This is a genomic window from Qipengyuania sp. (genome assembly GCF_042095715.1).
Taxonomy (GTDB): domain Bacteria; phylum Pseudomonadota; class Alphaproteobacteria; order Sphingomonadales; family Sphingomonadaceae; genus Qipengyuania.
On the sequence record NZ_JBELMO010000015.1, the window covers coordinates 1 to 53,167 of the forward strand.

Annotated in this window: 53 protein-coding genes and 2 pseudogenes; 27 read left to right on the forward strand and 28 right to left on the reverse strand. The window is 64.7% G+C overall.

Features of this window, described 5'->3' with window-relative positions:
• From ACFDTG_RS05695 to lptB, 3 genes are all read right to left on the reverse strand, one after another.
• A partial coding sequence (locus tag ACFDTG_RS05695; RefSeq protein ID WP_375290050.1) for a response regulator occupies positions 1–197 on the reverse strand: 197 nt, incomplete at its 3' end.
• 155 nt (positions 198–352) lie between these two features.
• Complete coding sequence (gene rpoN / locus ACFDTG_RS05700) at positions 353–1,849, reverse strand: RNA polymerase factor sigma-54 (protein ID WP_375290051.1); 1,497 nt, start codon at positions 1,847–1,849, stop codon at positions 353–355.
• A 26-nt stretch (positions 1,850–1,875) separates the two neighbouring features.
• Positions 1,876–2,667: an LPS export ABC transporter ATP-binding protein gene (lptB, locus tag ACFDTG_RS05705; protein WP_375290099.1), complete on the reverse strand. Its 792-nt coding sequence runs from the start codon at positions 2,665–2,667 to the stop codon at positions 1,876–1,878.
• A gap of 183 nt (positions 2,668–2,850) precedes the next feature.
• On the opposite strand from lptB, the gene ACFDTG_RS05710 reads away from it, so the two are divergent.
• Genes ACFDTG_RS05710 through ACFDTG_RS05720 form a run of 3 tightly spaced genes read left to right on the forward strand, consistent with a single transcriptional unit; the run spans position 2,851 to position 5,993 of the window.
• Positions 2,851–3,213, forward strand: a complete 363-nt coding sequence (locus tag ACFDTG_RS05710; protein WP_375290052.1) for a hypothetical protein — start codon at positions 2,851–2,853, stop codon at positions 3,211–3,213.
• 42 nt (positions 3,214–3,255) lie between these two features.
• Complete coding sequence (locus ACFDTG_RS05715; protein ID WP_375290053.1) at positions 3,256–4,599, forward strand: TldD/PmbA family protein; 1,344 nt, start codon at positions 3,256–3,258, stop codon at positions 4,597–4,599.
• The gene (locus ACFDTG_RS05720) at positions 4,596–5,993 is read left to right on the forward strand and encodes a mechanosensitive ion channel family protein (protein WP_375290054.1); all 1,398 of its coding nucleotides are present in this window, start codon (positions 4,596–4,598) and stop codon (positions 5,991–5,993) included. The genes ACFDTG_RS05715 and ACFDTG_RS05720 overlap by 4 nt, the downstream gene beginning before the upstream one ends.
• Before the next feature lie 54 nt (positions 5,994–6,047).
• Here the strand turns inward: ACFDTG_RS05720 and ACFDTG_RS05725 are convergent, their stop codons facing one another.
• The 4 genes from ACFDTG_RS05725 to ACFDTG_RS05740 all read right to left on the reverse strand — a co-directional run bounded on the left by ACFDTG_RS05725 (position 6,048) and on the right by ACFDTG_RS05740 (position 10,502).
• Positions 6,048–6,425 carry a hypothetical protein gene (locus tag ACFDTG_RS05725; protein ID WP_375290055.1) on the reverse strand — a complete coding sequence of 126 codons (378 nt, stop codon included), beginning with the start codon at positions 6,423–6,425 and terminating at the stop codon, positions 6,048–6,050.
• 861 nt (positions 6,426–7,286) lie between these two features.
• On the reverse strand, positions 7,287–7,820 hold the full coding sequence (ppa, locus tag ACFDTG_RS05730; RefSeq protein ID WP_375290056.1) for an inorganic diphosphatase: 534 nt from the start codon (positions 7,818–7,820) through the stop codon (positions 7,287–7,289).
• A gap of 77 nt (positions 7,821–7,897) precedes the next feature.
• Positions 7,898–8,560 carry a DUF1345 domain-containing protein gene (locus ACFDTG_RS05735; RefSeq protein WP_375290057.1) on the reverse strand — a complete coding sequence of 221 codons (663 nt, stop codon included), beginning with the start codon at positions 8,558–8,560 and terminating at the stop codon, positions 7,898–7,900.
• Between the two features lies 1 nt (position 8,561).
• Positions 8,562–10,502, reverse strand: coding sequence for a M61 family metallopeptidase (locus ACFDTG_RS05740; RefSeq protein WP_375290058.1), 1,941 nt, complete (start codon positions 10,500–10,502; stop codon positions 8,562–8,564).
• Between the two features lie 83 nt (positions 10,503–10,585).
• On the opposite strand from ACFDTG_RS05740, the gene hisS reads away from it, so the two are divergent.
• From hisS to ACFDTG_RS05780, 8 genes and pseudogenes are all read left to right on the forward strand, one after another.
• The gene (hisS, locus tag ACFDTG_RS05745) at positions 10,586–11,977 is read left to right on the forward strand and encodes a histidine--tRNA ligase (RefSeq protein ID WP_375290059.1); all 1,392 of its coding nucleotides are present in this window, start codon (positions 10,586–10,588) and stop codon (positions 11,975–11,977) included.
• Positions 11,974–13,041 carry a peptide chain release factor 1 gene (gene prfA, locus ACFDTG_RS05750; protein ID WP_375290060.1) on the forward strand — a complete coding sequence of 356 codons (1,068 nt, stop codon included), beginning with the start codon at positions 11,974–11,976 and terminating at the stop codon, positions 13,039–13,041. The genes hisS and prfA overlap by 4 nt, the downstream gene beginning before the upstream one ends.
• Positions 13,034–13,396: pseudogene (locus ACFDTG_RS05755) on the forward strand (endonuclease domain-containing protein); the annotation flags it as partial. The gene prfA and the pseudogene ACFDTG_RS05755, both read left to right, overlap by 8 nt.
• A 147-nt stretch (positions 13,397–13,543) precedes the next feature.
• On the forward strand, positions 13,544–14,359 hold the full coding sequence (prmC, locus tag ACFDTG_RS05760) for a peptide chain release factor N(5)-glutamine methyltransferase (protein WP_375290100.1): 816 nt from the start codon (positions 13,544–13,546) through the stop codon (positions 14,357–14,359).
• 217 nt (positions 14,360–14,576) lie between these two features.
• Positions 14,577–15,485, forward strand: a complete 909-nt coding sequence (locus ACFDTG_RS05765) for a DUF4167 domain-containing protein (RefSeq protein ID WP_375290061.1) — start codon at positions 14,577–14,579, stop codon at positions 15,483–15,485.
• Between the two features lie 132 nt (positions 15,486–15,617).
• Entirely contained in the window at positions 15,618–17,222 is a 1,605-nt protein-coding gene (gene lnt, locus ACFDTG_RS05770) for an apolipoprotein N-acyltransferase (protein WP_375290101.1), read from the forward strand.
• A 40-nt stretch (positions 17,223–17,262) separates the two neighbouring features.
• On the forward strand, positions 17,263–18,480 hold the full coding sequence (gene metK / locus ACFDTG_RS05775; protein WP_375290062.1) for a methionine adenosyltransferase: 1,218 nt from the start codon (positions 17,263–17,265) through the stop codon (positions 18,478–18,480).
• Positions 18,481–18,522: 42 nt separating this feature from the next.
• On the forward strand, positions 18,523–19,785 hold the full coding sequence (locus ACFDTG_RS05780; protein ID WP_375290063.1) for a DUF418 domain-containing protein: 1,263 nt from the start codon (positions 18,523–18,525) through the stop codon (positions 19,783–19,785).
• Here ACFDTG_RS05780 and ACFDTG_RS05785 read toward each other — a convergent pair.
• The 6 genes from ACFDTG_RS05785 to ACFDTG_RS05810 all read right to left on the reverse strand — a co-directional run bounded on the left by ACFDTG_RS05785 (position 19,770) and on the right by ACFDTG_RS05810 (position 24,985).
• Entirely contained in the window at positions 19,770–20,903 is a 1,134-nt protein-coding gene (locus ACFDTG_RS05785; protein ID WP_375290064.1) for a CaiB/BaiF CoA transferase family protein, read from the reverse strand. The two genes, ACFDTG_RS05780 and ACFDTG_RS05785, sit on opposite strands and share 16 nt — an antisense overlap.
• A gap of 100 nt (positions 20,904–21,003) precedes the next feature.
• Entirely contained in the window at positions 21,004–21,909 is a 906-nt protein-coding gene (locus tag ACFDTG_RS05790; protein WP_375290065.1) for an alpha/beta hydrolase, read from the reverse strand.
• A complete protein-coding gene (locus ACFDTG_RS05795; RefSeq protein WP_375290066.1) occupies positions 21,909–22,577 on the reverse strand; it encodes a CoA transferase subunit B in 669 nt (222 codons plus the stop codon). Before ACFDTG_RS05795 ends, ACFDTG_RS05790 begins: the two co-directional genes overlap by 1 nt.
• 1 nt (position 22,578) lies before the next feature.
• Positions 22,579–23,490: a 5'-nucleotidase, lipoprotein e(P4) family gene (locus ACFDTG_RS05800; RefSeq protein WP_375290067.1), complete on the reverse strand. Its 912-nt coding sequence runs from the start codon at positions 23,488–23,490 to the stop codon at positions 22,579–22,581.
• Positions 23,487–24,278 carry a hypothetical protein gene (locus ACFDTG_RS05805; protein WP_375290068.1) on the reverse strand — a complete coding sequence of 264 codons (792 nt, stop codon included), beginning with the start codon at positions 24,276–24,278 and terminating at the stop codon, positions 23,487–23,489. The genes ACFDTG_RS05800 and ACFDTG_RS05805 overlap by 4 nt, the downstream gene beginning before the upstream one ends.
• Entirely contained in the window at positions 24,278–24,985 is a 708-nt protein-coding gene (locus tag ACFDTG_RS05810) for a CoA transferase subunit A (protein WP_375290069.1), read from the reverse strand. Before ACFDTG_RS05810 ends, ACFDTG_RS05805 begins: the two co-directional genes overlap by 1 nt.
• A gap of 447 nt (positions 24,986–25,432) precedes the next feature.
• Here ACFDTG_RS05810 and ACFDTG_RS05815 point away from each other — a divergent pair, with 447 nt between their 5' ends.
• Positions 25,433–27,742 (forward strand): CDC48 family AAA ATPase, encoded by a 2,310-nt coding sequence (locus tag ACFDTG_RS05815; RefSeq protein WP_375290070.1) that lies wholly within the window; start codon positions 25,433–25,435, stop codon positions 27,740–27,742.
• Between the two features lie 62 nt (positions 27,743–27,804).
• Here the strand turns inward: ACFDTG_RS05815 and ssb are convergent, their stop codons facing one another.
• From ssb to ACFDTG_RS05840, 5 genes are all read right to left on the reverse strand, one after another.
• Entirely contained in the window at positions 27,805–28,329 is a 525-nt protein-coding gene (gene ssb / locus ACFDTG_RS05820; RefSeq protein ID WP_375290071.1) for a single-stranded DNA-binding protein, read from the reverse strand.
• A gap of 125 nt (positions 28,330–28,454) precedes the next feature.
• Positions 28,455–30,302, reverse strand: a complete 1,848-nt coding sequence (locus ACFDTG_RS05825; RefSeq protein WP_375290072.1) for a ferrous iron transporter B — start codon at positions 30,300–30,302, stop codon at positions 28,455–28,457.
• The gene (locus tag ACFDTG_RS05830) at positions 30,299–30,550 is read right to left on the reverse strand and encodes a ferrous iron transport protein A (RefSeq protein ID WP_375290073.1); all 252 of its coding nucleotides are present in this window, start codon (positions 30,548–30,550) and stop codon (positions 30,299–30,301) included. The genes ACFDTG_RS05825 and ACFDTG_RS05830 overlap by 4 nt, the downstream gene beginning before the upstream one ends.
• Positions 30,551–30,611: 61 nt before the next feature.
• Positions 30,612–31,283, reverse strand: coding sequence for a COQ9 family protein (locus tag ACFDTG_RS05835; RefSeq protein WP_375290074.1), 672 nt, complete (start codon positions 31,281–31,283; stop codon positions 30,612–30,614).
• A complete protein-coding gene (locus ACFDTG_RS05840) occupies positions 31,280–31,894 on the reverse strand; it encodes an ankyrin repeat domain-containing protein (RefSeq protein ID WP_375290075.1) in 615 nt (204 codons plus the stop codon). Before ACFDTG_RS05840 ends, ACFDTG_RS05835 begins: the two co-directional genes overlap by 4 nt.
• Positions 31,895–31,981: 87 nt before the next feature.
• On the opposite strand from ACFDTG_RS05840, the gene ACFDTG_RS05845 reads away from it, so the two are divergent.
• The 10 genes from ACFDTG_RS05845 (at position 31,982) to ACFDTG_RS05890 (ending at position 37,698) form a co-directional block, all read left to right on the forward strand.
• Entirely contained in the window at positions 31,982–32,566 is a 585-nt protein-coding gene (locus ACFDTG_RS05845; protein ID WP_375290076.1) for an SCO family protein, read from the forward strand.
• Positions 32,554–32,997 carry a YcgN family cysteine cluster protein gene (locus ACFDTG_RS05850; RefSeq protein ID WP_375290077.1) on the forward strand — a complete coding sequence of 148 codons (444 nt, stop codon included), beginning with the start codon at positions 32,554–32,556 and terminating at the stop codon, positions 32,995–32,997. Before ACFDTG_RS05845 ends, ACFDTG_RS05850 begins: the two co-directional genes overlap by 13 nt.
• Entirely contained in the window at positions 32,994–33,716 is a 723-nt protein-coding gene (locus tag ACFDTG_RS05855; RefSeq protein ID WP_375290078.1) for a M48 family metallopeptidase, read from the forward strand. Before ACFDTG_RS05850 ends, ACFDTG_RS05855 begins: the two co-directional genes overlap by 4 nt.
• A 48-nt stretch (positions 33,717–33,764) precedes the next feature.
• The gene (locus tag ACFDTG_RS05860) at positions 33,765–34,217 is read left to right on the forward strand and encodes a hypothetical protein (protein WP_375290079.1); all 453 of its coding nucleotides are present in this window, start codon (positions 33,765–33,767) and stop codon (positions 34,215–34,217) included.
• The gene (ribD, locus tag ACFDTG_RS05865; RefSeq protein WP_375290080.1) at positions 34,201–35,184 is read left to right on the forward strand and encodes a bifunctional diaminohydroxyphosphoribosylaminopyrimidine deaminase/5-amino-6-(5-phosphoribosylamino)uracil reductase RibD; all 984 of its coding nucleotides are present in this window, start codon (positions 34,201–34,203) and stop codon (positions 35,182–35,184) included. Before ACFDTG_RS05860 ends, ribD begins: the two co-directional genes overlap by 17 nt.
• The gene (locus ACFDTG_RS05870) at positions 35,169–35,786 is read left to right on the forward strand and encodes a riboflavin synthase (protein WP_375290081.1); all 618 of its coding nucleotides are present in this window, start codon (positions 35,169–35,171) and stop codon (positions 35,784–35,786) included. Before ribD ends, ACFDTG_RS05870 begins: the two co-directional genes overlap by 16 nt.
• 219 nt (positions 35,787–36,005) lie before the next feature.
• Complete coding sequence (locus ACFDTG_RS05875) at positions 36,006–36,263, forward strand: cold-shock protein (RefSeq protein ID WP_375290082.1); 258 nt, start codon at positions 36,006–36,008, stop codon at positions 36,261–36,263.
• Between the two features lie 74 nt (positions 36,264–36,337).
• Positions 36,338–36,538 (forward strand): hypothetical protein, encoded by a 201-nt coding sequence (locus ACFDTG_RS05880; RefSeq protein ID WP_375290083.1) that lies wholly within the window; start codon positions 36,338–36,340, stop codon positions 36,536–36,538.
• A 209-nt stretch (positions 36,539–36,747) separates the two neighbouring features.
• Positions 36,748–37,311, forward strand: coding sequence for a DUF2061 domain-containing protein (locus ACFDTG_RS05885; protein WP_375290084.1), 564 nt, complete (start codon positions 36,748–36,750; stop codon positions 37,309–37,311).
• 90 nt (positions 37,312–37,401) lie between these two features.
• Positions 37,402–37,698 carry a hypothetical protein gene (locus ACFDTG_RS05890; protein ID WP_375290085.1) on the forward strand — a complete coding sequence of 99 codons (297 nt, stop codon included), beginning with the start codon at positions 37,402–37,404 and terminating at the stop codon, positions 37,696–37,698.
• 191 nt (positions 37,699–37,889) lie between these two features.
• Here ACFDTG_RS05890 and ACFDTG_RS05895 read toward each other — a convergent pair whose 3' ends face one another.
• Both ACFDTG_RS05895 and ACFDTG_RS05900 read right to left on the reverse strand, forming a co-directional pair.
• Positions 37,890–39,071 (reverse strand): aromatic amino acid transaminase, encoded by a 1,182-nt coding sequence (locus ACFDTG_RS05895; RefSeq protein ID WP_375290086.1) that lies wholly within the window; start codon positions 39,069–39,071, stop codon positions 37,890–37,892.
• 124 nt (positions 39,072–39,195) lie between these two features.
• The gene (locus tag ACFDTG_RS05900; protein ID WP_375290087.1) at positions 39,196–39,981 is read right to left on the reverse strand and encodes a DUF1134 domain-containing protein; all 786 of its coding nucleotides are present in this window, start codon (positions 39,979–39,981) and stop codon (positions 39,196–39,198) included.
• Between the two features lie 197 nt (positions 39,982–40,178).
• Here ACFDTG_RS05900 and ACFDTG_RS05905 point away from each other — a divergent pair, with 197 nt between their 5' ends.
• The gene (locus tag ACFDTG_RS05905; protein ID WP_375290088.1) at positions 40,179–40,847 is read left to right on the forward strand and encodes an SDR family NAD(P)-dependent oxidoreductase; all 669 of its coding nucleotides are present in this window, start codon (positions 40,179–40,181) and stop codon (positions 40,845–40,847) included.
• An 88-nt stretch (positions 40,848–40,935) separates the two neighbouring features.
• On the opposite strand, the gene ACFDTG_RS05910 is transcribed toward ACFDTG_RS05905, so the two are convergent.
• The gene (locus ACFDTG_RS05910) at positions 40,936–43,197 is read right to left on the reverse strand and encodes an NADP-dependent malic enzyme (protein ID WP_375290089.1); all 2,262 of its coding nucleotides are present in this window, start codon (positions 43,195–43,197) and stop codon (positions 40,936–40,938) included.
• Positions 43,198–43,316: 119 nt separating this feature from the next.
• Between ACFDTG_RS05910 and mutS the strand changes: the two genes are divergently transcribed.
• Complete coding sequence (gene mutS, locus ACFDTG_RS05915; RefSeq protein ID WP_375290090.1) at positions 43,317–45,911, forward strand: DNA mismatch repair protein MutS; 2,595 nt, start codon at positions 43,317–43,319, stop codon at positions 45,909–45,911.
• A gap of 206 nt (positions 45,912–46,117) precedes the next feature.
• Positions 46,118–46,534, forward strand: coding sequence for a YidH family protein (locus ACFDTG_RS05920; RefSeq protein ID WP_375290091.1), 417 nt, complete (start codon positions 46,118–46,120; stop codon positions 46,532–46,534).
• Here ACFDTG_RS05920 and ACFDTG_RS05925 read toward each other — a convergent pair whose 3' ends face one another.
• The 5 genes from ACFDTG_RS05925 to gluQRS all read right to left on the reverse strand — a co-directional run bounded on the left by ACFDTG_RS05925 (position 46,535) and on the right by gluQRS (position 49,735).
• Positions 46,535–46,888: a hypothetical protein gene (locus ACFDTG_RS05925; RefSeq protein ID WP_375290092.1), complete on the reverse strand. Its 354-nt coding sequence runs from the start codon at positions 46,886–46,888 to the stop codon at positions 46,535–46,537.
• A 27-nt stretch (positions 46,889–46,915) separates the two neighbouring features.
• Positions 46,916–47,788, reverse strand: coding sequence for a 3-hydroxyacyl-CoA dehydrogenase NAD-binding domain-containing protein (locus ACFDTG_RS05930; protein WP_375290093.1), 873 nt, complete (start codon positions 47,786–47,788; stop codon positions 46,916–46,918).
• A 282-nt stretch (positions 47,789–48,070) separates the two neighbouring features.
• The gene (locus tag ACFDTG_RS05935) at positions 48,071–48,652 is read right to left on the reverse strand and encodes a cob(I)yrinic acid a,c-diamide adenosyltransferase (RefSeq protein ID WP_375290094.1); all 582 of its coding nucleotides are present in this window, start codon (positions 48,650–48,652) and stop codon (positions 48,071–48,073) included.
• Positions 48,653–48,664: 12 nt separating this feature from the next.
• Positions 48,665–48,895, reverse strand: a complete 231-nt coding sequence (locus ACFDTG_RS05940) for a hypothetical protein (protein ID WP_375290095.1) — start codon at positions 48,893–48,895, stop codon at positions 48,665–48,667.
• Between the two features lie 12 nt (positions 48,896–48,907).
• Positions 48,908–49,735: a tRNA glutamyl-Q(34) synthetase GluQRS gene (gene gluQRS, locus ACFDTG_RS05945; RefSeq protein ID WP_375290102.1), complete on the reverse strand. Its 828-nt coding sequence runs from the start codon at positions 49,733–49,735 to the stop codon at positions 48,908–48,910.
• 231 nt (positions 49,736–49,966) lie between these two features.
• Between gluQRS and ACFDTG_RS05950 the strand changes: the two genes are divergently transcribed.
• Positions 49,967–50,575, forward strand: a complete 609-nt coding sequence (locus ACFDTG_RS05950) for an HNH endonuclease (RefSeq protein WP_375290096.1) — start codon at positions 49,967–49,969, stop codon at positions 50,573–50,575.
• A 33-nt stretch (positions 50,576–50,608) separates the two neighbouring features.
• Here ACFDTG_RS05950 and ACFDTG_RS05955 read toward each other — a convergent pair whose 3' ends face one another.
• Positions 50,609–51,604: an aldo/keto reductase gene (locus ACFDTG_RS05955; protein ID WP_375290097.1), complete on the reverse strand. Its 996-nt coding sequence runs from the start codon at positions 51,602–51,604 to the stop codon at positions 50,609–50,611.
• 173 nt (positions 51,605–51,777) lie between these two features.
• On the opposite strand from ACFDTG_RS05955, the gene ACFDTG_RS05960 reads away from it, so the two are divergent.
• The gene (locus ACFDTG_RS05960) at positions 51,778–52,551 is read left to right on the forward strand and encodes a PEPxxWA-CTERM sorting domain-containing protein (protein ID WP_375290098.1); all 774 of its coding nucleotides are present in this window, start codon (positions 51,778–51,780) and stop codon (positions 52,549–52,551) included.
• A gap of 55 nt (positions 52,552–52,606) precedes the next feature.
• On the opposite strand, the pseudogene ACFDTG_RS05965 reads toward ACFDTG_RS05960, so the two are convergent.
• A pseudogene (locus ACFDTG_RS05965) lies at positions 52,607–53,167 on the reverse strand (kynureninase); the annotation flags it as partial.

A 53,167-nucleotide genomic window follows, 5' to 3' on the forward strand; every position in this document is an offset into this window, starting at 1 on the left:
AGCTTCTTCAGCACGTCGTTACCGTGCATGTCCGGCAGGTTCAGGTCGAGAAGAATAATGTCGTAATCGTATAGCTTGCCGAGATCCAAGCCTTCTTCGCCCAGATCGGTCGAATAGACATTGAAGCCCTCGGTAGTCAGCATGAGCTCGATCGCCTTGGCGGTCGTCGGCTCGTCTTCGATCAGCAGTACACGCATCGGGTAAAACCCCCTTGGCCCTGTCAAAGCGTGGCAGGCGACCCGTGCGGTGCCTGCGCCCTATCACGCTTCAACCTCTGAACGGAAAAGGTTAACGTCAGGTAAAACGCGTTAACGTTTTTGTCGCTGCGCGCAAATCCTTAACGGGAAAACCCCTAACGGATCGCGCCCGCCAGTTTGCGCGCGCGCCGCCTCTCCGCAGACGATCCGATACCGATGGCTTCGCGGTATTTCGCCACCGTGCGCCGCGCCAGATCGAAGCCTTCGGCCTTCAGCAGCTTGGCCAGCGCCTCGTCCGACAGGATCTTCTTGGCATCTTCGGCGTCCACCAATGCACGGATGCGCGCCTTTACCGCTTCCGAACTGGCGCCGCCCGAATCCTGATCGCCCTCCGCACTGGCCGTGCGGCCGACACCGCTCGAAAAGAAATATTTGAGTTCGAAGGTGCCGCGCGGGCAGGCAACATATTTGTTGCTGGTGACGCGGCTGACGGTGCTTTCGTGCATCTCGATCGCTTCGGCCACTTCGCGCAGTACCAGCGGCTTCATCGCGGTGACGCCGTGATGAAAAAAGCCGGACTGTCGCTTCACGATTTCCGCCGCGACCTTCAGTATCGTGCGCGCCCGCTGGTCGAGCGCCCGAATCAGCCAGTTGGCTTCGCCCAGTTGCTCATTGAGCCAGGCCTGGCTCTTCTTGTCCGCGCAGCCATCCTTCAATTCGAGGTAATAGGTACGGTTGACGACCAGGCGCGGCAGGCTGTCCTCGTTCAGGGTGATCCGCCATTCGCCGTTTTCGCCATGGCTGACGAGGACATCGGGGACCACGGCGGTTTCGGCGCTACCACCGAAGCGCAGCCCCGGCTTGGGATCGTAGCCGCGCAATTCGGCGATCATGTCGGCGAAATCCTCGTCATCGACCTCGCACATCCGCTTGAGCCGGGCGATCTCTCCCTTGGCCAGCAGGTCGAGGTTTTCGATCAGCCGGGCCATGCAGGGATCGTATCGGTCGGCCTCCCTGGCCTGGAGAGCGATGCATTCGGCCAGATCGCGCGCGCCCACGCCGGTGGGATCGAGTGCCTGGACGAGGCCCAGCGCACGTTCAGCCTCATCACGCGCGATGCCCAGATCTTCGGCCAGCACCGCCATGTCGCCGGTGAAATAGCCGGCATCGTCAAGCTCGCCCACGAGGCGCAGAGCGATGGCCGCTTCCCGATCGCTGCGCGCGACGGCGCCGATCTGGTCTGCCAGATGTTGCGCCAACGTGGGTCCATCCGCGCCGCGATTTTCCAGGTCGGGCACTTCGCCGGGCGCGGCGCTGCTTGCGGCGCGGCCCCAGTCTCCTTCGAACCCGCCGTCCCCCGGGGCGGCCTCCGGATCCACCGCGCTCGGTTCGATATCGAGCGGCGCCTCATCCCGTCCGTCCTTGTCCAGCAGAGAGGCGGCTTCGCGCTCGTCGCTCGGTGGCGCCGCTTCTTCCCCGGATTCGCGAGTGGTCTCGCCCATTTCGAGCAGGGGGTTGGCGTCCAGCGCCTCCGCCACATGGGTTTCCAGTTCGAGGTTGGACAACGCCAACAGCTTGATCGCCTGCTGGAGCTGCGGCGTCATCACCAGCGATTGAGACTGCCGGATCTCGAGGCGCGGGCCGAGCGCCATGGGCTATGCCTTCCCTGAGGTGCCGATCAAAGCGTGAAGCCCTCGCCCAGATAGAGCCTCTGGACGTTCTCGTCCGCGACAAGCGCCTGAGGCGTTCCGGCAAACAGCACCTGTCCGCCGTAGATGATGCAGGCGCGGTCCACGATCTCAAGCGTCTCGCGCACGTTGTGATCGGTGATCAGGACCCCGATGCCGCGAGTCTTGAGATCTGCGACCAGATCGCGAATATCGCTGATCGAGAGCGGATCGATACCGGCGAAGGGTTCGTCCAGCAACATGATCGAAGGTTTTGCGGCCAGCGCCCGGGCGATCTCGGCGCGCCGACGCTCGCCGCCCGACAGGGCCATGGACGGGCTCGAACGCAATTTCTGCAATCCGAACTCATCGAGCAGGCGGTTGAGCTCGGCCGCGCGCACATCGCTGTCGGGTTCGACCATCTCGAGCACGCAATTGATGTTCTGTTCCACCGTCATGCCGCGAAAAATGCTGGTCTCCTGCGGCAGATAGCCCAGGCCCAGGATCGCGCGGCGATACATGGGGAGGCGGGTAACATCGTGCCCATCCATCAGGATGCGGCCCGAATCGGGTTTGACCAACCCCATGATGGAATAGAAACAGGTCGTCTTGCCCGCGCCATTGGGGCCCAGCAGGCCCAGCACCTCGCCCTTGCCCACGGTCAGCGAGATATCGGTCAGCACCTTTCGCTTGTCGTAGCTCTTGGCGATGGAAATCACCTCGAGCCCCCCCTGCGGTATGGGGGGGGCCGCGTCGGGGGCGGCCTCGTCGGCAAGATCGGTTGCGGAAGCAATATCGGCCATGGCGATGCCCATGTAGCAATCCTTCGCGCGGTGGAAAGACCCCGATCGCGCGGCGACCGTGCCTCTGGCAGGTTTCATGCATAAGACCTTGCGCCGGCGAGCCGCCATGCTGCGCCGCAGCTTGCAACGATGTCGGCAACAGCGTTATACCCATTGTCGGAGAGATCGAAGGGACAGGCGCGTATGAAAACGCTGGACAATATCGCTCATCGGGCTGCCGACACCAAGGCGGTCGACTGGCGAAAGGCGATGAGCGACAATGTGGCGCTGGCCCTGATAGCCTACACCGGCCTCAATATTTTCCTGACCGTCGAAGCGATCAAGGACACCGGGCTGCGCTCGCTGGCGATGATCTGCCTCGTGCTGCTGGTGGCCGGCATCATCCCGGCGTGCCGCAAGTTCGAGAAGAGCTGGCGAGAGATTTCCGAGGAGGATGCCCACGATCCGGCACTGGCCGGGGCATATCGCCGCGATCAGATCAAGCTGTGGCTGCTGGCGCTCGGCCTTCCCTTCCTTCTTACGGCGGTGTTTCACTCTCTCGGCTGAGGGCCGCTTTACCCGGCGCGGCGTGCGCCCTAAGCCCCCTTCATGATTGACGAAGCAGCGGCGCTGCAGCGCTGCCAGGAACTGGTCGCGCTCGCGCGCAAACATGGTGCAGACGCCGCCGACGCGGCCTTCGGCGCCTCGGCATCGGAAGATATCTCCGTAAGGCTGGGCAAGCTGGAGGACGTGTCCCGCTCCGAAAGCGAATCGATCGGCCTGCGCGCCTTCGTCGGGCGCCGGTCGGCCTCCATCAGCACCAGCGATTTTTCGGATGCCGCGCTGAAGGAACTGGCGACGCGGGTCGTGGAGATGGCCAGCGCCGCTCCGGAAGATCCCTATGCGGGGCTGGCCCCTGACGAGGCGCTGGCGAAGGGGGAGCTTCCCGCTCTCGACCTGGTCGACAAGGACGATCCCTCTCCCCAACAGTTGCGCGAATGGGCGCTGGCTTGCGAGGATGCGGCGCGTGCGGTCGCGGGTGTGACGAATTCGAACGGGGGCTCGGCGGCGGCCTCGCGATCGGTCAGCGCGCTGGCCACCTCCAATGGCTTTGCCCGGTCCCACGCGGCGACAGGCTTCACGCTTTCGGCGAGCGTGGTCGCCGGCGAAGGCGGACGGATGCAGACCGACCATGCCTACCGCAGCGCGCGCCATGCCGCCGATCTGCCCGATCCCGGCACGATCGGGCGCGAGGCGGGGGAGCGAACGGTGGCGCGGCTCGATCCCGGTTCCATGCCCAGCCGCGCGATGCCGGTGGTGTTCGACCCGCGCGTCGGTGCCTCGCTGATCGGACATCTGGCCGGCGCGATCGGCGGACCGGCGGTGGCGCGCAAGGCCAGCTTCCTGATCGGGCTCGAGGAAAATCAGCTTTTCGACCCGGCTATCATGATCGTCGACGATCCGCTGAAGCCACGCGGCCTCGCGTCGCGACCCTTCGATGGCGAGGGACTGGCCTGCACGCGCCGCGATGTGATCGCGGGCGGGCGGATGACCGGCTGGCTCACCAACGTCGCCAGCGCCGCGCAGCTCGGCGTTCCGCTGACGGCCAGTGCCTCTCGCGGGGGCGGGGCCCCGGGCGTGCGCACCCATAACCTCCACATGGAACCCGGATCGGTAACGCCCGAGGCGCTGATGACCGATATCGAGGAGGGCGTGTTCATCACCCAGGTTTTCGGCCAGGGCGTAAGCCTGGTAACGGGGGATTACAGCCGGGGCGCGTCGGGCTTTCGGATTTCCGGGGGGCAGATCGCAGGCCCCGTCGCGGAGATCACCATCGCGGGCAATCTGCGCGACATGTTCGCGCGGCTGACCCCCGCAAACGACCTGATGTTCGAGCGTGCCGTGAACGTGCCCACCCTCCGCATCGACGGGATGACCGTCGCCGGGTCATGAGGCTGCTGGCGCTCCTTCTCGCGCTGATGGCGCTTGGCCCGGTGCCCGCGGCCGCCCAGCTCGAAGGCGTGCTGGCCGCGCCCGCCGAAAGTCCCACGCCCGCGCCCTCCGCGGCAGAGCAGACCATCGCCGATACGCAGGACGAAGGGGCCGATGGACGGATCGCCCAGCGCATCCGCGGCATTTTCGCCGAACTTCCGGCTTACGCGGGGGTCGAAGTCGCGGTGAGCCAGGGCGTCGTCTCCCTGAGCGGCACCGTGCCTGAGGCGGACGACATAGCCCGGGCGGAGGCGATTGCCGGTCGGGTTTCGGGCGTCGTCACGGTGGACAACGCGCTGGAGCGCGACCTTTCGGTGAGTGCCAGCGCGGGCACTTTGGGCGCGTTGCGCGCGCAGCTGGAAAACCTCGTCAAGATCCTGCCCCTGCTGGGTGTCGCCATCGCGGTGGCGGCGATCATCGCCCTGGTGGGCTATGGCATCGCGGGGCTGACGGGGCTGTGGCACCGGATCGCGCCCAACAGTTTCCTGGCCGAACTCATCGCCAGCGCGGTCCGATTCGCCTTCGTGCTGGCAGGCGTGGTGGTAGCGCTGAACATGGTGGGCGCAGGCACGCTGCTGGGCGCGGTGCTGGGCGGGGCGGGGGTCATCGGCATCGCGCTGGGCTTCGCAATGCGCGACACGATCGAGAACTACGTCGCCTCTCTCATGCTCAGCCTGCGCCAGCCGTTCCGCGCCAACGACTGGGTGCAGATCGACGCCTACGAAGGGCGCATCATCCGCCTGACCAGCCGCGCCACGGTGCTGATGACGCTGGACGGCAACCACCTGCGCATTCCCAATTCGCAGGTGTTCAAGGCGGTGATCCTCAACTTCACCCGCAATCCGCAGCGCCGCTTCCAGTTCGATCTGGGCGTGGACGCGGACGACGATGCCCTGGCCGCGCGCAGATTGGGCCGCGATACGCTGGCGACCCTGCCCTTCGTGCTGGACGATCCCAGGCCGGAAGGGCGCGTGATCGAGGTCGGCGATTCCAACGTCGTGATCCGCTTCCTGGGCTGGATCGACCAGCGCGAAAGCGATTGGTGGAAGACTCAGAGCCTGGCCATCGTGGCGGTGAAGAGCGCGCTGGAGAACGCGGGCTTTGGCCTGCCCGAGCCGATCTATCGCCTGCGCTTCGATCCGCGCAGCGCCTCCGTGCCGTTCGAGAACATGGCCGAAGGCAGGGCACGGCCAGCATCCCCACCCGCTCCGCCACCAAAGCCGTCAGCATCCGCGAGCGAGCTCCACGAGGACGTGCGCCCCGCCGATGAGGTCAAGGACATGGTCGAAGCGGAACGCGCTGCGGCAGGTGCCGGGGAGAAGGACCTGCTAGACCACGCTCGTCCGGTAGAGTGAGGGGGGTCTGACGGCGGCATTTGGGGTGGAAAGCGGACATGCTGGCTCGCTTTTTTAGAACTGATTTGATTGGCCTATTAAACTCCTCATCGCATCGTGGATATTGGCTGCAGGAATGCCCGCTCCGAGCGCATAGTCGATCAGATAAGCAGCACCATAGCCATCCGTGCTATCGCCATTGGTAACAAATCCCGCGAACAGCCGACGACGGCTCGCGGCACTTCCAACCTCTTCAAAATCCCAAGCTTTTTTGGCAATCCGACTGAGATCGGCAGGACTTCGACCATGGGCGTCCCAATCCATAATCTCTTGCTCGTCTGGGGTGAGGCTCAGATGCTTAATCAGGCGTCGAAGTAGCGACCTGAATTGCTCGACGCTTGCGGGATTGGCGTCATACAAATCAAGAATACGGCTTTTGTCTTCAGCATCCATCCTGCGCTTGGTAATCGAAGCCCTCGCGTCCGCAATGGGGTCGTTAGCCGCTGGTCCGGTTTTTGCTCTGAAGCAAGATTTGCTGCCAGTCGGCTTTTGGAGAGCGGCGTTAGAAACGGAACGTCCGAGATGGGGTGGGAAACCGACATTGATTCCGAGGCAGGAATCCAGCAGCGTGAGCGTATGAACCGTTGGACCATCCTACTTTGCTTGGTCTGTGCATCGTGCACAGGCGAGCAAACGGATCATACCGAACCGCCATTGTCGGAGGTCGAAGCGGGCGTGGCTGAGAGAATGGCCGGACAACCTGCAGAGTTCATGGTTGAAGCAGCTTTACAGGCTGCCGGAAAACCAGGTGAAGTCGTCTCGGCCGTTTGCCTGCGCCGATCACCCTACGGGCACTATGAGTGCCAGTATGCTCTCGCTGAGCGACCTACCAAAATGCTGCGAGCAAGTGTCTTGCAATGTGACGTGGCGACCTACCTTGAAGGATGCCCTGAGCATCTGGGGCGATAGCATTACGAGCCCCAGCGACTGGAAAAAGACTGTTTGGCTGAATGTCAGCAAAGGGGTCGTTAGCCGACACAGGAAACTGCTGTCCTACATGCTGGCTTCCATGCCATAAGGCGAGCCTGCTTTATCCCATCGTCGATGATCCGCGAACCTCGCCTCGGAATGACGCCTTTGGGTGGGCAAGTTTACACTAGATAGCGGTCAAGGCGACGCTATCTCGGCCCAGGGTGACGCATCGCCACCGCAAAGTGACGCATGGACCGACCAAGGCGACGCCTGGTCCGCACAAGGTTACAATACTTGCCCTGGACCGTGGTCCAGGCGGTCCATGTCTCGTGGCGAATCGGCCTATTTGGCGTTCTTCGCCCGCTCGATGCTTTCCAGCACGATGCGCTTGGCATCGGCGGCATCGCCCCAGGTGCCCACGCGCACCCACTTGTCCTTTTCCAAGTCCTTGTAGTGGGTGAAGAAGTGCTCGATCTGCTGGAAGATGATGCTCGGCAGGTCCTTGGTCTCGCCCACGTCCGAATAATAGGGGAAGGTGGTGTCCACCGGCACGCAGACCAGCTTCTCGTCTCCGCCGTGCTCGTCTTCCAGGTTGAGCACGCCGATGGGGCGGGCGCGCACCACGCAGCCCGGGATGAAGGGGCTGCGCGCGATCACGAGGGCGTCCAGCGGATCGCCATCGGGCGAGAGCGTGTGCGGCACGAAGCCGTAGTTCGCCGGATAGCGCATCGGCGTATGCAGGATGCGGTCCACGAACAGAGCGCCCGATTCCTTGTCGAATTCGTACTTCACCGGTTCGCCGCCGGTGGGGACTTCGATGATGACGTTCAGGCTGTGCGGCGGTTCGTTGCCGGTCGGGATCATGTCGATACGCATGCCGGGCGCCTTAACGGGGGTCATGGTGCGCTGCAACGCAGAAAGTGGGATTAATTCGGCCCCGTTATTCGGCCCTGTCAGGAGCTCCCGCCAAGCACGTTCACGGTGAAGGCGATAACGCCGATATTGAACAGGAACGCGGCGAAGGAATGCATCAGCGCGACCTTGCGGACCGATGATCGGGTCATCTCCACATCGCTGGTCTGGAACGTCATGCCCAGCGTGTAGGCGAAATAGGCGAAGTCCCAGTATCCCGGCTGGGCAGTCTCGGGGAAGCTCAGCCCGCCATGGTCGGCATCGCCATCGTCGTCGCGCGAATAAAAGACATGGGCGTAATGAAGGGCATAGACCGCGTTGGCGAACAGCCAGATCAGCGTCAGCGTGCCGACCAGCTTGACCACCGAGACCAAGTCGCCCTTCTGCGCTCCGTCCAGTTCACCGGTGATCGCGGCCATCACGGTCACGGTCAGAAGCGAGGTCAATGCCAGGATCAGCAGCCGATTGGCGTCGTTCCTCTGCGCGTGATCGCGCATCTCCGCTGCGTCGCAGTCGCGAAACAACGGGATGAGCGAAGCGAGAAAGACCAGCGCCGCAAAATCGAAGGCCATGGCGATGGCATCCGTCCACGGACCAAGCCGCAAAACGAAATGGTAGACGCCAAATCCGCCGGCCAGCAAAGCCAGGAACAGGACGAAACGGGCCGGTGCCAGCCGGTTTCCGATTCCGCCCCGGCCTGCCATCCTATCCGGCCGTTCTGGCGGCCAGCAGACGGTCGAACGGCTGCGTGCCGGACGAAACGGGTTCCAGCCATGGGTAGCGCAGCCCGCCATCGTAATCGATCTCGATGGTGTCGAAGCGGTCGCCGCGCTTGACCAGCAGGGCGATGGGACCGGCCCCTTCCTTGGCCGCCGCCGTGACGGCGTCCTTCATCGCATCGTCCGAATAGGCTTCGCCGTTCACGGCCACGATCTCGGCGCCGTTTACGATCCCGGCGTTGAACGCGGGCCCGTCCCACAGGGTGCCCGTGACCTTGCCCGATTTGTTGAGGTTCATGCCCAGGGAATAGAACAGGTCGAGGTACTTGCCCCCGCTCATCCGCCCCTTGTTGTAGGGATTGGGGGTGTCCTTCCACACCAGTCTGTATCCGGCCATCTCCACGCCCTTCATCGGGGCGGGCTGGTTCGGCTGGCGCAGCCGGGTGTCGAGGAAGGTCGCCCAGTCATAGGGGTAGACCGCGTTCAATTCGCGCACGACCTCGTCGAAATCATAGGTGTTGATGCCCATGTCGCCCGGAATGGCGCCGAAGAAGCGGCGCGCGAAATCGTCCAGGCCCTTCTTGCCACCGGTGCCCTTGCGGATGATCTGGTCGGCTTCCAGCCAGGTCAGCGCGCCTTCGACATAGTAATCCTCGCTGCGGTTGAGCGAGGAGAAGGGCACCGGCCGCCGCGCGTTGATGATCGGATCGTTGGTGGTGTCGGCCACGCTGCGCCATTCGCGCCCCGGCTGGCCCTCGGCATAATTGGCCACCGCATTGGCGAACTGCCCCAGCACGGTCTCCTTCTTCTGAAGGCCGGAGCGCGCGGCCAGCACCCAGCCCCAGAACTGCGTCTGCCCTTCATAGACCCACAGCAGCGAGTCCTGCATCGGGGTGCGGTAATCGGGGGTCCACAGATCTTCGGGCCGGCGGTACTTGCCGTTCCAGCTGTGCACCAGCTCGTGCGCCACGACATTGTGATCCCAGTCCATCTCGTCCCATTTGACGAAGCTGTCGGGCTCGTACTGGTTTTCGGCCGATCTCTGGTGCTCGAGCCCGATCCCGCCCATCCGGTCGGTGAGCGCGAGCAGAATGTCGTAATGGTCGAAGTGGCGCTGGCCGAACAGTACGTCCGCCTCGTCGATCAGCTTTTCGAACGTCTTGAGGTTCTTGTCCTCGATCTTGAGCTGCGAAGGCTTGTCGGCCACCACGTCCAGCTTCACATCGTCGTCGAGGCTCCACTGTTTCGCGTATTTGCCCGCGAAGATCGGCGAATCGACCAGCGTTTCGTAATCGACGGTATCCCAGGTCACCGTGTTGCCGCTGCGGTTCATGCCGTCCAGCGCAGTGAACACCTGCCAGCCGTCGGGGAAGGTGACCTTGGGCTGGAAGGCGATGCGCCGGGTGTAATAGCCGGCGGGATAGAAGCTCATCTTCTCCCACTGCAGGTTGAGCATTTCCCGCGTCATGGTGATGCGCCCCTCGCTGCCGGTGATGGGGCTGGTGTGGACGAATTCGGCCACCACTTCGCGCGCGCCCTCGGGCACAATCACGTCGATCTGATAGACGTTCAGCGGATTGCGCATCCATGTCATCGTCTTGCCGCCGGCGGTGAAATTATAGCGCGAAATCAGGTTGATCGGCCCGCGCGCGGCGTGGTTGCCCGGCAGCCATTCGGGGAACAGCAGGGTCAGCTTGTTCATGCCGGCGGGCACAGGGATGGTCTGCTTCACGGTATAAATGCCGCGCCGCGTATCGGTAGCATCGATGTCCAGCGCGATCGGGCCGCCGGGCCAGGCGGTGTCTGCGGGCACCGCCACTTCGGTATCGAGCGCCTGTTGCACGGGTTCGGTCCGGGTGACCTGCGCCGCGACCGGCTGGGTGAGGAGGGCGGCGGCAAGAGCGATCAGCGCGACTTTGGTTTTCATAGGCCCCGGCCTTTGCAGAGCGGGCAATCGCTTGGCAAGGCCGCTTTATCGCCGCGCCGCTTGCGGCTAGGGGCGCGGGCATCATGAGCAAGAAACAGGGCAAGACCCCCCAGGCCATTCGCGGCACGCAGGACATCTTCGGCGCGGAAGCGGAAGCTTTCGCCTTCGTGGTCGAAAACTTCGAACGGGTGAGGAAACTCTACCGCTTCCGCCGCGTGGAAATGCCGGTGTTCGAGCGGACCGAGGTGTTCAGCCGCGCCATCGGCGAGACGACCGACGTGGTCTCGAAAGAGATGTATTCTTTCGAGGACCGGGGCGGCGAATCGCTCACGCTGCGGCCCGAATTCACCGCCGGGATCGCACGCGCCTTTCTCACCAACGGGTGGCAGCAGCACGCGCCGCTCAAGGCTGCGACGCACGGGCCGCTGTTCCGCTACGAGCGCCCGCAGAAGGGCCGCTATCGCCAGTTCCACCAAATTGATGCCGAGATCATCGGTGCCGCCGAACCGCAGGCCGATGTCGAACTGCTCGCGATGGCGGACCAGCTGATCCGCGAACTGGGGATCGAAGGGGTTTCGCTGCACCTCAACACGCTGGGCGATGCCGACAGCCGCGAGGCCTGGCGCGCCGCGCTGGTCGACTATTTCCGCGCCGTGCAGGGCGAGCTGAGCGAGGATTCGCAGGAGCGGCTGGAGAGGAACCCGCTGCGCATCCTCGACAGCAAGGACCCGCGCGACCGCAAGTTCGTGGCCGATGCGCCAAAGATCGACGCCTTCCTGTCGGATGAGGCGACTGCTTTCTTCGCGGCGGTTACGAGCGGGCTGGACGCGGCGGGCGTCAAATGGACGCGCGCCGAAAGCCTGGTGCGCGGCCTCGATTACTATCGCCACACCGCCTTCGAATTCGTGCCCGACGAAGGCAGCGCCGCCGCCGATGCGCTGGGTAGCCAGAGCACTATCCTGGGCGGCGGGCGCTATGATGGCCTTATGGAAAGCCTCGGCGGTGCACCGACGCCTGCGGTGGGCTGGGCCGCGGGGATCGAGCGACTCGCGATGCTGGTTGGAGACAGGAAGTCGGCCCCTTCCGAATTTTTTATCTCGGTCATGCCGGTAAACGACGATGCCAAGACCTGTGCCAACCAAGTTGCGGCGAGACTCAGAACTGCCGGAGTTCCGACCGATATTGGTCTGCGTGGAAACTTGAAAAAGAGGCTGCAGAGGGCCGACGCTGGGGGCGCGCGATTTGCTGTGATGGTTGACCGCGAAAGGTGGCAATCCGGTCAGCTGGAAGTGAGAAACCTCAAGGATGGAACGCAAGAAATCTTTGAGTTTGATGACCAGACGCAAATGAGCGCGATCGACCAGCTCGAATTTTTGGCACAGCCGTATTTCCGCGACGTTGCGCTGGAAGATCAGACTTTCCTCAGAAGGGGAGAGACCGGCTTCATAAGCAATCCGCTAGACCTAGAACAATGACCATCCCCGCCGACCGCCTCGACCAGATCGTCCGCCGCTTTGCCGAGATCGAGGCGCGGCTGGCTTCGGGCACGCTGGAGGGCGATGCCTTTGTCCAGGCGAGCCGCGACTATGCCGAGCTGGAGCCGGTCGCGAAATCCGCCGAAGAGCTGCGCGCCATGCGGGCCGAGGTGGAAAGCCTCTCGGAAATGCTCGCCGATCCCGAGATGAAGGCCATGGCGGAGGAGGAGCTGGCTGCCCTGCGCGAAGCCCTGCCCGAGAAGGAGCGCGCGCTTTCCATTGCCATGCTGCCGCGCGATTCCGCCGATGCGCGCCCCGCCATGCTGGAAATCCGCGCCGGGACGGGGGGTGACGAGGCCGCGCTCTTCGCCGCCGATCTTTATCGCATGTACGAACGCTTCGCCGCCGAACAGGGCTGGCGGGTGGAGCCGGTCAGCATGAATGCCAGCGACATCGGTGGCTTCAAGGAGGTTGTCGCCAACGTCACCGGTCCCAATGTCTTCGCCCGGATGAAGTTCGAAAGCGGCGTTCACCGGGTCCAGCGCGTGCCAGAGACCGAGAGCGGGGGGCGCATCCACACCAGCGCTGCCACCGTCGCCGTGCTGCCAGAGCCGGACGAGGTCGACGTGCAGATCGATCCGGGCGATCTCAAGATCGACACCTATCGCGCGTCCGGCGCGGGCGGCCAGCATGTCAACACCACCGACAGCGCGATCCGCATCACGCACCTGCCCACCGGCACCGTCGTCACCTGCCAGGACGGGCGCAGCCAGCACAAGAACAAGGAAAAGGCGATGCAGGTCCTGCGCACCCGCCTCTACGATGCCCAGCGCGAGGCGACACAGGGCGCCGAGGCCGAGGCGCGCAAGGCCATGGTCGGCAGCGGCGACCGATCCGAGCGTATCCGCACCTACAACTTCCCGCAGGGGCGCGTGACCGATCACCGCATCGGACTGACCCTGCACAAGCTCCCCGAAATCCTCGCCGGGCCAGGGCTTGGCGAGCTGGTCGACGCGCTGATCGCCGAGGACGAGGCCAAGCGGCTGGCAGCGCTCGATGCCTAAAGTCCCCTCCTCTTCAGAGGAGGGGGTTGGGGGTGGTGTCGACCGCCTTCGCCACCGGCTGTACGAGCGCGCGGCCAAGGGGCGGCTCAACCAGACAGCTCCGGAGCAACGGCTGTGGGGCGCTCTCAGAAATCGCGGCCTCGAAGGACACAAGTTCCGGCGTCAGGCGGTCATCGACCGTCGCATCGTCGATTTCTTTTGTCCGGAGAAGGGGCTGGTCGTTGAAATCGATGGGTCGACGCATGACCCGGAAGTGGACCGGAGTCGGGATGCTGTGCTGTTGCAAGCCCATGGCTTTCGGACGCTTCGCTTCACGAATGCCGAGGTGATGAGCAACTTGGATGGGGTTTTGCTGAAGCTTTCCCAAGGCCTAGCCGACATCCCCGCGAGATGGGCGTCGAAGAAAGACACCACCCCCCGGCCCCCTCCTCTGAAGAGGAGGGGGGGCGAAACGACCGAAGCTTCAGTTTCTTCAAAGGCCGGCGCCACTGTAGGCGAGGCGATCCGCGATGCGGCGGAGAGGCTCGGCGTGGACTGGGCGCGGCTCGATGCCGAACTGTTGATGGCACATGCGCTGGGCCATTCGCGATCCGACATGCTGCTGCGGCACATGCGCGATCCCGTGCCCGCCGGCTTCGCCACGCTGGTCGAGCGCCGGCTGGCCGACGAGCCGGTTGCCTATATCGTGGGCGAGGCGGAGTTTTTCGGGCGCCGCTTCGCCGTGACACCTGATGTCCTGATCCCGCGCATCGACAGCGAGACGGTGGTGAACGCCGCGCTCGCCGCGGCGCCCGACCCACGGCGCGTGCTCGATTGCGGCACCGGATCGGGATGCCTGCTACTAACGCTTCTGGCCGAACGCTCTGCGGCGGAAGGGGTGGGCATCGACCGGTCGCCCGCCGCGCTGGCGCTGGCCGGCAACAACGCCGCCGCGCTGGGCCTCGCCTATCGCACGCGGTTGCTCGAAGCGGACTGGACGCAAACCGGCTGGGCGGATGCCCTCGGTCGTTTCGATCTCGTCATCGCCAATCCGCCCTATGTCGAAAGCGGGGCGGACCTCGATGCCTCGGTGCGCGATCACGAACCGCATGGCGCGCTGTTCGCAGGGGAAGACGGGCTGGACGATTATCGCGTGCTGATCCCCCAGCTTCCCGCGCTGCTCGCCCCTGCCGGCGCGGCGGTGCTGGAAATCGGCTGGAAACAGGCCGACGCGGGCGCGGCCATCGCCGCGGAAAGCGGGTTCGATGTGGCTCTGACCCGCGATCTGGCCGGCCGTCCTCGTGCGCTGACGCTTACTTTCGGGGAAAGCGGCGGATAAAAGGCTTGGCAAAGCCGATTTTGCCCATTACCTCTTGCTTTGACCGGCGGAAAGGCAATGGGCCTTCCGTGGACGGTCGGCTCCGAAATTTGCATGACTCGCGGCGCGCAGTGCTGTGCCACGGGAACGGCAAGGGGCATCGCGCTATGCATGAGGCTGCGCGGGCGGAGTCAAGCGGCATAGCTGCGGGGCGAGGGGCCCGGCCGGTGCCGCCTGAATGAGGAACGGTATTCCTTTGAACAACAACAATCGGAACAACAATCGGCGTCGCGGCCGCGGCAATCGCAACCAGGGCGGCGGCGGCAATCAGTCCAACCGGATCGACAGCCGCGCACGGGGCAACGCGCCGCAGCTTCTCGACAAGTACAAGAAGCTGGCGGAGGACGCGCACCGCAATGGCGACCGCGTGCAGGCGGAATATTACCTGCAGTTCGCGGACCATTATTTCCGCGTGATCGCCGACAACAAGGCGCGGCAGGACGAACAGCGCGGCCGCCAGCGCGACGATCGCGACAACGACGACATGGACGATGGCGACGAGGATCAGGACCAGGATCAGGATTCCGGCCGCCGCTCCAACCGCTCGCGCCAGGGCCGGGACGGTAACCGCGACAACACCCGCGATCGCGACAATTCGCGCGATGGCGGGCGTGACGGGCAACGTGACGACGGCCGCGATCAGAACCGTGGCCGTCCGCGCCGCTCGCGCGCGCAGGACGAAGACAGCGACGGTGACGATGGTAACGAAGGCCGCGAGCGGACCCGCGATCAGGGCCGCGATCAGGGCAAGGGCCGCCCGCGCCGTTCGCGTGCACAGGACGATGGCGGCAACGGCGACGACAGCAGTCAGAGCACGCCGTTCGAGCCGGAGGTCAATCCCTTCACCCGCGACAGCCGGGACGAGGCCGCACCGGACAAGGCGCCCGCCCGCCGCGCGCCGCGCACCCGCAAGCCCAGCGCAAAATCACCTGCCAAGTCTTCTGACGAAGCCGAGGGTAACGGTATCGACGCGACGGCCCTGCCGCCCTCCATCTCGGCCAGCGATGGCGAGGCGGGGGAAGCCAAGCCGGCCCCGCGCCGCCGCCGCAAGAGCGCGGGCGACGACAAGATAACTGCGGTCGGCTGAAGGGCACGAGCCGTGATGGCGGCCCTCGAGCTTCCGCCCCCGATCGAGAAGGGGCGGTGGGTATGATGGCAGGTATCCCGGCGCGGGACCGCAGGGTTCAAGCCTGTGCTTAAGGTGGCACAGTCCTCGGCGATGACGGGTGGGCCCGATCGCCGCCTGCCCGCGCGGTTTGCCGCCGGTCTGGCCTCCCATCCGCGCCTTGCCGCGCTCGCCTGCGGCCTCGTCGGGGCCACCGGCTTCCCTCCGCTCGGCCTGTGGCCGCTCACCCTGCTGGCGACCGCAGTCCTCGCGTGGCTGGTGTGGCAAAGCGCCGGATGGCGCCGCGCGGCCTGGATCGGCTGGCTGTTCGGGGTTGCCCATTTCACGCTTGCCAACAACTGGATCGCCACCGCCTTTACCCATCAGGCCAAGATGCCCGCCGTTCTCGGCTGGGCGGCGGTGCCGCTGCTCTCCCTTTATCTCGCGCTATATCCCGCCCTCGCCGCCGGCGCGGCCCGGGCGCTGTCGAGGGGCCGCTCCCTGACCGTCTTCGCGCCGATCTTCGGAGCGACGTGGATCGCGGGGGAGTGGCTTAAAAGCTGGGTCTTCACCGGCTATCCCTGGCCGCCGCTGTCGCTGTCGCTGCTCGGCCCGTTTACGCGGCCCGGCGCGGCCCTGCTGCTGCCGCTGACCGGCACCTACGCGCTGTCTGGCCTGCTGGTGACGGCGGTCACGCTTTTGCTGGCGGGGATGCTGGCGCGGCGTTGGGCCGCAGCCGGCGCAGGGGCGGCGGCGATCCTCGCCGCCATGTTGTGGCCCGCCCCGGCGCGGACGCAGGGGACGCTGCCCTTCACGCTGGTCCAGCCCAATCTCCAGCAGGAAGAGCTGAACGACCCGACCAAGTATGAAGAACAGTTCGCGCGCCTCGCCGCGCTGACCCGGCCCCGGCGCGATACCGAGCGCCGGCTTGTGCTGTGGCCCGAGAGTGCCCTGCCCGATTATCTCGAATCCGGTTATCCGCAGCGCTATTACGACCAGCTCACCGCGCGCGGCGATCCGGAATTTGCGCGCGGGCGCGTGGGCGCGGCCGCGGGGGATGGCGGGCTGGTGCTGGCGGGCGTGGTCAATCTGCGGATTGCGGACGAGGGCGGCTATCCGCGCGCTGTCGCCGCGTACAATTCGGTCGTCGCGATCGACCAGGAAGGCGAGTTTCGCGGGCGCTACGACAAGTCGCATCTGGTGCCTTATGGCGAATACTTACCGATGCGCGGCCTGCTCGGCCCGCTGGGCATGGCGCGGCTGGTGGCGGGGACGCTCGATTTCATTCCCGGCCCCGGCCCGCGCACGGTGAACCTTGGCCCGTGGGGCCAGGCCGGGATCCAGATCTGTTACGAGATCGTGTTCTCCGGCCAAGTGGTCGATCCGGCGGTGCGCCCGGACTATATCTTCAATCCCTCCAACGATGGCTGGTTCGGGGCCTGGGGCCCGCCACAGCATCTGGCGCAAGCGCGCATGCGCGCGATCGAGGAGGGGCTGCCCGTGCTGCGCTCCACCACCACCGGAATCAGCGCGGTCGTCGATGCGCATGGCGTGGTGCGCGCCAGCATCGAGCGCGACAGGGCCGATCGGATCGACGGGGTAGTGCCCCCCGCGCTGGCGCCCACGCCTTTCGCCCGGATGGGCCACGGCCTTACCCTGATGTGGGGGCTGATCCTTGTTGCCGCTTGGCTTGTTGTCAGGCGCAGGGAGCCTCGCTAAAGCCCACATATAAAGCTATCGTTATATTGGAATATCCCGCATGCGCAGTGATTACCTGTTCACCTCGGAAAGCGTGTCCGAAGGGCACCCGGACAAGGTTTCGGACCAGATTTCGGACGCGATCGTCGACCTGTTCCTTGCCAAGGACCCCGAAGCGCGCGTAGCCTGCGAAACCATGACCACCACGCAGAAGGTGATCCTGGCCGGCGAGATTCGCGGAAAGGGAATCATGGATACCGACGGCAACTGGGCCGAGGGGGTGGAGGCGGAGATCGAGGATGCCGTCCGCCGCACCGTTCGCGAGATCGGGTACGAGCAGGACGGGTTCCATTGGGAAACCCTGCACTTCGAAAACAATCTCCACCCGCAGAGCGCGCATATCGCGCAGGGCGTCGATTCGGCGGGCAACAAGGACGAAGGCGCGGGCGACCAGGGCATCATGTTCGGCTTCGCCTGCGACGAGACGCCCGACCTGATGCCCGCCCCGCTCGATTACAGCCACAAGATCCTCGGCCGGCTGGCCGACGACCGCAAGAGCGGCGCGGCGCCCTTCCTCGAACCCGACGCCAAGAGCCAGGTCACGCTGCGCTACCAGGACGGTAAGCCCGTCGCCTGCACCGCTGTGGTGGTGAGCACCCAGCACGCGGAAGGCTATGATGCGGGCGGCAAGGAAGCCGAGCTCAAAGACTATGTGAAGGGCGTGGTGGCGGATATCCTGCCCGACGGGTTCCTGTCCGATGCCACCAAATGGCACATCAACCCCACCGGCAGCTTCGTGATCGGCGGGCCGGATGGCGACGCCGGGCTGACGGGGCGCAAGATCATCGTCGACACCTATGGCGGCGCGGCCCCGCACGGCGGCGGCGCATTTAGCGGCAAGGACCCGACCAAGGTGGACCGTTCGGCGGCCTACATCACCCGCTATCTGGCGAAGAACGTGGTCGCAGCCGGGCTTGCCACGCGCTGCACCATCCAGATCGCCTATGCCATCGGCGTGTCCGAGCCGCTTTCGCTCTATGTCGATACCCATGGCACCGCAGCCGACGGCATCACCGACGACAAGCTGGAAGATGCTATCCGCTCCATCACCAAGCTGGGTGGGCTGACCCCGCGCGCGATCCGCACCCATCTGGGTCTCAACAAGCCGATCTATCGCCGCACCGCCGCCTATGGCCATTTCGGGCGCGAGGCGGAGGGCGATTTCTTCCCGTGGGAGCGCACCGATCTGGTGGACGAACTCAAGGCCGCATTTGTTTGAGCCCTTGTCGATTTCCGTGATGATCGAAGGGGTGTTCCGCATTTGAACCTCCCCGATCAACCGGGCGATCGACCCAAGGGGGTGGCGCTCGATCCCCCGGTTCGGATCGATACGATGGACGCGCTGCGCGGGCTTGCGGTATGCGGGATCGTCCTCCTCAACGTCTATAATTTCGCAATGCCGCCAGCGGCTTATTTCAATCCGACGGCGTGGGGCGGGGACGGGCCGCTGGCCTTGGCGATCTGGGCGGTGGAATCGGTGCTGGCACAGGACGCCTTCCGCGCCATCTTCGCCATGCTGTTCGGGGCTGGGGTGGCGATTCTGTGGGACCGGGGTGGAGCAAAGCGCCGAATTTCCAGCCATTACGCACGCATGGCGGCGCTGCTCGTCATCGGGATCGTCCACGCGCTGCTCCTCGCCAACGGCGATGTCCTGCGCCTTTATGCGCTTGTCGGTATGGTGCTTCCCGCCTTCCTGCGGACGTCCCGGCGCGGGCTGCTGATCGCCATTTCCGCGTGCGCCGCGGTCCATGTTATCGGCCTGGGGCTGGCCTTCGGCTATCTGCTAAGCGACTGGCAAGCCGGGGAAAGCTTGGTGCCCGGTAGCCTACCCTGGATTCTGGAGGCCGAGTTCGGAAGCATCCCCGCCGTGACCGAATGGGGCCTCGCCATGGGCCGCGAATCGCTGCCGGAACGCGTTGTCCGCATGGCGGGCCTGTGGCGCGATCAGCTGATGATCCTCGGCCTGTTCGCGCCGCAGACCCTTGCCGCCATGCTCCTGGGCGTATGGGGATGGCGCGCCGGTCTTCTGTCCGGGGCGTGGAAACGCCAGCATTACCGGACGCTGGCAACTGCCTGTCTGGCACTATCCCTCCCGCCGCTGATGCTGCTGTGCGCCTGGGCCTTTGCTAGTGATTTCAGCGGAATTGTGGTCGGCAGCACGGCTCTCGTCTGGAGCCAGCCCTTCGCGATCATCCTCGGCCTGGGCTATATCGCCCTGCTCTATGCGCGTTGGGGTAGCACGTCCCTATCCGCAGGGATCGGAGCGCGGCTCGCGGCCGCCGGGCGCCTTTCGCTGACCAATTACATCGGCGCCAGCATCGTGGCGGCGGCAATCTACGCGCAATGGGGTTTGGGCCTGTTCGCGACCATGGGACGCGTCGCCACCACCGGCGTCGCGCTTGCGATTATCGCACTGATCCTGCTGGCATCACCCTGGTATTCCAGACGTTTTCGGACCGGCCCGTTCGAGCGTCTGTGGCGCGGCCTGGCGCAGCTGCTGACCGGCGCTCAGCCGCGCCCCTGAGCGGGCGAGGGCCGGTCGAGCGCGAGTTCGCCCTCGGAGAAAACGAAGGGGCTGCGCACCCCCGGTACGCCGTCCAGATTGACGCGCATTCCGCGCGCCAACACCTGTGGATCAGCGAACATCTGGTCGATCGCGTGGATCGGGCCTGCGGGGATGCCCGCCGCATTGCACGCCGCCAGCAGCTCCTTCTGCGGCCTCCCGCCCGTCGCACCGGCGATGACAGCGTCCAGCTCGGCGCGATTCTCGAGCCTTGCCTCATTGGTGGCGAAGCGCGGCTCCGCCAGCAGATCCTCACGCCCCAGCACGCTGAGCAGCTTGCGGAACAGGCCGTCGTTGGCGGGCGCCAGCACGATCTCCCCATCGCTCGTCGGGAAAACGCCATAAGCGCTCACCTGCGCATGCTCGTTGCCCATCCGCGGTGGATTGCCGCCGGTTACGAGGTAGTGCAGCGCCTGGCTGGCGAGCATGCCCACGGAGCAATCGAACAGCGCCATGTCCACGTGCTGGCCCCGGCCCGTGCGCTCCCGCATCGCAAGCGCCGCCTGGATGCCGATGACGCTGTAGAGCCCGCAGGTGAGGTCGCTGATGGAGATACCCATCTTCATCGGCTGACCGGCCGGCTCCCCGGTCAAGGCCATGAAGCCGCTCATGCCCTGGACGACGAAATCATAGCCGGCTTCGTGAGCGCGGGGGCCCGTCTGCCCGAAGCCGGTGATGGAGCAATAGACCAGGCGGGTGTTCGCGGCGCAAAGCGCATCGTGATTGAGGCCGAACTTGGCAAGCGCGCCCGTCTTAAAATTCTCGATAACGACATCGGCGCCAAGCGCCAGTTCCTTCACCCGGTCGAGATCGGCGGGATCGGTGAAATCGGCGACGATGCTGCGTTTGCCCCGGTTGGTGGCATGATAATAGGCCGCGGCCCGCTCGCCATCGTGCTCCACCCAGGGCGGGCCCCACTTCCGCGTTCCGTCCCCGTCCGGGCTTTCGACCTTGATGACATCGGCCCCGAGGTCAGCAAGGATCTGCCCGGCCCATGGACCGGCAAGAACCCGGGCAAGTTCCAGCACCTTCAGGCCGGCGAGCGGGGCATTGGGATTGCGGGGTTGGGGCAGCCACATGGCGGTATCGCTGCGGGAGCGCGCCTGCCGCGTCAAGCGCAGACGCCAAGGTCCTTGTCAGACGGGCGGAGAAACGCGCCGATATCTCTCTCCAAAATCTCTATCGGGAGGCCCTGTCGGAGAAAGCCGCATGGAGAAAGGCGCTCATATCGCCCAGCACCGGCGCCTTGTCGCGGAAGGGCTTCGACAGCGCCATCACCACCTCTTCGTGGCTGAGCGACCCATAGTTGCGCACTTCGACTCGGGCGCCAAGATCGGTCAGGCGGGCGGCCAGATTGTTGGCGTTGCGCGCCCTCACCAGTGTGTCGCCGTCGGACGTGACAAGCAGCATCGGCGGCGCATCGTCCCTTGCGAAGCGGATCGGCTGGGTCAGCTGCGGGTCGGGCGCCTTGCCGAAGGCGGCCTTGGAACGGGGCGAATCGAATGGATAGAAATCATAGGGGCCGGATAGACCGACCACCGCACCCACGATGGCGGGATCCACTCCCTTTGCCTTCAGCCAGCGGCTGTCGAGCGCCAGCATTACGGCTTCGTAAGCCCCCGCCGAATGGCCTGCCAAGCCGAGGCGCGTAGGATTTCCGCCAAAGCGGGCGATGTTGTCGCGCGTCCAGCGCACCGCCTCCGCGCCGTCCACCAGGAAATCCGGGAACAGCACCTTGGGCACCTTGCGGTAATCCGGGATTACGACGACGAAACCCGCTTTCGCCAGCGCGCGGCCAGCGAAGGCATAGGCGTCGCGGTCGCCCTTCACCCATCCGCCGCCGTACCAGAAGATTACGACGGGGAGGGGGCGCGCAGCTGCCGGGCCTGAAACCCGATCGGGCGCCCAGATGTCCAGCGTTTGCCCGTGACTGCCGAATGGCACGGCCTTGGCCACACGCTGTGCTCCGCGCCCGCCGCCCGCGACGCCATCGACCAACGACAGGAGCTTGGGCGGAGAAATCAGAAGCCAGGCTCCGGCGATGACGGCCAGGATCGCGGCGAGGACAAGCAGCGCGCGCCGCATCAGGCCTCGTACTTGGCCGTGGTCTTCGCGGCCACTTCGTCCGCGGTGACGCCGGGGGCCATCTCGATCAGCTTGAAGGGGCTGTCATGATCGGGGCGCTGAAACACGGCGAGGTCGGTCACGATCATGTCGACCACGTTGCGACCGGTGAGCGGCAAGGTGCATTCGGGGATGAACTTCGGCTCGCCGTGCTTGCTGGTGTGTTCCATCACCACGATGATCTTCTTGACCCCGGCCACCAGATCCATGGCGCCGCCCATGCCCTTGATCATCTTGCCCGGTATCATCCAGTTCGCGATGTCGCCGGTCTCGCTGACTTCCATCGCGCCCAGCACGGTCAGATCGATATGCCCGCCGCGGATCATGGCGAAGCTGGCCGCGCTGTCGAAATAGGCGCTGTGCGGCAGTTCGCTGATGGTTTGCTTGCCCGCATTGATGAGGTCTGCATCCTCCTCCCCTTCATAGGGAAAAGGGCCGATCCCCAGCATGCCGTTTTCGCTCTGCAGCGTCACCATCATGCCTTCGGGGATATGGTTGGCGACGAGCGTCGGGATGCCGATGCCGAGATTGACGTAATAGCCATCTTCCAGTTCGCGCGCTGCGCGGGCGGCCATTTCGTCGCGGGTCCATCCGGTTTTCGTGCCGGTCTTTGTGGCGGTGTCGGTCATGTCAGCGTTCCTTGGAATTCGGCGTCCAGCGCGTATCGGGCGGGAAGACCTCGCCCACGGTGCCCTTGATGGAATCGCCGTATACGGGATTGGGCAGGGCAAACCAGCCGTTGCCCCAAAGCTGCGCGTATTGCCCCCGCGCCACGGCTTCCCGCCGGGCCTGGGGCGGCATCTGGGAAATGTTGAAGACGTCGGCGAAATCGCCGAGATTGTCGCCCGCCAGAGCGATCACGCAGAAATTCTCGGCGATCATCGCGCGGCGCCCGTCCTTCCGGCCACCCATCGCATCGTCGCCGTTGAGGAACAGGGTCTGGCGGTGGACCGCCGGTCCCAGCCCCGCAGCCTCGATCGCCGCTACGGTGCCGGCGGCAGTGTCCGATTTGCGATTGGTGTTGAAGACCACGGTGATCCCGGCTTCGCGGAGGCGCTTGAGGCCGGTTACCGCCCCCGGCACGGGCGCGACGAAGCGGGCGCCGTTCGCCGCCCAATCCGCCCAGTCGTCGGAATTATAGGGGTTTCCGCGCGCCTGCCAGTATTCGTAGCCGTTGTTGAGGATCAGCGTCTCGTCGACATCGAAGACGACTGCGAAGGGTTTCTGGCTGCCATCGGCGCGCTGGCAACTGGGCGTCCCGATGCCTCCTTCCGCATCGGGCAAGCCCATCGGCACCGATTGGGGCATCTTGCGCTGGCGACTGACCGCGACGGCGTAGTCGGCCAGCATGCGATAGGCCTGGATCGAGGCACCGGCCGCCTCGCCCGACCCGTAAAGCCAGCGCATGCTGTCCGGTGCCGCAGCTTCGAGCCCCATCGCCGGCGACCCCGCAGCGGGGGCGGTGGAGGCAAGTGGTGGCTGCGCGGCGCATCCGGCAAGCACGAATGGGGCGAGAACGGTCAGGAAAGAATGCGCCTTCATGGCTGGGCTCCGGCTTGGGGAGGGGCAAGGTCGGGTTCTATCGGACTGGTCAGGAACCATCCCTGGCCAATCATGGGTTCGAGCGCGATGGCGGCCTGGGGCTGTTTGAGATAGAGAAAAAGTTCGTCGAAATCGGCGCGTTCGTCCCCCAGCATGGCGATGGGGCACATTTCGGCGGCCAGTTCGTCGCGCCGCGTCTGCTTGCGCTCGTCCAGGTTGCGCATCAGCACCACACGGTCTCCTCCTGCAGAATCCAGCCCGCTTTGCGCGAGCGCAGCCTGAACCGGCGCGGCGAAATTGTCGCTCAGACGGCTGAACCAGACGATCTCTACCCCGGCCTCTCGCAAATCCGCCAAGGTCTGAACCAGTCCCGGCGCGGCTCGCGATCGGCTCAACGGATCGAAACTGGCGCGCCCCGGATCTAAATCGATGAAGACCGCGGGGGACCCCGGTTTGCAGGCGGTCCGGCTCAGAGACATATCGGCGCCATCGGCCAGAATTGCGCTTCGACGATTCAGACCCGGAAGAGCAGCCTTCAGGGCGTAGGTGCGAAAACTCTCGATCGAAAGATCGGTCGCGCGGGTGACGAAATCGGGCGGGGGCAGTTCGGTGAGCGAGACGATCTGCACCGCCCGCTGTTTTTCTTCCGGCTGCGGGGCCTTCGGAGAGCTTCCGATCTGCGGGCGGGTCATGGCGATGCCGGCCACCACCGGGAACACCGCAGCGGCGCAACCCTGCAACAGCAGCGCGGCCGCCCCCGTCGCCATCGCAAGGACGGCGTGGCGCATCACGCCGGCTCGCGTTCCCGCGTGGTCGTGAATTCGATTTTCTTGTCGTAAGGTGCGCCCACGATCATGCGCTGGACATAGACGCCGGGCAGGTGAATGCAGTCCGGATCGAGCGAGCCGACCGGGACGATCTCCTCTACTTCCACCACGCATACCTTGCCGCAGGTCGCAGCCGGAAGGTTGAAGTTGCGAGCGGTCTTGCGAAAAACGAGATTGCCGGTCTCGTCCGCCTTCCACGCTTTGACGATGGCGAGATCGGCGAAAATGCCGTGTTCGAGAATGTAGTCTTCGCCAGCGAAGGATTTGACTTCCTTGCCTTCCGCCACCTGCGTTCCGACGCCCGTCTTGGTGTAGAAGCCGGGAATGCCTGCTCCGCCGACGCGCATGCGTTCCGCCAAGGTACCCTGCGGGCAGAATTCGACTTCGAGCTCCCCCGCCAGGAACTGGCGTTCGAATTCCTTGTTCTCGCCCACATAGCTGGAAATCATCTTCTTGACCTGCCGCGTGCGCAGCAGCTTGCCGATCCCCTCGTTATCGATGCCGGCGTTGTTGCTGCAGAACGTCAGCCCCTTCACGCCGCTGTCACGGATTGCGTCGAGCAGCCGTTCGGGAATGCCGCAAAGGCCGAACCCGCCGCTGGCGATCAGCATGTCGTCGCGAAGGACGCCTTCAAGCGCCGAGGCGGCGTCGGAATAGAGTTTTTTCATGGTCGCTCCCACTTTCGCGAGGTGACCTAATGACTGAGGGCGATTCTGTCACCTGTCGGCGCGATGGGTTCGGCATTTCATGCTGCAATGCACCGCATACGACTGCATAATGCGAATGGGTACCAGGTTCAAAGATGGCGTCTTAACATAAGATGCTGATTAATCGCCATATTCTCAAATGTTGCGTAAAATGCAACCATACCTGAACCTTTTTGCACTTGCACAATTTGCGCTCCGCCAGCATATGTCTCCCTGCCTTTCAGGCATCCTCTCCCAAGACTTTCGGCCCGGTCGGCTTTGCTGACCGGGCCTTTTTCTTGCCCGCTGCGATGGGTTTCGACCCGGGCCGATTAGAGCCTGCCGGACCGATTCCCGATTTTGCCCATTTGACCAGCAGGCGGGGCGTTCCCATCTCACCGCCTGAAAGTTTCAAACGGAGAATGGCCCATGGCCGATGCAGACGCGGCAATAGCAGACAAGACGGTTCGATTGCAGGTCGCGGCGGCAAGGCAGGAGGAAAGCGGACAGGGGATCGCTCGACTGCCGCGCACCGCCTTGCAGGCTCTGGGTGTCACCGAGGGCGATATCCTGGAAATCGTGGGGAAGCGTAGCACCGTGGCCGTCGCGATGCCTGCCTATGACGAAGACCAGTCGCTCGACGTGGTTCGGCTGGATGGCCTGCAGAGGAACAACGCCGGAGTCGGATCGGGCGAGCATGTCACGATCAAGGCCGCGCAATCGCGGCCGGCGACTCGCGTGGTCTTTGCCCCGGCGAGCAAGGATTTGCGTCTTCAGGGTCCCACGCAGGCCCTCAAGCGCAATTTCTTCCGCAAGCCGCTCGTCGCGGGGGATCTCGTGGCCACCACCGGTCAGCAGCCGGTCCAGAACATGCCGCCCGAGGTGCGCAGGATGTTCAACGCGCCGGCCTATGCCCTTACGCAGATCCGCCTGACGGTTGTATCGACGAGCCCCAAGGGCATCGTCCATATCGACGAGAACACCGAGGTGGAGCTGCGCGCCCAGTTCGAGGAGCCCAAGAGCGGGCGCGCCGTGGTCAATTACGACGATGTCGGCGGCATGAGCGATACCATCCAGCAGTTGCGCGAGATGGTGGAACTCCCGCTGCGCTATCCGGAGTTGTTCACCCGGCTGGGTGTTGACCCGCCACGCGGCGTTCTGCTGCATGGCCCGCCGGGAACGGGCAAGACCCGGCTGGCACAGGCCGTGGCCAATGAAAGCGACGCCAACTTCTACACCATCAACGGTCCCGAGATCATGGGGTCCGGCTATGGCGAGAGCGAGAAGCGGCTGCGCGAGATTTTCGAGGAAGCGGCCCGCAATGCACCCGCCATCGTCTTCATCGACGAGATCGATTCGATCGCTCCCAAGCGCGACCGGGTTCCCGGCGAGGCGGAGAAGCGGCTGGTCGCCCAGTTGCTGACGCTGATGGACGGGCTGGAAGCGCGCGCGAACCTGGTGGTCATCGCGGCGACCAATCGCCCCGACGCCATCGACGAGGCGCTGCGCCGCCCGGGGCGGTTCGACCGCGAGATCGTGATCGGCGTGCCGGACGAGCGGGGACGGCGGGAAATCCTGTCGATTCACACCCGCGGCATGCCGCTGGGCGACAAGGTCGATCTCGACGAGCTGGCGCGTACCACCCATGGTTTCGTGGGCGCCGACATCGCCGCCCTGGCGCGCGAAGCGGCTATCGAGGCTGTCCGCCGCCTGATGCCCAAGCTGGACCTCGACGAGCGGACGATCCCGCCAGAAGTACTGGAGGATCTCTACGTCAGCCGCGAGGATTTCCTCGCTGCGCTCAAGCGCGTGCAGCCATCCGCCATGCGCGAGGTGATGGTGCAGGTTCCCCGCGTCGGCTGGGGCGACATCGGCGGTATCACCGGAGCGATCGAGAAGCTCAAGGAAGGGATCGAGCTGCCTCTGAAGCATCCCGATGCCTTTCATCGGCTGGGCATCCGCCCTGCCAAGGGCTTCCTGCTCTATGGTCCGCCGGGTACCGGCAAGACTCTGCTGGCCAAGGCAGTCGCCAAGGAGGCGCAGGCCAACTTCATTTCGATGAAAAGCTCCGACCTGCTCAGCAAATGGTACGGCGAAAGCGAGCAGCAGATCGCCCGCCTGTTCCAGCGCGCGCGCTCCGTGGCGCCGGTGGTCCTTTTCATCGACGAGATCGACAGCCTGGTCCCCGCGCGGGGCAGCGGGCAGGGCGAGCCGCAGGTGACGGGCCGCGTGGTCAACACGATCCTGGCCGAGATGGACGGGCTGGAAGAGCTGCAATCGGTCATCGTCATCGGTGCGACCAACCGGCCGACGCTGGTCGATCCCGCGCTGCTGCGGCCCGGTCGCTTCGATGAGCTGGTCTATGTCGGTACGCCCGACAAGGCGGGCCGGGAGCGGATCCTGTCGATCCATACCAAGGCCATGCCGCTCGCAGACGATGTCGATCTGGCCGATGTGGCCGGGAAGACGGAACGGTTCACCGGGGCGGATCTGGAAGACGTTGTTCGCCGCGCAGGTCTCAACGCGCTCCACCGCGCCGGCGGCGAGGTGAGCGAGGTGACCAAGGCGGATTTCGACGAGGCGCTCAAGGATTCGCGCGCCACCGTGACTGCACAGATGGAGGCCGAATACGAAAAGATGCGCGGCGAACTGAAAAAGCGGGCCGCCGAAGCGCAGCCGATCGGCTTCTTCGCGCCCGAAATGCTGCAACCTACCCGCGCGGAGAAGCACGGGGACTGAAACGAGAAGGGGCGCCGGTGCCATCGCAGCACCGGCGCCCCTTTTTTTCGATCTTGCGCCGATCAGAACGGGATGTCGTCATCCAGATCGTCGTAGTTGGAACCGCCGCCCGAACCCGAGCCGCCGCCTCCGCCGGAGCGCCAGTTGTCGCCGCCGCCCGACGATTGTCCGCCGCCGCCCTGGTTCCAGCCGCCGCCGCTGCCGCCGCCACCACCACCGCCGCGCTGACCGCCGCCACCCGGCCCATCCAGCATGGTCAGCGTGCCGCCGAAGCCGCGCAACACCACCTCGGTCGAATAGCGGTCCTGGCCATTCTGGTCCTGCCACTTGCGGGTCTGCAACTGGCCTTCGATATAGACCTTGCTGCCCTTCTTCAGGTAGTTTTCGCACACGTTGATGAGGCCATCGGAAAAGATCGCCACGGTGTGCCACTCGGTGCGTTCCTGGCGCTGGCCGTCCTTGTCCTTCCAGTTCTCGCTGGTCGCTATCCGCAGATTGCAGACCCGCCCGCCGTTCTGGAAACTGCGCACCTCGGGGTCCGCGCCCAGATTGCCGATCAGCATGACCTTGTTGAGGCTACCCGCCATCTGTTCCTGTCCTCTTAGAAATGGCCGCGGCAGCGCAGCCGTAATTGATTCCCGCGACAGGTAGGCCCCGGCCGGGGAGGCGTGCAACCGGCAATCCGAAACTTTGCCCTAGAATCCCGCCATGTCTAGAATCCGAGGGCGCCAGCGGTCCAGTATGTCAGCCCGGCGAAGACCCAGGCCAGCGCGAACAGATAGCCGACCATGAAGGCCGGCCATTTCCACCCGTTGGTTTCCCGACGGGCGACTGCGATGGTGGAAAGGCATTGCGGAGCGAACACGAACCACGCCAGGAAAGCCAGTGCAGTAGGCAGGCTCCAGGCCGAGGACAGCCGTTCGGTCAGACGCTGGGCCTCTGCCTCCTCGTCATCGGCATCGATGGCGTAGGTGGTGGCGAGCGCGGTCACTGCCACTTCACGGGCGGCCATCGCAGGCACCAGCGCCAGGCTCATCTCGCGGTTGAAACCGATCGGCTCCAGCACGGGATGGAGGACATCGGCCACGCGGCCGGCATAAGAAGCATCCAGCTGGCTTTCTCCCGGCTCCGCCTGCGGAAAGGTCAACAGTACCCAGAGCGCGATGGTGGCCATGAAGATGATGGTGCCCGCGCGGCGCAGGAACACCCAGGCACGTTGCCACAACCCGATCAGCAAGTCCTTGAGACGGGGAAGCTGGTAGCGCGGCAGTTCCATGATGAAGCCGCTCGCCGCCCCGCGCGTTACCGTGCGGCGCATGATCAGCGCCGCCGCCATCGCGCCCAAAATGCCCGCGATATAGAGGCAGAACAGCACAAGACCCTGCAATCCGATGCCGGGGCCCACGGTGTCCGCCGGGATGAAGGCCGCGATGATGACCGCATACACGGGAAGCCGTGCGCTGCAGGTCATCAGCGGCGCGACCAGGATGGTGGTCAGCCGGTCCTTGTGGTCCGGGATCGACCGCGTCGCCATGATCCCCGGGATCGCGCAGGCGAAGCTGGAAAGCAGCGGGATGAAGCTTTTACCCGAAAGACCCACTCCGGCCATCAACCGGTCCATCAGGAAGGCGGCACGCGCCATGTAACCGGTCGCCTCCAGCACCAGGATGAAGGCAAACAGGATCACGATCAGCGGGAGGAAGACGATCACCGAGCCCACGCCCTCGATGACGCCCTGCGTCAGGAAATCGCGCAGCAGGCTTTCCGGCAGGGATGCGGAGACCGCTTCGCCAAGCGCCGCCATGCCGCCCTCGATCGCGTCGACGAACGGTGTGGACCATGTGAACACCGCCTGGAACATCACGAACAGCAGCGCGAAGAGGATAACCGGGCCAGCCCAGGGATTGAGCAGCACGCGATCAATTCCATTGGCCACGGTGTGGCGCGTGGTGGTGGACAGGGTCGCGCCGCGCGCGATGTGCTTTGCCGACAGGCGGCGTTCGGGCAGGGTCAGGTGCCAGTTGCGATGCGGCCGATCTTCGGCATGGCTCTCGGCTTCGGAGATGGCGGCGCGAAGATCCTCGATACCGCGCCGGCGGACCGCCACCGTCGGGATAACCGGAACGCCGAGCGCTTCGGAGAGGGCGGCGGGATCGAGCGTGAGTCCGTCCCTGTCTGCCATGTCCAGCATGTTGAGCGCCACCACCGTGGGTCGGCCAAGCTCCAGCACTTCCTGCGCGAAGACCAGGTGCTGCTCCAGATTGGTCGCATCCAGCACCAGCACCAGCACATCGGGCCGCGCCTCTCCCTCGAAGGCGCCGGTCACGACATCGCGCGTGACGCGTTCGTCGGGGCTGGCGGGATCGAGGCTGTAGGCACCGGGCAGATCGAGCAGCTCGACCGGCTCCCCGCTGGGAAGCAGCACGCGGCCCGCCTTGCGTTCCACCGTCACGCCGGGATAGTTGGCGATCTTCTGGCGCGCACCCGTCAGCGCGTTGAACAGCGCGCTTTTGCCCGAATTGGGATTGCCGACGAGGGCGGCAGTGCGATGCCGGCTCACAGCGGCGCCGCGAGGGTTTCGATGGTGATGGCGCGCGCATGGCTGCGGCGCAGGGCCACGGTCATGACGCCCACGCGCACCGCCAGCGGATCGCGCCCGAACAGCACGCCGCGGTGCGCGATGCTGACCTCGGCCTCCGTATCGATCCCCAGGGCGCGCAGGCGCTTGGCCTCGTCATCGGCCAGCACCGACCAGTCGATCCGCGCGATGTGGGCAGGCGTTCCGGGAGCGAGATCGTCCAGCGTCATGGAGCGCACCTAATGGCAGCCCACCCCTCTTGCAACCGATTTGCAATAGCGCGGTGGCGGATCAGCGAGCGGGATACCGCAACCGGCCGAGGAAGCGGACGGGCGAGAAGTGTTCCGCCTCCGAATGCAGCCATTTCCGCTTGAAGGTTTCGAATTTCATCACCCCCTCTATGCGGCGATCGAGGAAGGCGCGCGTTTCGGCCTTGTCCTCGCTCTCGTCGTTGGCGAACACCGCCAAGGTGGCGGCATAGAGCGAGCCGAGTATCGCACGCTTGGAGTAGTGGTTCCAGTCGGTCGCGGTGTCGCCGGCGAGCCGCCACATGACATCCGCGCTGTTCCAACCGAGCTTGAGCGCAGCGGGGGCGTTCTGCGGCATGGCCATGATGGCGAGCGCGCGCCGCAGCGCCTCCTCCCGCCCGGCCGCCGCATCCAGGCGGAATTGCACCAGGCTGCGTATGCGCTCGCGAATCTTCATGGTCGCCAGCTTTTCGGGGGGCAGGGCCTGGGCCATGGCTGCGTCGGTGGAAGCGATCCATGCCTTGACCATGCCGAAGGCGCCATCGTCCTTGAATGCGAGCCGCGCGACATCGACGTCGACCCCGGCCTGCGCGGCGGCATCGGCCAGAGCGGTATCGCCCCAGCCATCGAAGATCGCACCGTCGGCGATTGCCGGGGCGAGATGAACGCGCAGCTCGTCGAGCGTCATGTCGGCGGGATCGGGAGCGCCGGTCATGCGCCGGGCCCGTATGTCATTGCCTTGCGGGCGGCCTGTTCGCTCATGGTATCGTCGATCACGCTTTTCATTGGCCCGGGGCCCATAAGGTCGGCATAGGTCTTGGCAGAGCGGCCGGAATTATCCGTCCTCTCGGGGTCCGCGCCCGCCTTCAGCAGCGAACGGACCAGCGCCAGATCGCGGCGGTGGACGGCGGCGATCAGCGCCGTTTCGCCCAGGTTGTTGCGCTCGTCCACAGCGGCGCCGGCGCCGACCAGCGCTTCCACGCCATCGACCCAGCCCAGGTTCGCCGCCAGTTGAAGTGGCGTTTCGCCCGCCTTGTTGCGCGGATCGGGCGATGCGCCCTTGCCCAGCAGCCATTTCAACCAGGTAAGGTCGCGCCGTTCGGTCACGATATGAAGCGCCGTTTCGCCGGTGGTGAACTCGCGCGTGTTGACCACCACGGTGCCCGGGCGATTGAGCAATTCGGTGGCTGTGTTGCCATCGCGCTCACGCACGGACTTCAGGAATTCGCTGCGTTCCGACTTGGCCTGCGCCAGCACCGCTTGCGGAGCGACCGTTGCGCTTGCCAGACCTGCCAGAACCATTGTCGCCAACCAACGCCGTATCATTTCCACTGACCCTTCGATCTTTATGCGCAGCCCCGCGGGAATCCGCGCTTGCAGACGCCCGGTTAGCAGACCACATTGCGCGATGCCATGCTTCGTATCCTTGCCGCACTTGCCCTGACCACAAGCTGTATAGCTGCCTGCTCCAGTCCCGAACCCGCCGAACCCCCGTTGCAGGGGGCGGACATCGGCGGGCCGTTCATGCTGGTGAACAAGGACGGCGAGACCGTTCGCTGGAGCGATTTCGACGGGCGCTATCGGATCGTCTATTTCGGATATACCTTCTGCCCCGACGTGTGCCCCACCGACATGGCACGAACGGCGCGCGGCTATCGGGCGTTCGCCGAGGCGCATCCGGACCTCGCAAAGAACACCGCGGTGCTTTTCATCACCGTCGATCCGGAACGCGATACGCCGGAAAAGGTCGGTGAATTCGCGGCTGCCTTCTCGCCCGATATCGTCGGGCTTACCGGAACGCCCGCCCAGATCGATGCCGCCAAGGACGCCTTTCGCGTCTTCGCCAGCCGGGGCGAGACTTCGCCCGGGGGCGGCTATCTGATGAACCATTCGAACATCACCTATCTGTTCGATCCGCAGGGCAGGCCGCTCGCCACCCTGCCCACCGACCAGGGCCCCGAGGCCGTCGAAGCGGAACTGGAACGATGGGTGAAATGAGACCGCGTTTCTGGGAGCTCCCCCTGGAGCGGCTGACCCAGGACGAGTGGGAAGCCTTGTGCGACGGGTGCGGACGCTGCTGCCTGCACAAGATCGAGGACGAGGATACCGGCGCCATCGCCGATACCAATGTCGCCTGCACGCTGCTGGACACCAGGACCGCGCGGTGCCGCGATTACACCAATCGCAAGGCCTTCGTGCCCGATTGCCTGCGTCTGACGCTCAAGATCGTGGACAGCGTGGAATGGCTGCCGTCCACCTGCGCCTATCGCCGCCGCGCGGACGGGCGCCCGCTGCCTGGCTGGCACTATCTCATCTCGGGCGATCGGGAGGCGGTGGAGGCCGCGGGGGTATCGGTGGCAGGGCGCGTCATCAGCGAGGATGTCGCGGGGCCGCTGGAGCACCACATCGTCGAATGGAGCGCGACATGATAGAGTGGCTGCGCTCCGACAACGCGCAGCCCGCCATCGAGCTTTCGGGCCGGTTGATCCCCATCGAACTCAACCGCCATGCGCGTGCGCGCCGCCTGACCATGCGGCTGGCGCCCGATGGCAGCGCGGTCAGGATCACGCTGCCCAAATGGTGCCGCAGCGCAGACGCCGTCGCCTTCGCCAAGATGCGTCGCGCGTGGCTGGAGACGCAGCTGGCCAAGGTCCCGCCGCCGGGCGATCCGGTCGCGCGTGGTTCCCTGCGCCACCGCGGCGGCGAACTGGCGATCGACTGGCACGCGGATGCGCCCCGCCGCCCGGTTCTGAGTCCGGGCACGCTGACGCTGGGCGGCCCGCGAGAGACGCTGGCGAACCGGCTCCAGCGCTGGCTGGAGGGCGAGGCGACCCGGCTCCTGGCTGCCGATCTCATCGAATACTGCACCCGGGCGCGCGTGGAGGCCCCCCAGTTGCGCCTCACCCGTGCGGGGCGGCGCTGGGGAAGCTGCTCCAGCAAGGGGATCGTGCGCGTCAACTGGCGTCTTGCCATGGCGCCCGATTGGGTGCGCCGTTCGGTGGTGGCGCACGAAGTCGCGCATCTCGTCCATTTCGACCATTCGCCCGCGTTTCACGCTCTGCTCGATGAACTCTACGAAGGCGACATCGACGCCGCCGACGGGTGGCTGCGCAGCCAGGGGCGCGCGCTCTACGCCGATTTCGGCTGATACGCAGCGATACTGGCGCTTCGGGACCGGAAGGGCTATCTTGCTGACATGCGCTATATCTCGCGATTCAACGCGGCAGGCGGCATCGCCGATTTCTGGCACGAATTCCGCCGCCCCAATCCCTATCGCTGGCCGATCATCGGGCTGTCGATGGCCTGCACCTTCGCGCTGGTCTACGGCTTCACGCAGGAGCGGGTGTACCTACCCCCGGAAAAGCCCAAGGTCAGCCTGATCGCCACCTTCCCGGAAGGGCGCACCGATGCGGAAATCATCGCCTCCAACATCGAAAACCAGAAGCGCAAGGAAGCCCGCGCTGCCGAACAGGCCCAACGCGACGAAGAGGTGAAGGACGCCTATCGTGCGCTTGGCCGCGCCACAGGTCTGGATGTCGATGCGATGGAGCGCGACATCGCCCGCAAGAAAGCGGCCGAGGAAGCCCGGCTGGAGGCGCGCCGCGAGGAGTTGGCCAAGAAAGGCCAGATCATTGGCGAACCGCTCTGACGCGGACTGGCTGGACGCGGCGGCGCGGCTGTCGCTGAGAGGCCGGCCGCTCAGCAGACCCAATCCTTCCGTCGGCGCCATTCTCGTCAGGGACGGGGTGGTGCTCGGGCGCGGCTGGACCATGCCGGGCGGGCGCCCCCATGCGGAGGCAATGGCGCTGGATCAGGCCGGCGGTGCGGCGCGCGGGGCGACCGCCTACGTCACGCTCGAACCCTGTGCGCACCGATCCGAGCGTGGCCCCGCCTGCGCGGACTTGCTGGCAAAGGCGGGCGTGGCGCGCGTCATCGCGGGCGTCGGCGATCCCGATCCGCGCACCGCGGGCGAGGGGATGGAGCGGCTGCGCCGGGCTGGAATCGAAGCGGAGGTTGCCGATCATGGCCCCAGCCGCCGCAGCCTGGCGGGCTATCTCACCCGTGCCCAACGGGGGCGGCCCCATGTGACGCTCAAGCTGGCGATGTCGCTCGATGGCTGCATCGCGCTGTCTTCGGGCGAAAGCCGCTGGATCACGGGCGACGCGGCGCGTGCCCATGTCCATTCGCGCCGCGCGATGGCGGACGCCATCCTGGTGGGCGGCGGCACCTGGCGGGCGGATAAGCCCCGGCTCGACGTGCGGCTGCCCGGCCTCGAAGACCGCAGCCCGACGCGCGTCGTGCTGACCCGCGGCATCGCGCCCGATCGCGCCAAGATCATCAACGCGCCCGACCAGATTTCGAAGCTTGAAGGCGTGCAATATCTCTATTGCGAAGGCGGGACCGAAATCAGCGCCGCCTTCCTCTCCGCCGACTTGGTCGATCGGCTCGAAATCTACCGCGCACCCATCGTCATCGGCGGCGGGCTCCCCGGCGTGGGGGACATTGGCCTGGGCAATCTGGCCGACGCGCACGGGCGCTGGCGATTGCTTGAGCGCAGGCAGCTTGGCAGCGACCTGTATGAGGCTTACGAACGCGCCCCATGTTCACCGGAATAGTATCTGCCATCGGCACCATCACCAGCGCGGACCGGCGCGGGGACCTTCATCTCAGGATCGATTGCCCGTGGGAGCCGGAGGATATCGCCATCGGCGCTTCCATCGCCTGCTCGGGCGTGTGCCTGACGGTGGTGGAGCGCGGGCGGGAAGCGGGCAACGCCAGTTTCGCGGTGGACGTATCCGCCGAAACCGTGGCGCGCAGCGTGCCTGGCATGTGGGAGCCGGGCCGCAAGCTCAACCTGGAGCGAGCGCTCAAGCTGGGTGAGGAACTGGGCGGCCATCTCGTCACCGGCCATGTCGATGGCATCGCCACCGTGAAGGACGTCAGCCCCGAAGGCGATTCGCACCGTATCGGCTTCAACGCGCCCGCCGATCTCGCGCCCTATATCGCGGCCAAGGGATCGATCACCATCGATGGTGTCTCGCTGACCGTGAACGATGTTGCGGACCAGGACGACGGCACCTGCGATTTCGCAGTCAACATCATCCCGCACACGGGCGAGGTTACGACGCTGGGTACTCTGGAGCCAGGCGCGCATGTCAATCTCGAGATAGACGTGCTGGCCCGCTATCTCCGGCGGATGCAGAGCTTGCGGAGCTAGAGGCGGTCAACAATCCAGTCGCGGCCGTGGCCGGTATAACTCAAGATAACGCCGTGATACGGTTGTAATCTTGGACCGTCGTATCCATCTATAGGTCAGCTACCAGTCGCAATCGACGGTCATCGCTTCCGTATTCGGAAGCTCTTTCGATCAGTTTCGTCTCTTAGTCGCAGCCGGGTCAATTCTGGCGCGCTGCACACTCGTTCGAAGGAATGACAAATGACCCATTATGGCAAGATCAAAAGCTACGACAGTAGTTCGGGCACTGGTTCCATCACCCCTGAAAAGGGTGGCGACGCGCTCCGTTTCAAGAAAGCGGACCTACAGCAGGAAGGCCAGATGCCCAAGGTCGATCAGCGATTCAGCTACGAAACCAACGAAGTCGATGGCGGGAAGAAATTCGCCGTAAACCTGCAGCAGCAGCAGCAGGGCGATGGCGAAAGTCAGAAAGAACAGGCCAGTAAACAGCAGGGCTGATACCGACAGCGGGCCGGGGGCATATCTCTCCCGGTTCGCGTTCGACCCCGCGCTCCAGCAAGGTTATCTTTCTCATGCCGATGAATCAATTTCTGTTCGATCACCAGCTGGCGGCCATGAAGGTCGACCGTTCGGGATCGGCTGAAGAGCGCTCGGAAGCCATCGAAGCGGTGAAAGACCGTGCCAAACGGATCGCGGACTGGCGAGAGGCGAATGGCATGTCTCATCTTGGCTGGCCTCGTGAGGAGTATCCGATGGCCGACGAAGATGAATGACGTTCGGACAATGCGAACCGGCGACCAGCCCCATTGGGCCTGATGCCGGCAAGTGGGAGAGGGAATTTGGTTCCCTACGGCGGGACCTACCGACCTCGCTATTGGACGGGATCGGTGCGGATGAACGGGTCCACTAAGGCGTTGCGCTCTATTTCTATTCAAGTCTCGAAGACGCTTTTGGTGATCGATAGGTCTTTAGCGCCGAGAAAATGAGAGAACCTGCTCAAAAGCCGTTTTTCGGTCCGGAGACGCCTCTTCTCGACCCACCCAGTAGGCCAGACATCAAGCCATGGCGTTCTGTCGCCAAGGCCGTTTCTTGGCGCATAGTCGGCACAATCGATACGCTGATCCTGTCCTATCTCCTGATCACATATCTGGGGCCCATGATAGGCACGCCAGTCGCCCAGACTGACGCCTTCGAAACGGCCAGCTACATTGCGGTTACCGAGGTTGCGACCAAGTTCATCCTTTATTTTCTTCACGAACGCGCGTGGTCTTTCACCGGCTGGGGCATCGTGTTCCGCAATTCCAAACATCGCGAGACGATGCGCAGAACAACCGTCAAGACCGGGGTTTGGCGCCTGATCGCATCACTCGATACGTTTACGCTTGCGTGGTTTTTTACGGGAAGCGTGGCGACTGCGCTGTCCATCGGTGGTCTGGAGATCTTCACCAAGCTGGTGCTCTACTTTTTTCACGAACGAATATGGCAGCGGCTGCCATTCGGTCTGCAAAAAGGCGATCGCCATCCAACGGCAAAAGCTAAGCTTTGATCACCTGTTTACGCCTCATAAGGGCACAGAGGATGTCCCATTCGCGCGCCATGCTTTGCGATGCCAGCCTGAAAAAATCCCCCTGAAGCGATGGGCGGTGAGCGATCGATCAATCCGAACCGGCGGGTTCTTGGCGCCGGCAACTGTCATGGCGAGGACCAGAAGACCCGGCGCAGCCAAGCGCAGCACCATCTTTTGCAAGCGAAACGATCCACCGCGAAGCTGCTCGCTCCTTCCTCGCCCACGAGCGGAAATCGTATTGGCTGGTTCTTGCGACGGTATTCCTACAATATCACGCCCGGTGAATATTTCTCTGTCCTATTCGGGCCCGGCCCGCCATTTATCGACCTGGCTCTTCGAAATCGTGCAACCTTGCGCAATGGCTGACCTGCAAGGGAAAGGGGGAAGAGAGGTACCGACATGGTTTTCAACTTGCGGAACCGCCGTGCCTTGGCGAAGTTGCCGCCGGAAACACGATAATTGGCCGCAAACCTCTGAGAGCATAGAACAATCTCGTTCTCGCGAGTTTTGCAAAACCCCCGGATGCGCGGTCCACTTCGCCGGGGATGGCAGCCGGGTCAGCCCGCTGTCACGTCGGCCAGCGCTGCGATGAACTTGGGCGTGTTGGATTCGGTCAGTCCCGCCACGTTGATACGCCCCGATCCGGCCATGTAGATGCCGTGGTCGGTGCGCAGCGCATCGATCTGCGCCTTGTCGAGCGGAAGCATGGCGAACAGGCCGTTGCCCTGGCCCAGCGCCGCGAGGTTGAGGCCAGGCACTTCGTTGTCCGCCGCCGCCAGTCGCTCGCGCACTCGGCGCATCCGCTGGCGCATGTCGGTCAGCTCCGCTTCCCAGTCGGCGGTCATGTCCTTGTCGCGCAGGATGATCCGCACCGCCGCCGCGCCGTGATCGGGCGGCATGGACCATGCCGCACGGGCCAGCGCATTGGCGTTTGACGCGATGGTGCCTAGATGGTCGCGATCGGGGCTGAGGAAATACAGCGCGCCGACACGGTCGCGGTAAAGGCCGAAGTTCTTGTCGCAGCTATAGGCGATCAGCGCCTGCGGCACCTTGGCCAGTACCGTGCGCAGGCCCTCGACATCCTCGTCCAGCCCGCGGCCCAGGCCATGATAGGCGACATCGATGATCGGCAGAGCTTCGCTTTCGGCCAGCGCGTCGGCGATGGCTTCCCACTGCTCCTGCGTGTAGTCGATGCCCGTCGGATTGTGGCAACAGCCGTGCAGCAGCACGGCATCTTGTGCTCCGGCACCGCGAATGGCGGCCAGCACCGCTTCGCCATCCGCGCTGCCATCGGCGGATGCATGGTTGAAGGGCATGGTTTCCAGCCCGAGATCGTCGAAGATCTGCTTGTGATTGGGCCAGCTCGGCGTGCCCAGATGGATGCGCTTCGCCCCGGCTTTTGCCACCAGCGCCGCTGCCAGGCGCACTGCGCCGGTCCCGCCCGGGGTCTGCATCCCCTGCAGCCGTCCGCCCATGGTCGCATCCTGCCCGAAGATCCATGGCATGAGGGCGTTGACGAAGCCCATATCGCCTTCGGGCCCGAGATAGGCCTTGCTGTCCTGAACCTCGTGGAGCGTGTGCTCAGCCTGCTTGATAGCGGAAAAGACGGGTGTCGCCCCGGTGTTGGTGCGATAGACGCCCACGCCGAGATCGATGGTATCGGGCCGTTCATCGGCCTCGTACATCTTGATCAGTGCGAGAAGCGCGTCGGGCGATTGCGGTTGAAGGTGCTGAAGCATGGGCGCCCCATGCCCTGAAGAAGGGTGGGGCCGCAACTGGATTCGGTTGGGGGGAAATCCGTCACGGCCCCGGCCGAGCCCCTAGGCGTTTTTTATATTCGACCCGAAGGGCTGGCCTTACTGTTCAGAACGGCAACCAGTTCTGTTTCTTCGAAAACTTCATATACCCCGCATTGATCCCGAGCCGCAAGCCCGCGCCAACGCGTATGGGGATGAGAACCACGTCGCCCCAGCGAAGATAGCTCGCCGTGAGGCCGCCGATGGCGTAGGCCTGCCCTTCGCCTGCCGGGAAGCGTTTGTAAAGGTCTTCCGTGTCGTAGAGGTTATAGACCAGGACGAAGGTGCTGCCCGCGTTGGCCCCCGCATCGAAGCCGATCGAGGGGCCTGTCCAGTAAACGGGACGCTGCCCCTCCACCTTATGATAGAGCGTGCCTGAGCCATAGCGGACGCCGACGATAAAGGCCCCGCCTGCTTCGCGCCCGACGATATAGGCATTGGGTTCACCCTGATCTTTGAGCGTCTTGCGGATCATTTCCGCGACACCCTGGGCCCCTTGGCCGAACACGCCCTCGGCAGCGCCGATGAGGTCGTCTTCGCGATAGGTCGACGAGGTATCACCCTCCGGCGCTGGGGCCGGTTCGGCCACGGCCGGGGCCGAACTCTGCGGGGCGGGCAGCTGTTCGGGGGCAGGCTGAGAATACGTATTCGTATCGGACTGATCGGCCGGCGCGAGCTCCGCATTCTGCTGCGGCTGCTCCAGATCGCCGTCGATGGGCGCATTGTAGGCGGCGTCGGGATCGACCTGTTCGACCTGCGCAGCAAGGGGCGCTGCGGCAAGGCCGAACACTGCGACGGCGCCGGTGAAGTGGGCGACGGCACGGCTGACTAGGCGCTGGACCGGATGGGTCATCACGATTGCCCCTCCCGAGGGCGAAATATCAAATGCGTTGAACGGCCCGATTGAAGGCGAGGCAATGAGCGGGCGATGAACCGAATCGCTTTTGCGGTGAAGCGAGTCGCCTTTGGGATGGGGTGTTCCGCACCTCCTGCGGGCTTGCCGATCCCGCGCAAGGCCCCATCTCGTCACCCAGAATGGAGCAAACGACAATGGCAGACGAAAAGAATATCTTCATCTTCGGCGCGTCGCGCGGCCTAGGGCTGGGACTGGCCCGAACCTTCGCCGAACGCGGCTGGCAGGTCGTCGCCAGCGAGCGGGACAAGAGCGAGGATCTGCACGCCATCGAAGGGGTCTCGATCGTGACCGCCGACGTCACGGAGCCTTCTACCTACGAAAACCTCGGTTTCGATGCTGCGCGGTTCGACGTGATCCTCGTCAATGCCGGCATCACGGGAGCCTCGCATCAGTCCGCGGACAAGGCGACGGATGATGAGGTCGCGAAGGTGATGATGACCAACGCCTTCGGCCCGGCGCGCGCCGGTCGGGCGCTGCTCCCCGCGTTGAAGGATGGGGGTACGCTGGCCTTCATGTCCTCCCTCATGGGTTCGATCGCGGACAGCTCCGGCGGCTATGAACTCTATCGGACCAGCAAGACCGCGCAAAACATGCTGGCCAAGGGTATCGCCGAACAGTCGGCAAAAGAGCGCGATATCGAGGTGCTTTCGCTGCATCCTGGCTGGGTGCAGACCGATATGGGCGGGCCCAATGCGAAGCTGACGGTCGAGGAAAGCGTCACCGGCATGGCCGATGTCCTCCAGTCCGCGGGCGGGGGCGGCTATCGCTTCGTCGACTACAAGGGCGAAACCATCCCCTTCTGAGCGTCTATCCGTCTTGTGGCCGGTTGGCCTCCCGCCGCGACAATCGGGCGGCGGGAGGCTAAAAGAATGGGTCGCTTTTCTTCAGGTTTTATCCAACGACCCCCGCGCTGGCGAGGACGGCCAGAGTGAGCACCTCCGGTGCGATGGCGGTCATGGGCGCGATCTGGACGGGCTTTTCCATGCCGATCAGCATCGGGCCGATGGTGGCATTGCCGGCCAGTTCGCGCAGCAGCTTGGCACTGAGGTTCGCCGATTGCAGGCCCGGCATGATCAGCACGTTCGCCGGACCCGAAAGCCTGCTGAAGGGATAGAGCTTCATGACCTTGGGGTTGAGCGCGGCATCTGGCGCCATCTCGCCCTCGTACTCGAAATTCGGTTGCTGCTTGTCGAGGATGGCCACCGCCTCACGGATGTTGCCGAGCCATTGGCCACTGGGATTGCCGAAGGTGGAATAGCTGAGGAAGGCGACGCGCGGTTCGTGGCCCATGCGGCGGGCGACCGCCGCGGTCTCGCAGGCGATATGCGCGAGGTCTTCGGCGCTGGGCCGTTCATTGATGGTGGTATCGGCCAGGAAGGTCGTGTGGTTTTTGCCGATGAGCAGATGGATGCCGAACGGCAGGCCACCCGGCTTTTCGTCGAGGACGCGGCCCACCTCGCGCACGGTTTGCGCGAAGGTACGGGTCAGGCCTGAAATCATCCCCTCGCCATGGCCCAGCGCCACCAGCAGTGCGGCGAACACGTTGCGTTCCTGATTGACCATGCGCTGCACGTCGCGCTCGGTATAGCCGCGCCGTTGCAGCCGCTTGTAGAGGAACTCCACCATTTCCGGCACCTTGTCGGACACGAGCGAGTTCTCGATGATCCAGCTGCTCGGATCATCGACCGCGAGTTCCTCCAGCTTCTCCAGCACCTTCTCGGTGCGGCCCACGAGGATCGGTTCTCCATAGCCGAAATCGCGGTACTGGATGGCGGCGCGCAGTGCGACCTCCTCCTCCGCCTCGGCGAAAACCATCCGCTTGGGATTGGCTCGGGCAAGCTCGTAAATGTTGGTGAGCGCTGCCGTCGTGGGATTGAGGCGCGCCTTCAGCGAATTGCGATATTCCACGAAATCCTCGATCGGGGCCTGCGCCACCCCCGAATCCATTGCCGCCTTGGCCACGGCACTGGATACCACTTCCATCAGGCGCGGATCGAAGGGCGCCGGGATGATGTAGTCGGTTCCGAACTGGTGGTTGACGCCATAGGCAGCGGCGACCTCTTCGGGAACGCGATCGCGCGCCAGCTGGGCAATGGCATTGGCGGCGGCGATCTTCATCTCCTCGTTGATGTCGGTCGCCCGCACGTCGAGCGCGCCGCGGAAGATGAAGGGGAAACCCAGGACGTTGTTGACCTGGTTGGGGAAATCGCTGCGCCCCGTGGCCACGATCGCATCGGGGCGGACGGCCTTGGCGTCGTCGGGCATGATTTCCGGCACGGGATTGGCCATGGCGAAGATGATCGGCTGTTTCGCCATCTTCTTGACCCACTCAGGCTTGAGCGCGCCGGCGGCACTCAGACCAAGGAAGATGTCCGCTCCTTCCAGCGCCTCTTCCAGGCTGCGTGCCTCGGTCGGCACGGCATGTGCGCTCTTCCACTGGTCCACATCTTCGCGGCCCGGATAGATCGGACCGGAGCGGTCGCATACGATCACGTTCTCGTGGGGCATGCCCATCGCCTTGACCAGCGCGGTGCAGGCCAGCGCCGCGGCACCGGCGCCGTTCACCACCATCTTGCAATCGCGCAGTTGGCGGCCGGTCAGGTGGCAGGCGTTGATCAAGCCGGCGGCGGAAATAATCGCCGTTCCGTGCTGATCATCGTGCATGATGGGAATGTTCATGCGTTCGCGCAGGGCCGCCTCGATGATGAAGCACTCAGGCGCGGCGATATCTTCCAGATTGATCCCCCCGAAAGTGGGCTCCATCAAGGACACGGCGTCTACGAACCTGTCGGGATCTTCGGTAGCGAGTTCGATATCGATCGCGTCCACGTCGGCGAAGCGCTTGAAAAGCACCGCCTTGCCTTCCATCACCGGCTTGGATGCCAGCGCGCCGAGATTGCCGAGCCCCAGGATGGCGGTCCCGTTCGAGATGACGGCAACCAGATTCCCGCGCGCGGTATAGCGCGCCGCGTCGGCCGGATTGTCGGCGATCGCCTGGACCGGAGCGGCGACACCGGGCGAATAGGCGAGGGAGAGGTCGCGCTGCGTGGCCATGGGCTTGGACGCGATGATCTCGATTTTACCCGGCCGGATTGTCTCGTGATAAAAAAGCGCCTCGCGCTCCGTAAAAGCGGGTTTCTTCTCGTCGGCCATTTTTGCCCCTGTCTCCTGATCGCGGGTTGCCCTAACCCAAAGCGCTTGACGGCAACAGGGGAAAGCGCGCGCCAAAGCATATCGAATCGGATCGTCCGGCGTTAGTCCACGCAAGGACGATGGCGGCAGCAGCTTCCCCCATGATCGAGCAATATCTGGCGCTGAAAGCGCAGGCCGAAGGCTGCCTGCTTTTTTATCGCATGGGTGACTTTTTCGAGCTGTTCTTCGACGATGCGAGGCTGGCCGCAAACACGCTCGACATCGCGCTCACCAGTCGCGGCGAGCATGATGGGGCGCCGATCCCCATGTGCGGCGTGCCGGTTCATTCCTCGGAGAGCTATCTCGCGCGATTGATCCGGGCGGGCCACCGGGTTGCGATCGCAGAGCAGGTCGAAACGCCGGAAGAAGCAAGGAAGCGGGGCGGATCGAAGGCGCTGGTGGCGCGCGACATCGTACGCTTCGTGACTGCCGGTACGCTGACCGAAGAGTCGCTGCTCGATCCGCGCAGTTCCAATGTCCTGGTTGCCCTCGCTCCCATGCGAGAGGCGATAGGCATCGCGGCCTGCGATATCTCGACGGGCCGGGTCGAGCTGGAGGAGTGTGCGCCGGCCGGTCTCGCCGCAGTCCTCGCGCGTGTCGGCGCCAGCGAAGTGATTGCACCCGAAGATTGGACGGGCGGCCCCGATGGCACCATCGCAAGACCCCGCGGCGATTTTCGCAGCGAAACGGGCGACGCAAGGCTCAAGACACTGCACCGGCTCGCCACGCTGGACGGGCTGGGCCATTTTACCCGGCCCATGCTCGCTGGGGCAGCGGGATTGATCGGATATCTGGAGCATGTCGGCCGCGGGAGCCTGCCGCTCCTACTGCCCCCCAGCGCACGAACCGGCGAACAACGTCTCGCCATGGACGCGGCGACGCGGGCAAGTCTCGAGATCACGGAAGCGCAGGGCGGCGGGCGCGCGGGGAGCCTTGCGGCCGCGATCGACCGATGTTCGACAGGGGCCGGTTCGCGCCTGCTTTCCGAAGACCTCTCGGCGCCGCTTACGGTGCGCTCCGAGATCGAGGCGAGGCTGGCGGCGGTCGCCTTCTTCCATCGCGATCCGATCCTGCGCAACGATGTCCGCGCGATGTTGCGGCAATGCCCCGACATCGCGCGCGCGCTCGGTCGCCTGGTCGCAGGGCGCGGATCGCCCCGCGATCTCGGCCAGATCCGCGATGGGCTGGCACAGGCTTGCCGGGTCCGGGACCTCCTGCGGGAAGTCCCCGAAGCGCCGGCGCTCCTCCTGAAGCTGATCGACATGCTGGGGGGGCATTCCGCGCATATCGACCACCTCGCCGGAGCCCTGGTGCCCAGTCCTCCGACCGAGCGCAGCCAGGGCGGTTTCATTGCCGCGGGTTACGACCATGGGCTCGATGCCTTGCGGGAGACCAGCGGAAACGCGCGCCGCGCGATCGCGGCGCTCGAGGCGAAATATCGCGACGAGACCGACACCGCTTCGCTCAAGATCAAGCACAACAAGGTGCTGGGCTATTTCATCGAGGTGCCCGCGCGTCATGCCGACAAGCTGATGGCGGCAGACAGCGGTTTCACCCATCGCCAGACCATGGCCGGGGCAGTGCGGTTCAACTCGCTGGGTCTTCACGAGGAAGCCAGCCGCATTGCCGAGGCGGGCGTTCACGCGCTGGCGGCTGAGGAAACGCATTTCGAGACGCTGGTCGGCGAAGTCTTCGACCGGCGCGAGGCCATCGCCGCTACCGCGCAGGCGCTGGCCCGGCTCGACGTGACCGCGGCCTTGGCCGAGCGCGCCGCGGAGGGCGACTGGTGCCGACCCGAAATAGACGACCACCCCTGTTTCGAGGTGGTCGGGGGGCGCCATCCGGTTGTCGAGGCCGCCCTGGCGAGATCGGGCGAGCGGTTCGTCGCGAACGACTGCACACTCGGGCCGGGCGACCGACTGTGGCTGATCGGCGGCCCTAACATGGGTGGCAAATCCACGTTCCTGCGCCAGAACGCGCTGATCATGCTGATGGCGCAGGCGGGGGGCTTCGTGCCTGCCAGGTCCGCCCGGCTGGGTATCGCGGATCGGCTGTTCAGCCGTGTCGGCGCCAGCGATAACCTTGCCAGGGGGCGGTCCACCTTCATGGTGGAGATGGTGGAGACAGCGGCCATCTTGTCGCAGGCGACCGCCAACAGCTTCGTCATTCTCGACGAGGTCGGCCGAGGCACCTCGACCTACGACGGGATGGCGCTCGCCTGGGCAGTGGTGGAGGCCGTACATGAAATGGGTGCGCGATGCCTGTTCGCGACCCATTACCACGAGCTGGCGAGGCTGGCCGAAAGCTGCGAGGCGCTGAGCCTGCACCATGTGAGGGCCAAGGAGTGGAAGGGCGACCTGATCCTGCTGCACGAGCTTGCGCGCGGCGCGGCGGATCGCAGCTATGGACTTGCCGTGGCGAGGCTGGCCGGGCTTCCGCCGATCGTCCTCAAACGGGCCAAGGCCATTCTGGACCGGCTGGAGAAAGGGCGTGCGGAAACGGGCGGGCTTGCGGCAGGGCTGGGCGAGCTCCCGCTGTTTGCCGCCAGCATGCAGGCGCAGGAGGAGAATCGGGACGCCCTGAGGGAGCAGCTCGCCAGTCTCGATATCGATGCACTGAGCCCGCGCGAGGCACTCGATATGCTTTATTCCCTCAAGAAATTGTCGTCGGATTGATCCGCAACCCGCGCTCCTTACGCCTAAAGGTATAGAGCGGGAGTTTTCTGCGACCCGACCCGCTCACAAAACTGGGCAGATAGCGTCGTCTAACCTTCCGGCGGCGCAATATGCCCCCGGTGTCCGGCGGGCCGTTGGCTGGCCGGACACTCTTTTGTTTTACCGCATCCGGTTGCTTTCCGAAGCCCTCCCGGCAATGCTGGGGGATGGCACAGGACGATCCACCCGAAGACTCGAACAAGAGCACCGAATGGGCCGAGTTTCGCACCGATCTGGCCGAGGATCGTAACATCATGGCGCTGGAACGCACCTTCGCGGGATGGATGCGCACGGCTTTCGCGGCGATAGGGATCGGGCTTGGGTTCAAGGCGGTGTTCGGCGCTTTTGACCCGCCATGGCTGGCCAAGGCGATTGCTACCCTCTTCATCCTGTCCGGCGGATGGCTGGCGGTCACCGCCGAGCGGCGCGCCTGCCATACGCTGCAACAGTTGAAGGCCCACAAGTTCGAAGCGATCTCTACCCCGAACTTTCGCACGGTGGCTTATTCGGTCGCCGTGGGTTCGGCCATCCTGGTTGCGGGTTTGTGGCTCCTCAACGACGGGACCCTCAACGCAGGCGTCTGATCAGCTGCCGTCGGAGGGCAAATCGGGGTCGACCTTATTGGCCTCGCCATACTTGTCCTCGTTGTCGTCCAGATTGTCCTCGCCGCGATAGGCGCCCATGTCGATCCGGCCCGAACTTTCCATGTCGCGCATATGGTCGACGATGTCCTGCGTGCTGTCGTTCATCAGCCCGGAAGAGTTGTCGCCCTTCACGCTCTCGGTCGGGCTCCCGGTTTTTGGTGTGAGTTGCCGGGCTTCCTCGGCCACTTCCTGCGCCTGGCTGCGGTGATCGTCCTGCTCGTCGTTATGCGTTTCAGGGGCGAGACCCGCCTGGCGCATCTCCTGGCTTTCGGGCTTCTTGGTGCTGTCCGTCATCGGGTAATCTCCTTTACCCGTTCAACGTCAGCGTGTGGGCACCGGTTCCTCGCCCGAATAGTCGTAGAAGCCGCGGCCCGTCTTTCGGCCCAGCCATCCCGCTTCGACATATTTCACCAGCAGAGGGGCGGGGCGGTACTTGCTGTCCCGCGTGGTCTTGTACAGCACCTTGATAATATCGAGACAGGTGTCGAGGCCGACGAAATCGGCCAGTTGCAACGGCCCCATGGGGTGGTTGAGGCCCAAGCGGCAACCCTTGTCGATATCCTCGATCCCGGCGGTGGACTGGCCCAGCACGAACACCGCCTCGTTGATCATGGGCAGCAGGATCCGGTTCACCACGAAGCCGGGTTCGTCCTGGCTCAGCACCACTTCCTTGCCCAGGCTTTCGGCAAAGGCGATCGTGCGGTCGGTGGTGCTCTTGGCGGTGGCGAGGCCGGGGATCACTTCGATCAGCTTCATGACCGGGACCGGATTGAAGAAGTGCAGGCCTATGAAACGCTCGGGATCGGGCGAGTAATTGGCCATGCGGGTGATGGGGATCGAACTGGTGTTGGATGCCATGATGGCGCCCTGCGACAGCACCTTGCCGGCCTTCTCAAAGATCGCTTTCTTGACCTCCTCGCGCTCGGTCGCCGCCTCGATGATGAGATCGGCTTCCGTCATCGGCTCGTAGTCGGCGATTGCGGCGATGCGGGAAAGCGTCGCCTCGGCTTCGGCGATCTCCATCTTTCCACGGCCCACCGCCTTGCCCAGCGCAACATCAATGCCCGCGCGTGCGTTCTCCGCGGTTGCGAGATCGACATCGGCCAGCATCACCTGATGCCCATGCGCCGCCACGCTTTGCGCAATGCCCGATCCCATCTGTCCCGCGCCGATGACTGCCACCTTACCGATCATTACCCTGTCCTTCGCGCTTGCAGCAAAGGGGGCGGGTTAGCGGCGGGCGGGCGGCTTGGCTAGAGGCGGGGAAATCCATCGAAGTCGAAAGGAGGTTTGCGCCTGCGCTCGCGCGCCCACCCTTCCTGAGTCGTTAAGCCGAAAGATGCCAACGCGTTTCCGCAAGAACGGTGGTGCCCCAAGCGGGAGTTCAGGAGGAAAACCCGACTGGCAATCTGCATGGGGCAGCTAAATTCTCACGCGTTATGTCTTGTTTCTGCGCCCCAAGTCCCGGATCGTGCTTCAGCGATTGCCGCCCGGAGTCCATGCGATGTCGTCCGCGCCGATTTCGTTGCAATGGCGGGCCAGGACGAAAAGGTAATCCGAAAGTCGGTTGATATAGGCGAGCGCGGCGGGGTTCACCGGATCGGTGTCCGCAAGCGCTGCCATCGCCCTTTCAGCACGGCGCACGGAGGCGCGGGCCATGTGCAGCCGGGCCGAGGGGTCGCTGCCGCCGGGCAGGATGAAACTGGTCAGCGGTTCGAGGGCCGCGTTGCAATCGTCTATCGCTTCTTCCAGCCGCGTCACCTGCGCGGGCACGATGCGCAATACCATTTCGGACGGTTCGAAATCGCTGCCGCCGACATCGCCCAGCGGCGTTGCCAGATCGGCGCCGAGGTCGAACAGATCGTTCTGGATACGGCGCAGAAGGCGTTTGGGCTGGCTCGCCATCTCCCGGATGGCGAAACCGATCGCGCAATTGGCCTCGTCCACCGCACCGATCGCCTCGAACCGGGCGGAATGCTTGTGCTGCCGCGATCCGTCGACGAGGCCGCTGGTCCCGTCGTCGCCCGTGCGGGTGTAAATCTTGTTGAGCTTGACCATGGGTCGATCCCGTCAGCGGGTGGCGAGCAATAGCACCACGACCACCACGACCGCCAGCGCCTGATACTTGATGCGCGCCATCATCATCTTGTTCTGCGCCAACTGCATCTCGGTCGCGGTATGACCTTCGCCGCTCTGAAGATCGATCTTGGTGGTTTTGAGAAATGCCACCACGCCGCGGATCAAGGACAGCAGGGTAAGCCCCATGAGGACGAGCAGGATGATGATTAGAACTGTGGTCATGATGCCCTCAATCTAGGCATTTGCCAGCGTAATGCCAGCAGGAAAGCGGTTTTCACGCAAGGCGTCGGCCAATGACCGGCCATCTTCCCCGCCCCGCCGCCGGTCGGCAAGCGACGGCGATCCCTTGCGCTTGGCGAGTTTTCCGTCGCGGTCGAACAGCAGCGCATGGTGATGCCAACGCGGCACCGGCAGACCGAGAACGCCCTGAAGCAGCCGGTGGATATGGCTGGCGGCGAACAGATCCATGCCGCGCGTCACCAGAGTGACGCCATCGGCCGCATCGTCCAGCGTCGCGGCCAGATGATAGCTGGCCGGCGCATCCTTGCGAACCAGCACGACATCGCCGAATTCTCGCGGGTCGGCTTGTTGTGCGCCCCGGATCGCGTCGTCCCACATCGCCTCTCCCGCGCGCTCCATGGCGGTTTCCACATCCAGTCGCAGCGCGAAGGGAAGGTCCGGGTTCAGACTGCGGCCCCGGCACGTACCGGGATAGATCAGGCCTTCGGGACCGAGCCGCGGGGCCATCGCCTCGACATGCGCGCGGGTGCAGGTGCAGGGATAGAGCAGACCTTCGCTCAGCAGCTGGTTCGCAGCTTCGCGATAGCTGTCCAGCCGGCTCGATTGCGCCGGCACCTCGTCCCATTCAAGGCCCAGCCACTCCAGATCCCGGCGGAATTCGTCGGCGAGTTCGGGGCGGGATCGGGGGCCGTCGATGTCCTCGATCCGCAGCAGGAAACGGCCCTGTGCGTCCCGTGCCAGGTCGTGCGCGGTGATGGCGGAGTAGGCGTGGCCCAGATGCAGCGGCCCGTTGGGCGATGGTGCGAACCGCGTGACCACCATGTTTGCCAAACCATCCCACTCGCTGCCTCGCCTTCGGATCTCAAGGCTAGATGGGGAACCACGCTGGCGGCAAGCGCAAAGAGTCGCGCCACTCGCGTAGCCGGCTTGAGCAATTTTTCCCGGCGCGCGGGAAAAGCCTGTGGAAATGATGTTCGTAACGCTCTTGACGCAAAAGGGCGCAAATGGTCCCTTCCATCGACAGGCCCGAGGGCCGCAAGGGGAGGCAGAACAGTGTTCAGGGCCGATCTGATCGAACGTGCGGCGCGGTTCCGCAGTGCGGACGAAGATCCGACACGCAATCTTTCGTCCTGCCCGGCGCTTGTGCTGAACGCCGATTACACGCCGCTTTCCTATTATCCGCTCAGCCTGTGGCCATGGCAGACCGCGATCAAGGCCATCTTCCTGGAGCGGGTGGATGTGGTGGCGAGCTACGACCGGGAAGTCCATTCGCCCAGCCTCGACATGCAGATCCCTAGCGTGATCGCGCTGAGACAGTATGTGAAGCCGAGCGAGTTTCCCGCCTTCACCCGCTTCAACCTGTTCCTGCGGGACCGGTTTGCGTGCCAATATTGCGGCAGCCCGGATCACCTGACCTTCGATCACGTGGTGCCGCGCCGGTTGGGCGGCAAGACGACGTGGGAGAACATCGCCACCGCCTGCGCACCCTGCAACATGAAGAAAGGCGGGCGCACGCCCAAGCAGGCTGGCATGGCGCTGCAATACGAACCGATCCGGCCCACCAGCTGGCAATTGCACCAGCACGGCAAGATGTTTCCGCCCGGCTATCTCCACGAAACCTGGCGCGACTGGCTGTACTGGGACATCGAACTGGAAGAGTGAGCCTGTGGGGCCTTTTGGGCCCCACTCAGGCAATTAGAGCCGCACCATCCGCATACCCTGTTCGCCGTAACGGTTGCCCTGCGCGGCGCCCGGGGGCACGGCAGCGGCAAGTTCGGCGAGATCCTGATCCGACAGGTCGAGATCGGCGGCGGCGACCGAATCGCTCATGGTGGCGATGCGCTTGACGCCGGGGATGGGCGCCACATGGTCCTCCTGCGCGATCAGCCAGGCGAGTGCGACCTGTGCCGCGCTGACAGCGTTGCGCTTTGCCACGCCCTCAATAACCTTCACGATCTTGCGGTTGGCGTCGAAATTCTCTTCCGACCAACGGGGATCGTTGTGGCGCCAGTCGTTTTCGGGAAGATCGCTACGGGATTTGAAATCGCCGGTCAGGAATCCGCGGCCGAGCGGGCTGTAGGGCACGAAGCCGATGCCGAGCTCCTTGCAGAGGGGCAGTATCTCTTCCTCAACCCCGCGCTCCCACAACGAATACTCGCTCTGCAGCGCGGTGATCGGGTGAGTGGCGGCGGCGCGGCGGATCGTTTCAGGCCCCGCTTCGGACAGGCCGATATGGCGGATCTTGCCTTCGGAAATTAGCTCGGCCAGCGTGCCGACGACGTCCTCGATCGGCACGCGGGTATCGACGCGGTGCTGATAGAATAGATCGATGGTGTCGATGCCCAGCCGTTTCAGCGATCCCTCGCAGGCGCGGCGGATGTTCTCCGGGCTGCTGTCGGTTCCGGTGATCTGATTCCCATCGAAGCGGAAGCCGAACTTCGTGGCGATGACCAGACCATCGCGCTTGCCCTCGATCGCGCGACCGACCAGTTCTTCGTTCTGGAAAGGCCCGTAGATTTCGGCCGTGTCGAAGAACGTCACGCCCTTGTCGATCGCGGCGTGGATCGTCTCGATCGCATCGTCCGCATTGGCGCCTTCGCCATAAACGATATTGCCGCCCGACACCATCGGCATGCAGCCGATCCCGATGGCGGACACCTTCAGTCCCTGACCAAGCTCACTATAGCGCATTGCTTTCTCCCGTTGCCGACCGTCTTTCCAACCCCTCGCGCGCCCCGACCGGGATGTCCAGCGCTTGAGAACCGCCCAAGCACTGACCCTGATAATTAATAAGGCATGTTAAGTTGGCGTTTGCGATTCTATATCTTATCTATATAGATAAAGCACCTGAGGGAGGGTTCTTTATGATTCGCAATATTCTTGTCGGTGCTGCGGCGCTATGTGCTGCTTCGGCGGCCCATGCAGCAACTGTTACGGTTAACGACGTCTCCGGCCTGCCGTCGGCCACGCAATGGGGGACACTGCCCACGGAAAATACTGGTGGCGGGACTGCCGCCGTCACGACCACCGCTGCGCGAAGCGGCAACGGCTCGCTTGAGATAACAGGCGATCGTACGCGCACACAGCTCGGCATACAGTATGTGCCTTTCAATACCGATCTTGGTGCACTGGCTGATGTCACCAGCCTGACCTTCGACTGGATGATCGCGCCCGGCTCGACCAATCCATACAATGTCGATTACACCCCGGCGCTGCGCCTGCTGATCCTCGACGGTGGTTCTCGCAAGGAACTGATCTGGGAAGGCGCGTACAACGGCGTCTACGGCCCGCAGACTAATCCTGGCGTGTGGTACTCGTCGGCAGCGGCGGACAAGTTCTATATCACGGGCGGGAACGTGAATCAGGGTCAGACGATCGCGCAGTGGGCTGCGCAACTCTCGGGCGCGCGGGTCAGCGCTATCTCGGTGGGTGTCGGCAGCGGCACCACGACGGGTTACCACGCCTTTGCAGACAATGTGACTCTCGCCACTACCGGCGGCAGCACGACCTGGAACTTCGAGGCTATCGGCGGGGTGCCAGAGCCTTCGACTTGGGCGATGCTGATCCTGGGCTTCGGAACGATCGGCGGGGCAATGCGCCGACGGGACAAGAGCAGCCGCCTCGTTTTCTCCGCCTGATTACGGGTACTTGGTGGAAATCGGCTGGCGCTCAAGGATCGCCAGCCGGTTCCGCTCAGGTCACTGCTGAGCGCGCCCGATATTCCTCGCGCTGCCATTCGCCCGATGCCAGCACTTCGGACACATGGCGCGCGGCTTCGGCCATGTCCTCGAAACGAAGATAGGCCGGCGCGAAGCCGAGGCGCAGGATGTCGGGATCGCGGAAATCGCCGATTACGCCGCGCGCGATGAGAGCCTGGCTGATCGCGTAGGCTTCGGGGTGGCGGAAACTGAGCTGGCTGCCGCGCAGGGCAGGGTCGGCGGGGCTGGCGAGCGGCAGATCGACGCCCCGCGCCGCCAGGCAGCGCAGGAAGAATTCCGAAAGCCGCTGCGACTTGGCGTAGAGCCGATCCACGCCGATCCGTGCGATGATGTCCACGCCCACCTCCAGCGCCGCCATGCCGAGCACCGGCGGTGTGCCGCAGAGCAGCCGGTCCACGCCGGGGGCGGGCGCGTAGTCGTCGGAAAAGGCGAAGGGTTCGGAGTGACCAAACCAGCCGGTAAGCGGTTGCCGAAGCGCGGCGTGACGCCGCTCTGCAACGAAGGCGACAGCGGGCGCGCCGGGGCCCCCGCACAG

Bases quoted from the DNA above. Each gene is read 5' to 3' on its own strand.
- ACFDTG_RS05845 (WP_375290076.1), top strand. From the start codon at position 31,982: ATGCTTCGTATCCTTGCCGCACTTGCCCTGACCACAAGCTGTATAGCT.
- lnt (WP_375290101.1), top strand. From the start codon at position 15,618: ATGACGGGTGGGCCCGATCGCCGCCTGCCCGCGCGGTTTGCCGCCGGT.
- ACFDTG_RS05740 (WP_375290058.1), bottom strand. From the start codon at position 10,502: ATGAAAACCAAAGTCGCGCTGATCGCTCTTGCCGCCGCCCTCCTCACC.
- ACFDTG_RS05815 (WP_375290070.1), top strand. From the start codon at position 25,433: ATGGCCGATGCAGACGCGGCAATAGCAGACAAGACGGTTCGATTGCAG.
- ACFDTG_RS05720 (WP_375290054.1), top strand. From the start codon at position 4,596: ATGAGGCTGCTGGCGCTCCTTCTCGCGCTGATGGCGCTTGGCCCGGTG.
- ACFDTG_RS05855 (WP_375290078.1), top strand. From the start codon at position 32,994: ATGATAGAGTGGCTGCGCTCCGACAACGCGCAGCCCGCCATCGAGCTT.
- ACFDTG_RS05885 (WP_375290084.1), top strand. From the start codon at position 36,748: ATGAGAGAACCTGCTCAAAAGCCGTTTTTCGGTCCGGAGACGCCTCTT.
- ACFDTG_RS05900 (WP_375290087.1), bottom strand. From the start codon at position 39,981: ATGACCCATCCGGTCCAGCGCCTAGTCAGCCGTGCCGTCGCCCACTTC.
- ACFDTG_RS05890 (WP_375290085.1), top strand. From the start codon at position 37,402: ATGGGCGGTGAGCGATCGATCAATCCGAACCGGCGGGTTCTTGGCGCC.
- ACFDTG_RS05860 (WP_375290079.1), top strand. From the start codon at position 33,765: ATGCGCTATATCTCGCGATTCAACGCGGCAGGCGGCATCGCCGATTTC.
- lptB (WP_375290099.1), bottom strand. From the start codon at position 2,667: ATGGCCGATATTGCTTCCGCAACCGATCTTGCCGACGAGGCCGCCCCC.
- ACFDTG_RS05895 (WP_375290086.1), bottom strand. From the start codon at position 39,071: ATGCTTCAGCACCTTCAACCGCAATCGCCCGACGCGCTTCTCGCACTG.
- ACFDTG_RS05785 (WP_375290064.1), bottom strand. From the start codon at position 20,903: ATGTGGCTGCCCCAACCCCGCAATCCCAATGCCCCGCTCGCCGGCCTG.
- ACFDTG_RS05850 (WP_375290077.1), top strand. From the start codon at position 32,554: ATGGGTGAAATGAGACCGCGTTTCTGGGAGCTCCCCCTGGAGCGGCTG.
- ACFDTG_RS05870 (WP_375290081.1), top strand. From the start codon at position 35,169: ATGTTCACCGGAATAGTATCTGCCATCGGCACCATCACCAGCGCGGAC.
- ACFDTG_RS05875 (WP_375290082.1), top strand. From the start codon at position 36,006: ATGACCCATTATGGCAAGATCAAAAGCTACGACAGTAGTTCGGGCACT.
- metK (WP_375290062.1), top strand. From the start codon at position 17,263: ATGCGCAGTGATTACCTGTTCACCTCGGAAAGCGTGTCCGAAGGGCAC.
- ACFDTG_RS05840 (WP_375290075.1), bottom strand. From the start codon at position 31,894: ATGATACGGCGTTGGTTGGCGACAATGGTTCTGGCAGGTCTGGCAAGC.
- ACFDTG_RS05930 (WP_375290093.1), bottom strand. From the start codon at position 47,788: ATGATCGGTAAGGTGGCAGTCATCGGCGCGGGACAGATGGGATCGGGC.
- ACFDTG_RS05710 (WP_375290052.1), top strand. From the start codon at position 2,851: ATGAAAACGCTGGACAATATCGCTCATCGGGCTGCCGACACCAAGGCG.
- gluQRS (WP_375290102.1), bottom strand. From the start codon at position 49,735: ATGGTGGTCACGCGGTTCGCACCATCGCCCAACGGGCCGCTGCATCTG.
- ACFDTG_RS05795 (WP_375290066.1), bottom strand. From the start codon at position 22,577: ATGACCGACACCGCCACAAAGACCGGCACGAAAACCGGATGGACCCGC.
- ACFDTG_RS05880 (WP_375290083.1), top strand. From the start codon at position 36,338: ATGCCGATGAATCAATTTCTGTTCGATCACCAGCTGGCGGCCATGAAG.
- ACFDTG_RS05790 (WP_375290065.1), bottom strand. From the start codon at position 21,909: ATGCGGCGCGCGCTGCTTGTCCTCGCCGCGATCCTGGCCGTCATCGCC.
- ACFDTG_RS05920 (WP_375290091.1), top strand. From the start codon at position 46,118: ATGGCACAGGACGATCCACCCGAAGACTCGAACAAGAGCACCGAATGG.
- ACFDTG_RS05830 (WP_375290073.1), bottom strand. From the start codon at position 30,550: ATGACGCTGGACGATCTCGCTCCCGGAACGCCTGCCCACATCGCGCGG.
- ACFDTG_RS05940 (WP_375290095.1), bottom strand. From the start codon at position 48,895: ATGACCACAGTTCTAATCATCATCCTGCTCGTCCTCATGGGGCTTACC.
- ACFDTG_RS05905 (WP_375290088.1), top strand. From the start codon at position 40,179: ATGGCAGACGAAAAGAATATCTTCATCTTCGGCGCGTCGCGCGGCCTA.
- ACFDTG_RS05715 (WP_375290053.1), top strand. From the start codon at position 3,256: ATGATTGACGAAGCAGCGGCGCTGCAGCGCTGCCAGGAACTGGTCGCG.
- ACFDTG_RS05725 (WP_375290055.1), bottom strand. From the start codon at position 6,425: ATGGATGCTGAAGACAAAAGCCGTATTCTTGATTTGTATGACGCCAAT.
- hisS (WP_375290059.1), top strand. From the start codon at position 10,586: ATGAGCAAGAAACAGGGCAAGACCCCCCAGGCCATTCGCGGCACGCAG.
- ACFDTG_RS05955 (WP_375290097.1), bottom strand. From the start codon at position 51,604: ATGCGCTATAGTGAGCTTGGTCAGGGACTGAAGGTGTCCGCCATCGGG.
- ACFDTG_RS05935 (WP_375290094.1), bottom strand. From the start codon at position 48,652: ATGGTCAAGCTCAACAAGATTTACACCCGCACGGGCGACGACGGGACC.
- mutS (WP_375290090.1), top strand. From the start codon at position 43,317: ATGGCGGCAGCAGCTTCCCCCATGATCGAGCAATATCTGGCGCTGAAA.
- ssb (WP_375290071.1), bottom strand. From the start codon at position 28,329: ATGGCGGGTAGCCTCAACAAGGTCATGCTGATCGGCAATCTGGGCGCG.
- ACFDTG_RS05765 (WP_375290061.1), top strand. From the start codon at position 14,577: ATGAGGAACGGTATTCCTTTGAACAACAACAATCGGAACAACAATCGG.
- ACFDTG_RS05960 (WP_375290098.1), top strand. From the start codon at position 51,778: ATGATTCGCAATATTCTTGTCGGTGCTGCGGCGCTATGTGCTGCTTCG.
- rpoN (WP_375290051.1), bottom strand. From the start codon at position 1,849: ATGGCGCTCGGCCCGCGCCTCGAGATCCGGCAGTCTCAATCGCTGGTG.
- ACFDTG_RS05800 (WP_375290067.1), bottom strand. From the start codon at position 23,490: ATGAAGGCGCATTCTTTCCTGACCGTTCTCGCCCCATTCGTGCTTGCC.
- ACFDTG_RS05810 (WP_375290069.1), bottom strand. From the start codon at position 24,985: ATGAAAAAACTCTATTCCGACGCCGCCTCGGCGCTTGAAGGCGTCCTT.
- ACFDTG_RS05835 (WP_375290074.1), bottom strand. From the start codon at position 31,283: ATGACCGGCGCTCCCGATCCCGCCGACATGACGCTCGACGAGCTGCGC.
- ppa (WP_375290056.1), bottom strand. From the start codon at position 7,820: ATGCGTATCGACATGATCCCGACCGGCAACGAACCGCCGCACAGCCTG.
- prfA (WP_375290060.1), top strand. From the start codon at position 11,974: ATGACCATCCCCGCCGACCGCCTCGACCAGATCGTCCGCCGCTTTGCC.
- ACFDTG_RS05925 (WP_375290092.1), bottom strand. From the start codon at position 46,888: ATGACGGACAGCACCAAGAAGCCCGAAAGCCAGGAGATGCGCCAGGCG.
- ACFDTG_RS05805 (WP_375290068.1), bottom strand. From the start codon at position 24,278: ATGCGCCACGCCGTCCTTGCGATGGCGACGGGGGCGGCCGCGCTGCTG.
- ACFDTG_RS05735 (WP_375290057.1), bottom strand. From the start codon at position 8,560: ATGGCAGGCCGGGGCGGAATCGGAAACCGGCTGGCACCGGCCCGTTTC.
- ACFDTG_RS05910 (WP_375290089.1), bottom strand. From the start codon at position 43,197: ATGGCCGACGAGAAGAAACCCGCTTTTACGGAGCGCGAGGCGCTTTTT.